Source organism: Kitasatospora sp. NPDC002040, assembly GCF_040296785.1.
In the GTDB taxonomy this organism is placed as follows: domain Bacteria; phylum Actinomycetota; class Actinomycetes; order Streptomycetales; family Streptomycetaceae; genus Kitasatospora.
Map to the genome: position 1 here is coordinate 55,356 of NZ_JBEOXV010000017.1, position 56,635 is coordinate 111,990.

Annotated in this window: 52 protein-coding genes (2 of these 52 only partly in view); 30 read left to right on the forward strand and 22 right to left on the reverse strand. The window is 73.2% G+C overall.

Annotation, left to right across the window (positions count from 1 at the left end; translation table 11 throughout):
- Both ABT118_RS27485 and ABT118_RS27490 read left to right on the forward strand, forming a co-directional pair.
- Positions 1-17 carry the 3' portion of an SCO2400 family protein gene (locus tag ABT118_RS27485; RefSeq protein WP_350674578.1) on the forward strand. The gene continues 562 nt to the left of window position 1, outside the view, so the window shows 17 of its 579 coding nt (coding positions 563-579); the start codon falls outside the window, past its left edge; its stop codon occupies positions 15-17.
- Between the two features lie 147 nt (positions 18-164).
- On the forward strand, positions 165-1,571 hold the full coding sequence (locus ABT118_RS27490) for an NAD(P)/FAD-dependent oxidoreductase (RefSeq protein ID WP_350674582.1): 1,407 nt from the start codon (positions 165-167) through the stop codon (positions 1,569-1,571).
- A 25-nt stretch (positions 1,572-1,596) separates the two neighbouring features.
- Here the strand turns inward: ABT118_RS27490 and ABT118_RS27495 are convergent, their stop codons facing one another.
- Positions 1,597-2,349 carry an LURP-one-related family protein gene (locus ABT118_RS27495; RefSeq protein ID WP_502884689.1) on the reverse strand — a complete coding sequence of 251 codons (753 nt, stop codon included), beginning with the start codon at positions 2,347-2,349 and terminating at the stop codon, positions 1,597-1,599.
- A 309-nt stretch (positions 2,350-2,658) separates the two neighbouring features.
- Between ABT118_RS27495 and ABT118_RS27500 the strand changes: the two genes are divergently transcribed.
- Together ABT118_RS27500 and ABT118_RS27505 are read left to right on the forward strand one after the other, a co-directional pair.
- Positions 2,659-3,027: a DUF6188 family protein gene (locus ABT118_RS27500; RefSeq protein WP_350674590.1), complete on the forward strand. Its 369-nt coding sequence runs from the start codon at positions 2,659-2,661 to the stop codon at positions 3,025-3,027.
- Between the two features lie 56 nt (positions 3,028-3,083).
- On the forward strand, positions 3,084-4,220 hold the full coding sequence (locus ABT118_RS27505; RefSeq protein ID WP_350674592.1) for a DUF5685 family protein: 1,137 nt from the start codon (positions 3,084-3,086) through the stop codon (positions 4,218-4,220).
- A gap of 71 nt (positions 4,221-4,291) precedes the next feature.
- On the opposite strand, the gene ABT118_RS27510 is transcribed toward ABT118_RS27505, so the two are convergent.
- The 3 genes from ABT118_RS27510 to ABT118_RS27520 all read right to left on the reverse strand — a co-directional run bounded on the left by ABT118_RS27510 (position 4,292) and on the right by ABT118_RS27520 (position 11,693).
- Positions 4,292-6,847 carry a collagenase gene (locus tag ABT118_RS27510; RefSeq protein WP_350674596.1) on the reverse strand — a complete coding sequence of 852 codons (2,556 nt, stop codon included), beginning with the start codon at positions 6,845-6,847 and terminating at the stop codon, positions 4,292-4,294.
- 148 nt (positions 6,848-6,995) lie between these two features.
- Positions 6,996-9,284: a transglycosylase domain-containing protein gene (locus ABT118_RS27515; RefSeq protein ID WP_350674597.1), complete on the reverse strand. Its 2,289-nt coding sequence runs from the start codon at positions 9,282-9,284 to the stop codon at positions 6,996-6,998.
- A 132-nt stretch (positions 9,285-9,416) separates the two neighbouring features.
- Positions 9,417-11,693, reverse strand: a complete 2,277-nt coding sequence (locus ABT118_RS27520) for a glycosyl hydrolase family 18 protein (RefSeq protein WP_350674600.1) — start codon at positions 11,691-11,693, stop codon at positions 9,417-9,419.
- A 209-nt stretch (positions 11,694-11,902) separates the two neighbouring features.
- On the opposite strand from ABT118_RS27520, the gene ABT118_RS27525 reads away from it, so the two are divergent.
- Positions 11,903-13,573, forward strand: coding sequence for a carbohydrate binding domain-containing protein (locus tag ABT118_RS27525; protein WP_350674604.1), 1,671 nt, complete (start codon positions 11,903-11,905; stop codon positions 13,571-13,573).
- Positions 13,574-13,620: 47 nt separating this feature from the next.
- Here ABT118_RS27525 and ABT118_RS27530 read toward each other — a convergent pair whose 3' ends face one another.
- Together ABT118_RS27530 and ABT118_RS27535 are read right to left on the reverse strand one after the other, a co-directional pair.
- Positions 13,621-14,280 (reverse strand): 4'-phosphopantetheinyl transferase family protein, encoded by a 660-nt coding sequence (locus ABT118_RS27530; protein ID WP_350674609.1) that lies wholly within the window; start codon positions 14,278-14,280, stop codon positions 13,621-13,623.
- A 67-nt stretch (positions 14,281-14,347) separates the two neighbouring features.
- Positions 14,348-14,908 (reverse strand): CGNR zinc finger domain-containing protein, encoded by a 561-nt coding sequence (locus ABT118_RS27535; RefSeq protein ID WP_350674611.1) that lies wholly within the window; start codon positions 14,906-14,908, stop codon positions 14,348-14,350.
- Between the two features lie 83 nt (positions 14,909-14,991).
- On the opposite strand from ABT118_RS27535, the gene ABT118_RS27540 reads away from it, so the two are divergent.
- Positions 14,992-15,876 (forward strand): alpha/beta fold hydrolase, encoded by an 885-nt coding sequence (locus tag ABT118_RS27540; RefSeq protein WP_350674615.1) that lies wholly within the window; start codon positions 14,992-14,994, stop codon positions 15,874-15,876.
- Here the strand turns inward: ABT118_RS27540 and ABT118_RS27545 are convergent.
- A complete protein-coding gene (locus ABT118_RS27545; RefSeq protein ID WP_350674618.1) occupies positions 15,873-17,291 on the reverse strand; it encodes an arylsulfatase in 1,419 nt (472 codons plus the stop codon). The two genes, ABT118_RS27540 and ABT118_RS27545, sit on opposite strands and share 4 nt — an antisense overlap.
- A 144-nt stretch (positions 17,292-17,435) precedes the next feature.
- Between ABT118_RS27545 and ABT118_RS27550 the strand changes: the two genes are divergently transcribed.
- The 10 genes from ABT118_RS27550 to ABT118_RS27595 all read left to right on the forward strand — a co-directional run bounded on the left by ABT118_RS27550 (position 17,436) and on the right by ABT118_RS27595 (position 27,085).
- Positions 17,436-17,582, forward strand: a complete 147-nt coding sequence (locus ABT118_RS27550; RefSeq protein ID WP_350674620.1) for a hypothetical protein — start codon at positions 17,436-17,438, stop codon at positions 17,580-17,582.
- A 303-nt stretch (positions 17,583-17,885) separates the two neighbouring features.
- Entirely contained in the window at positions 17,886-18,950 is a 1,065-nt protein-coding gene (locus ABT118_RS27555) for a cytochrome P450 (RefSeq protein ID WP_350674623.1), read from the forward strand.
- Positions 18,951-18,977: 27 nt separating this feature from the next.
- On the forward strand, positions 18,978-20,105 hold the full coding sequence (locus ABT118_RS27560) for an acyl-CoA dehydrogenase family protein (RefSeq protein WP_350674626.1): 1,128 nt from the start codon (positions 18,978-18,980) through the stop codon (positions 20,103-20,105).
- 5 nt (positions 20,106-20,110) lie between these two features.
- Positions 20,111-21,301: a GNAT family N-acetyltransferase gene (locus ABT118_RS27565; RefSeq protein ID WP_350674630.1), complete on the forward strand. Its 1,191-nt coding sequence runs from the start codon at positions 20,111-20,113 to the stop codon at positions 21,299-21,301.
- A complete protein-coding gene (locus tag ABT118_RS27570) occupies positions 21,288-21,767 on the forward strand; it encodes a type II toxin-antitoxin system RatA family toxin (RefSeq protein WP_350674635.1) in 480 nt (159 codons plus the stop codon). Before ABT118_RS27565 ends, ABT118_RS27570 begins: the two co-directional genes overlap by 14 nt.
- Positions 21,764-22,990, forward strand: coding sequence for a class-III pyridoxal-phosphate-dependent aminotransferase (locus ABT118_RS27575; RefSeq protein WP_350674638.1), 1,227 nt, complete (start codon positions 21,764-21,766; stop codon positions 22,988-22,990). The genes ABT118_RS27570 and ABT118_RS27575 overlap by 4 nt, the downstream gene beginning before the upstream one ends.
- 22 nt (positions 22,991-23,012) lie before the next feature.
- Positions 23,013-23,258 carry an acyl carrier protein gene (locus tag ABT118_RS27580; protein ID WP_350674641.1) on the forward strand — a complete coding sequence of 82 codons (246 nt, stop codon included), beginning with the start codon at positions 23,013-23,015 and terminating at the stop codon, positions 23,256-23,258.
- The gene (locus ABT118_RS27585; protein ID WP_350674644.1) at positions 23,255-24,520 is read left to right on the forward strand and encodes a beta-ketoacyl-[acyl-carrier-protein] synthase family protein; all 1,266 of its coding nucleotides are present in this window, start codon (positions 23,255-23,257) and stop codon (positions 24,518-24,520) included. The genes ABT118_RS27580 and ABT118_RS27585 overlap by 4 nt, the downstream gene beginning before the upstream one ends.
- Positions 24,521-24,569: 49 nt before the next feature.
- Positions 24,570-25,583: an SDR family oxidoreductase gene (locus ABT118_RS27590; RefSeq protein WP_350674647.1), complete on the forward strand. Its 1,014-nt coding sequence runs from the start codon at positions 24,570-24,572 to the stop codon at positions 25,581-25,583.
- 65 nt (positions 25,584-25,648) lie between these two features.
- Positions 25,649-27,085 (forward strand): MFS transporter, encoded by a 1,437-nt coding sequence (locus ABT118_RS27595; RefSeq protein WP_350674650.1) that lies wholly within the window; start codon positions 25,649-25,651, stop codon positions 27,083-27,085.
- Positions 27,086-27,087: 2 nt separating this feature from the next.
- On the opposite strand, the gene ABT118_RS27600 is transcribed toward ABT118_RS27595, so the two are convergent.
- The gene (locus ABT118_RS27600; RefSeq protein ID WP_350674654.1) at positions 27,088-27,753 is read right to left on the reverse strand and encodes an NAD(P)H-binding protein; all 666 of its coding nucleotides are present in this window, start codon (positions 27,751-27,753) and stop codon (positions 27,088-27,090) included.
- Between the two features lie 93 nt (positions 27,754-27,846).
- Entirely contained in the window at positions 27,847-28,413 is a 567-nt protein-coding gene (locus ABT118_RS27605; protein ID WP_350674657.1) for a DJ-1/PfpI family protein, read from the reverse strand.
- A 169-nt stretch (positions 28,414-28,582) separates the two neighbouring features.
- Here ABT118_RS27605 and ABT118_RS27610 point away from each other — a divergent pair, with 169 nt between their 5' ends.
- The gene (locus tag ABT118_RS27610; RefSeq protein ID WP_350674661.1) at positions 28,583-29,377 is read left to right on the forward strand and encodes a tyrosine-protein phosphatase; all 795 of its coding nucleotides are present in this window, start codon (positions 28,583-28,585) and stop codon (positions 29,375-29,377) included.
- 27 nt (positions 29,378-29,404) lie between these two features.
- On the opposite strand, the gene ABT118_RS27615 is transcribed toward ABT118_RS27610, so the two are convergent.
- Positions 29,405-30,199 (reverse strand): VIT1/CCC1 transporter family protein, encoded by a 795-nt coding sequence (locus ABT118_RS27615; protein ID WP_350674664.1) that lies wholly within the window; start codon positions 30,197-30,199, stop codon positions 29,405-29,407.
- Positions 30,200-30,419: 220 nt separating this feature from the next.
- On the opposite strand from ABT118_RS27615, the gene ABT118_RS27620 reads away from it, so the two are divergent.
- The gene (locus ABT118_RS27620; protein WP_350674668.1) at positions 30,420-31,529 is read left to right on the forward strand and encodes a helix-turn-helix domain-containing protein; all 1,110 of its coding nucleotides are present in this window, start codon (positions 30,420-30,422) and stop codon (positions 31,527-31,529) included.
- Between the two features lie 66 nt (positions 31,530-31,595).
- On the opposite strand, the gene ABT118_RS27625 is transcribed toward ABT118_RS27620, so the two are convergent.
- Positions 31,596-32,381, reverse strand: coding sequence for a S1 family peptidase (locus tag ABT118_RS27625; RefSeq protein ID WP_502884692.1), 786 nt, complete (start codon positions 32,379-32,381; stop codon positions 31,596-31,598).
- A 124-nt stretch (positions 32,382-32,505) separates the two neighbouring features.
- Here ABT118_RS27625 and ABT118_RS27630 point away from each other — a divergent pair, with 124 nt between their 5' ends.
- Complete coding sequence (locus tag ABT118_RS27630) at positions 32,506-34,005, forward strand: MFS transporter (RefSeq protein ID WP_350674672.1); 1,500 nt, start codon at positions 32,506-32,508, stop codon at positions 34,003-34,005.
- A 35-nt stretch (positions 34,006-34,040) separates the two neighbouring features.
- On the opposite strand, the gene purB is transcribed toward ABT118_RS27630, so the two are convergent.
- The 4 genes from purB to ABT118_RS27650 form a co-directional block, all read right to left on the reverse strand.
- A complete protein-coding gene (gene purB, locus ABT118_RS27635) occupies positions 34,041-35,480 on the reverse strand; it encodes an adenylosuccinate lyase (protein WP_350674675.1) in 1,440 nt (479 codons plus the stop codon).
- Between the two features lie 41 nt (positions 35,481-35,521).
- The gene (locus ABT118_RS27640) at positions 35,522-35,950 is read right to left on the reverse strand and encodes a MarR family winged helix-turn-helix transcriptional regulator (protein ID WP_350674677.1); all 429 of its coding nucleotides are present in this window, start codon (positions 35,948-35,950) and stop codon (positions 35,522-35,524) included.
- Positions 35,951-36,022: 72 nt separating this feature from the next.
- Positions 36,023-36,409, reverse strand: a complete 387-nt coding sequence (locus ABT118_RS27645; RefSeq protein WP_350674680.1) for a DUF3037 domain-containing protein — start codon at positions 36,407-36,409, stop codon at positions 36,023-36,025.
- Entirely contained in the window at positions 36,406-37,161 is a 756-nt protein-coding gene (locus tag ABT118_RS27650) for a HipA family kinase (RefSeq protein ID WP_350674682.1), read from the reverse strand. The genes ABT118_RS27645 and ABT118_RS27650 overlap by 4 nt, the downstream gene beginning before the upstream one ends.
- Positions 37,162-37,266: 105 nt before the next feature.
- Here ABT118_RS27650 and ABT118_RS27655 point away from each other — a divergent pair, with 105 nt between their 5' ends.
- Both ABT118_RS27655 and ABT118_RS27660 read left to right on the forward strand, forming a co-directional pair.
- On the forward strand, positions 37,267-38,625 hold the full coding sequence (locus ABT118_RS27655; RefSeq protein WP_350674685.1) for an NAD(P)/FAD-dependent oxidoreductase: 1,359 nt from the start codon (positions 37,267-37,269) through the stop codon (positions 38,623-38,625).
- Positions 38,626-38,739: 114 nt separating this feature from the next.
- Positions 38,740-40,137 carry a glycoside hydrolase family 47 protein gene (locus ABT118_RS27660; protein ID WP_350674687.1) on the forward strand — a complete coding sequence of 466 codons (1,398 nt, stop codon included), beginning with the start codon at positions 38,740-38,742 and terminating at the stop codon, positions 40,135-40,137.
- A gap of 7 nt (positions 40,138-40,144) precedes the next feature.
- Here the strand turns inward: ABT118_RS27660 and ABT118_RS27665 are convergent, their stop codons facing one another.
- Together ABT118_RS27665 and ABT118_RS27670 are read right to left on the reverse strand one after the other, a co-directional pair.
- Entirely contained in the window at positions 40,145-40,375 is a 231-nt protein-coding gene (locus ABT118_RS27665) for a DUF6458 family protein (protein ID WP_350674689.1), read from the reverse strand.
- A 149-nt stretch (positions 40,376-40,524) separates the two neighbouring features.
- Complete coding sequence (locus ABT118_RS27670; protein WP_350674693.1) at positions 40,525-41,646, reverse strand: GDSL-type esterase/lipase family protein; 1,122 nt, start codon at positions 41,644-41,646, stop codon at positions 40,525-40,527.
- Between the two features lie 301 nt (positions 41,647-41,947).
- On the opposite strand from ABT118_RS27670, the gene ABT118_RS27675 reads away from it, so the two are divergent.
- On the forward strand, positions 41,948-42,505 hold the full coding sequence (locus ABT118_RS27675; RefSeq protein WP_350674696.1) for a hypothetical protein: 558 nt from the start codon (positions 41,948-41,950) through the stop codon (positions 42,503-42,505).
- A gap of 9 nt (positions 42,506-42,514) precedes the next feature.
- Here ABT118_RS27675 and ABT118_RS27680 read toward each other — a convergent pair whose 3' ends face one another.
- Complete coding sequence (locus ABT118_RS27680) at positions 42,515-43,852, reverse strand: aminotransferase class I/II-fold pyridoxal phosphate-dependent enzyme (protein WP_350674698.1); 1,338 nt, start codon at positions 43,850-43,852, stop codon at positions 42,515-42,517.
- Between the two features lie 34 nt (positions 43,853-43,886).
- Here ABT118_RS27680 and ABT118_RS27685 point away from each other — a divergent pair, with 34 nt between their 5' ends.
- The 6 genes from ABT118_RS27685 to ABT118_RS27710 all read left to right on the forward strand — a co-directional run bounded on the left by ABT118_RS27685 (position 43,887) and on the right by ABT118_RS27710 (position 49,203).
- A complete protein-coding gene (locus tag ABT118_RS27685) occupies positions 43,887-44,543 on the forward strand; it encodes a pyridoxamine 5'-phosphate oxidase family protein (RefSeq protein WP_350674702.1) in 657 nt (218 codons plus the stop codon).
- Positions 44,544-44,556: 13 nt separating this feature from the next.
- Positions 44,557-45,189: an FMN-binding negative transcriptional regulator gene (locus ABT118_RS27690; protein ID WP_350674704.1), complete on the forward strand. Its 633-nt coding sequence runs from the start codon at positions 44,557-44,559 to the stop codon at positions 45,187-45,189.
- 145 nt (positions 45,190-45,334) lie between these two features.
- Positions 45,335-46,747, forward strand: coding sequence for a sugar porter family MFS transporter (locus tag ABT118_RS27695; RefSeq protein ID WP_350674776.1), 1,413 nt, complete (start codon positions 45,335-45,337; stop codon positions 46,745-46,747).
- Positions 46,748-47,272, forward strand: a complete 525-nt coding sequence (locus ABT118_RS27700) for a dienelactone hydrolase family protein (RefSeq protein WP_350674707.1) — start codon at positions 46,748-46,750, stop codon at positions 47,270-47,272. It abuts the gene before it with no gap.
- A gap of 52 nt (positions 47,273-47,324) precedes the next feature.
- On the forward strand, positions 47,325-48,614 hold the full coding sequence (locus tag ABT118_RS27705) for an MFS transporter (protein WP_502884693.1): 1,290 nt from the start codon (positions 47,325-47,327) through the stop codon (positions 48,612-48,614).
- A gap of 70 nt (positions 48,615-48,684) precedes the next feature.
- Positions 48,685-49,203, forward strand: a complete 519-nt coding sequence (locus ABT118_RS27710; protein WP_350674713.1) for an HAD domain-containing protein — start codon at positions 48,685-48,687, stop codon at positions 49,201-49,203.
- A gap of 53 nt (positions 49,204-49,256) precedes the next feature.
- Here ABT118_RS27710 and ABT118_RS27715 read toward each other — a convergent pair whose 3' ends face one another.
- From ABT118_RS27715 to ABT118_RS27725, 3 genes are all read right to left on the reverse strand, one after another.
- Entirely contained in the window at positions 49,257-50,045 is a 789-nt protein-coding gene (locus ABT118_RS27715) for a CPBP family intramembrane glutamic endopeptidase (protein ID WP_350674717.1), read from the reverse strand.
- 73 nt (positions 50,046-50,118) lie between these two features.
- Positions 50,119-53,235 (reverse strand): phosphocholine-specific phospholipase C, encoded by a 3,117-nt coding sequence (locus ABT118_RS27720; RefSeq protein WP_350674720.1) that lies wholly within the window; start codon positions 53,233-53,235, stop codon positions 50,119-50,121.
- Positions 53,236-53,392: 157 nt separating this feature from the next.
- The gene (locus ABT118_RS27725; protein ID WP_350674723.1) at positions 53,393-54,892 is read right to left on the reverse strand and encodes a glutamate-cysteine ligase family protein; all 1,500 of its coding nucleotides are present in this window, start codon (positions 54,890-54,892) and stop codon (positions 53,393-53,395) included.
- A gap of 341 nt (positions 54,893-55,233) precedes the next feature.
- Here ABT118_RS27725 and ABT118_RS27730 point away from each other — a divergent pair, with 341 nt between their 5' ends.
- Both ABT118_RS27730 and ABT118_RS27735 read left to right on the forward strand, forming a co-directional pair.
- Positions 55,234-55,788 carry a hypothetical protein gene (locus tag ABT118_RS27730; RefSeq protein ID WP_350674726.1) on the forward strand — a complete coding sequence of 185 codons (555 nt, stop codon included), beginning with the start codon at positions 55,234-55,236 and terminating at the stop codon, positions 55,786-55,788.
- A 314-nt stretch (positions 55,789-56,102) separates the two neighbouring features.
- On the forward strand, positions 56,103-56,294 hold the full coding sequence (locus ABT118_RS27735) for a DUF5999 family protein (protein ID WP_350674729.1): 192 nt from the start codon (positions 56,103-56,105) through the stop codon (positions 56,292-56,294).
- A gap of 55 nt (positions 56,295-56,349) precedes the next feature.
- Here the strand turns inward: ABT118_RS27735 and gcvP are convergent, their stop codons facing one another.
- A protein-coding gene (gene gcvP / locus ABT118_RS27740; RefSeq protein ID WP_350674732.1) for an aminomethyl-transferring glycine dehydrogenase crosses the window boundary here: on the reverse strand, positions 56,350-56,635 show its 3' portion. The gene runs 2,588 nt beyond the window's last position; only the last 286 of its 2,874 coding nucleotides appear in the window; its start codon lies beyond the right edge, outside the window — the gene reads right to left on this strand; it ends in the stop codon at positions 56,350-56,352.

Here is a 56,635-nt window from a genome sequence, read left to right on the forward strand (position 1 = left end):
TCTGGTGGTGCACCTGAGCCGCCGCTCGGCCTGACACCCGGCCTGACGCCCGGCCTGACAGAGTGCAGCGCGGGGACCGGGGACGCTGCCACTCTGTCCGTGGCCCAGGGGTGCTGACGGGCAGTAGCCTCCCGGGCAGTCACCCGAGCGAAGGCAGGTTCTCCGTGGGCTCCAACGGTATCGGTCCCCTGGTCAACGGCGATGTGTCGTTCTGGTACGCCGCCACCGGACTGCCGCCCGCACGGCCCGCCCTGACCGCCGGGACGGACGTGGACGTGTGCATCGTGGGCGGCGGGTACACCGGGCTCTGGACGGCGTACTACCTGAAGCGGGCCGAACCCGGCCTCCGGATCACGGTGCTGGAGCAGCGCTTCTGCGGCTACGGCGCCTCCGGGCGCAACGGCGGCTGGCTGTACCACGGCTTCGCCGGACGCGACGCCTTCGCCCGCCGGTACGGCGCCGACCGGGCCCGGGCGATGCAGCGGGCGATGGACGACTCGGTGCGGGAGGTCGCGGACACGGCGGCGGCCGAGGGCATCGACGCCGACCTGGTGCGCGGCGGCGTCCTGGAGGTGGCCCGCACGCCCGCCCAGCTGGCCCGGCTCCGGGCCTTCGCGGCCGAGGAACGCTCCTTCGGCGCAACGGAGTTGGCGGTGCTGTCAGCCGCCGAGGCGAGCGATCGGGTCCGGGTCGACGGCGTGCTCGGCGGCACCTGGTCCCCGTACGGCGCCCGGATCCAGCCCGCCAAGCTGGTCCGCGGACTGGCCCGGGTGGTCGAGGAGTCGGGTGTGGTGGTGCACGAGGGCACCGAGGTGACGGCCGTTCACCCGGCCGCTCCGGGGCGGCGCGCCCGGGCCGAGACGGCCGCCGGGACGGTCACGGCCGACTACGTGCTGCGCGCCACCGAGGGGTTCACGGCCGGGCTGCGCGGTGAGCGGCGGACCTGGCTGCCGATGAACTCGGCGATGATCGCCACCGAGCCGCTGCCGGAGTCGTTCTGGGCCGAGACCGGCTGGCAGGGCCGCGAGGTGCTGGGCGACTTCGCGCACGCGTACATGTACGCCCAGCGCACCGCCGACGACCGGATCGCGCTCGGCGGGCGCGGCGTCCCGTACCGCTACGGCTCCCGCACCGACACCGACGGGTCCACCCAGCAGCGGACGGTCGATCAGCTCCGGGAGGTGCTGCACCGGTTCTTCCCCGGCACCGCCGGGGCCCGGATCGACCACGCCTGGGCGGGCGTGCTCGGCGTACCGCGCGACTGGTGCGCCACCGTGGAGCTCGACCGCGCGTCCGGCCTCGGCTGGGCGGGCGGCTACGTCGGCAGCGGCGTGACCACCACCAACCTGGCCGGCCGCACCCTGCGCGACCTGGTGCTCGGCCACCGCACCGAGCTCACCGGACTGCCCTGGGTCGGCCACACCGTCCGCCGTTGGGAGCCAGAACCGCTCCGCTGGCTCGGCGTCCACGCCCTCTACGCCGCCTACCACGCGGCCGACCGCCAGGAGGCGGCCGGCCGCGCAACGACCGCTCCGGTCGCCCGCCTTGCCGACCGCATCTCCGGCCGCTGATCCGACGTGATCCGGAAGAGAGGCCCTAGCCGAGGCCGCGGGCGTCCTGCTTGAGCGCGGTGTCCACGGTCAGCGCGGTGGCCACCACCAGGCTGAGCAGCGGGTCGTCGAGCGGGCGCGCGATCTGGAGCACGTAGTTGTCGGCCGTGGTGAACATCGTCTTCGCCAGGCCCTCCCAGGTCTTGGTGATCCGGGCGATCTCGGTGTCCGTCTCGTCGACGATGGCGAAGTTCCAGGCCCGCCAGTTCTCCGCCTTGACGGCGCCGACCTTCCGGCCGCCGACCTCCAGCGCGAAGTTGATCTTCCCGATCGCGTTCTGCTGCACGATCTGGCCGACCTCCTGGCCGTCCGGGCGCTGCACGATGACCCGCGACTTGATGAACTTCGCCGGGCGGGTCAGCAGCAGGACCGGGGTGCCCTGGGCGTCGCGGATCTCCAGCTTGTGGGTCAGGTACTGGTCGATCGAGAAGAGCAGCCGGATCACCTTGCGGAGACCGCTCTGGCCGACCTGGACCACCGAGCCGAGGGTGGCGCCCTGCTGGTCGAAGACCGAGTACTCGTTGGTCAGCTCGATCAGCTTGGCCTTCTGGTTCACCACCAGGACCGGCTCGGAGAAGAGGGTGCCGCCGCCACCGGAGACCGGTCCGATGCCTGCCTGCTGCTGGACCTGGCGCTGCACCTTGGCGGAGTCGCCGACCGGCGCGGTCGGCTGCCCGGGGAGACCCGGGGCGTTCGTGTTCTGGGACATGGCGGGCAGGCTAGGCCCAGTCGACGACACGGGGCGAGATCGTTCTCAGCCGCCCCGGATCCGCACGAAACGTCAATTCACCGCTCCGACCTGCCTGTTCATGCCGCTTCATGACCGGATCGGCCCGTTCTCGACCACCGGAGTGTGGCTGACATCACATCACGGAAACGGTTTCGGCGGGTCCGATGCCGCTGCGGCCACCGGGATCTGACGTTCGTGCACCACTGAGCCCGGGGGCGGGGCGGCCCGGGCCGCCCCGCCGGAACCACCCGGGTGCGTGACGCGGGCAGGTCAGGGAACCAGAATGGAGCCAGCGCACCGAGCACCAGGAGGCACCCGATGACCGAGTCGATCGCCGAGGTACTGGCGGGCCGTCAGGTCGAAGGGGTCAGAGCAGGCGCCGGGGTGCGGCTGGAGCTGGCCGGAGCGGTCACGGTGCTGATCGACAGCGACTTCCGGCTGCTCGCCGCCGGGGGCGTGGAGCACTTCTACCCGCAGCTCGGCACTGGGGTGGGCCGCGGCCTGGCCGTCCTGACCGGGTCCCGGGTGACGGGCGCGGCGGCCACCCCGGCCGGCGGCCTCGAGGTCTCCTTCGACTGCGGGCGCCGGCTCGCCGTCCCGGCGGACACCACCGACCGCCCCTGGCAGATCCTGACCGCCGGCACGCCGCTCTTCACGGCCGAGCCCGGCGGCTACCTGACCGGCTGACCCACCCGTACCGGTCCCCGTACCATTCCCCGGAGCAGGATCACAGGGGGAGACGAATGTTCGGGATCATCAGACCGTGTCGGCACAGCCTGCCGGAGCCGCTGCAGGCCGCCTGGCTCGCCCATCTCTGCGGACTCTGCCTGGCCCTGCGGGACGGCCACGGCCAGTTGGCCCGGACGGCCACCAACTACGACGGGCTGGTCATCTCGGTCCTGGTCGAGGCCCAGTCCGCGCCCAGTCGGCGGCAGGCCGGGCCCTGCCCGCTGCGCGGGATGCGCGGTGCCCAGGTGGCCGACGGCGAGGGGGCCCGGCTGGCGGCGACCGTCTCGCTGGCGCTCGCCGCGGCCAAGGTACGCGACCATGTCCTGGACGGTGACGGGGTGTTCGGCCGGAGGCCGGTGGCCGGCCCCGCGCGGGCGGTGGCCCGGCGCTGGGACCGGCAGAGCGGTTGGGCCGGCGGCCGGATCGGCTTCGACACCACCGTCCTGCTCGAAGCGGCGGACCGGCAGGGCGAGTTGGAGCGGACGGCGACGGCGGGCAGCCCGCTGCTGACGCTCACCGAGCCGACCGAGACGGCCACCGCTGCCGCCACCGCCCACACCGCCGTGCTCGCCGGGCGCCCGGGCAACGCGGCCGCCCTGCACGAGGCGGGCCGACTGTTCGGCCGGCTGGCCCATCTGCTGGACGCCGCCGAGGACCAGGCCGAGGACGAGGCGAAGGGCGCCTGGAACCCGCTGACCGCCACCGGCACCACCCGGGCCGAGGCCGAACGGCTCTGCCGGGACGCCGTCCACGGCATCCGACTCGCCCTCGCCGAGGTGGAGTTCACCGACGACGCGCTGCCGCACCGCCTGCTGGTGCACGAGACCCGGCGTGCGGTCGACCGGGTCTTCACCCCGGCCACCGGCGCGACCGGGCCCGGGATCCCGCAGGCCCCCGAGCGACCGCACCCGCCGCACGAGCCGCGCGAACCCCGCGGCCTGCTCGCGGGCTGCGCCATGTGGGCGCTGCTCGCCTGCAGTTGCCAACTGCTCTGCTGCGAGCACACCGACCCGTGGTCCGGGGAACGCCGGGAGGGCTTCTGCAGTCGCCACGGCAACCCCTGTGACGGTTGCGACTGCGGCTGCGACGCCTGCAACTGCTGCAGCGACTGCAGTTGCTGCGACTCCTGCGACTGCGGTTGCGACTGCTGATCCACCGACAGGGGGGCGGTACGACCGGACCTGCCGGCCGTACCGCCCCCCGGGTCGAGCAGGGTCGGGCGTCAGAACTGGGTGCTGACCGTCACACCGCTGAAGCCCGTCGCGGTGTACAGGCTGAGGTAGCGGTAGCCCGCCGTCGGGTTGGTCACGGTGATGCTCTGGGTGGTGCCGGGCACGGTCGAGGAGGCCGTGAAGGCGTTCGGCGAGGCCCAGGTGTTGGCGTTGTAGTACAGGAAGGCGCTGCCGGTGCCGCCGGAGGTGGTGACCTTCAGCGTGCTGGTGCCGGCCGGCAGGTAGACGTACAGGTAGTCGCTGTTGCCGGCCGTCGCCGAGCGGTTGGCCCGCGAGCAGTTCTGGCCCATCGCGTCCGTCCGCGCCTCGGTGCAGGCCGGCAGGGTGACGGGACCGCCGCCGGTGGCCACGGTGACCGAGGTCGGGGTGGTGCCGCTGCGGCCGTTGCTGTCGGTGACGGTCAGGGCGACCGTGTAGGTGCCGGCCGCCGCGTAGGTGTGGCTCGGGTTGCGCTCGGACGATGAAGTCCCGTCGCCGAAGGTCCAGTTCCACGCCGTGATCTGGCCGGGGCCGGTCTGCACGGACTTGTCGGACACGGTGACCGTGCCGCCGTTCACCGACTGGCCGAACAGCGCCGTCGGGCCGGGGGCGTAGCAGGCGCCGGCGGCGCAGGCGGTGAGCCAGGCGTCGAAGTCGGCGTCGTAGGAGGTGCCGAGGTTGTTGTAGACCGCGTAACCACCGGTGTAGTCACCGACCCGGAACCGGCCGAGCATGTTGTAGACGTCGTTCGGGTGCTTCTCGAACATGTAGCGCACCGCGAGGTAGCCCCACGGGTAGACCCGGGTCGAGTCCGAATTGCCGTACGTGTTCTGGAAGATGGTGCTCAGCTTGTAGGTGTGCTTGCCCGCCTCGGCCATCGCGTCGGTGTCGGTCGCACCCCGGTAGCTGAAGGACATGTACTCGGCCACGCCCTCGACCCACCAGATGTCGGGGACCGACGTCTGGGTGCCGAAGCTGCCCTTCATGTCGTAGATGCCGTCGAGGTAGTGGGTGTACTCGTGGTTGAGGTTCCACACCCGCGCGGTGTCGTTGAGGTTCCAGGACTTCTGGTACATCACCGTCACGGCCTGGTTGTTCGGGTCGGTCGGGTCCATCACGGTCTGGCCGCCGTTGTCGGTGGAGTTGCCGAAGATCGCCCACGAGTAGGTGGTGTAGTCGGTCTTGTTGGCGAAGATCCCGAAGGTGACGGTCTGGTTGTACTGACCCGGGATCCGCCCGTTGTCCTTGACCAGGTTGTGGAAGACCGCGTCCTCGCCGCGCAGGCTGGCGCAGACCGCGGCCACCTCGGCCGCCGACAGCGCCTGCGCCTTGAGGTTGCGGTTGTCGCAGACCAGCTGGTTCGGCAGCACGGCCGCGGTCAGCTTGGCCGGCAGGTTGCAGGTGTTGTAGTACGAGCAGTTGACGTTGTTGTACGTGTTCGCGTTGTAGGCGGTGCCCACGTACAGCGGGCCGGTCTGGCCGAGGATCGGGGTGGCGTCGAGCACCTGCTTCACCAGCGGCTTGACCGCCGCCTCGACGGCGGCACTGGTGCCGGCCAGCCGGGCCAGGTCGTTGCCCGCGTTGATGTCGAGGGCCGCGTTCGGCCCGCCGAGCAGGTCCTGGTGGTTGCGCGCGAAGTCGGCGATCGCGGTGGCGATGCTCGGGTCCGCGCCGACCGCCTGGACGAAGTCCGGGTTCCAGCTGCCGCGCCAGAGCGCGTACCGCAGCACGGAGTTGACCGCGCTCGCCATGCTCGGAACGGCGTTGTACGAGTTGTTGAAGCCGTTCAGCACCTGCTTGTAGACACCCAGGTAGCTGCCCTGCAGGTTGGCGCTGTCGGTGTAGATCAGCACCTGCTTGAGGACGTTGCCGTTGGCGTCGGTGACGTCCTTCCACCGGGTGCCGGCGAAGAAGGCGTCCATGCCCGCCTTCGACGCGGCGGTCAGGGTGGCGTCGTAACCGCCCACCGTGCCGGGGTTGTTCGACTGGACGTAGTAGCCCGCGCGCAGGAACAGCACCAGTTGCAGGATGCTGTTGGTGTTGTCACCGGCGTAGGCGGTGGAGCGGTTCTTGAAGGCGGCCGCGACCGGGAGCATCTGCGACTGCTTGAAGACGCCGCCCACCTGGGTGCCGGTGATGTCGAACAGCGTGCTGACGCAGTCCGTGGTCGAGCTCTCGATGAAGGCGACCAGGTCGGCACCGGTCCGGCTGGAGAAGTCGGCCGGGGTGCAGCTCTGGGCGGCAGCGGCGGCGGCCGCCAGGCCCGCCTTCCGGCCGACCGCCTGCGGGGTGGGCGCGGCGGCGGCCGGCTCGCGCATCGCGGCCTGGCTGAGCTGGGCCGGCGTGAGCGGGGCGGCGGGACGGGCGAAGGTCTCGCTGTCGGCCACGACGGCGGCCAGGCCGGCCGGCTTCGGGACGGCGGACGGGGACGGGGCCGCGACCGCCGCCGGCTTGGCGGCGACCGGGCCGGGAGCGGCGATCGCCGAAGCGGGCAGCAGGGCCGCGACGGTGGCACAGCCGGCGATGACGCCGGCCGCGAGTGAGGGTATCGGTAGACGCAGGCGCACTGCGAAGTCCTTTTCCTGTGGGGGGAGCTCACTGAACTTCAGGCGGGACAGGCGGGGACCTGGCGTGCATCCTGCCACCGAATGGCCATCAGAACAATGTCACAGGTCATATCTCATAACTGTTCATGTCATCCCCCCACGGACCCGGCTACCGCTCGGTGGGCGAACCGGAGCTGCGTGGCGTCCGGCTGGAGCCGGGGCCGGGGTGCGGACGGCCGCTGCTGCCTGCCGAGGGGCCGGCCGAAGGGCCCGGCGAACCACCTCCCTGGCTCGGCGAACCGCTCGGCGAACCGCTCGGGCTCGCCGACGACTTCGGCGCCGGGTTCGGGATGTGCACCGTCTCGAACTCCTCCTCGGGCATCCCCCGCACCGCGTCGTTCATCGCCAGCTGCCAGATCGGGCCGGGCCCCGAGGCCCCGAAGACCTCGTCGAAGTAGGTGCCGCCGATCGTGATGTCCCGCATCGGCACCCCGCCGGCCGGGCCGCCGAGCCAGACCGAGGTGGCCAGGTTCGCCGTGTAGCCGCTGAACCAGGCCGACTTCTTCTCGTCGGTGGTGCCGGTCTTGCCCGCGATCTGCCGGCCGTCGTCCAGGCCGAGCTTTCCACCGGTGCCGCCCTTCTCGGTCACCCCGAGCAGGACGGTGTTGAGGATGTCGGCACTGGACTCCGACATCGCCCGGCTGCACTGGGCCGGTGGCACCGGTACCTCCTTGCCGTCGACCGTGGTGATCCGGTTGATCGCCCGCGGCGCGCAGTAGGTGCCCCGGGCGGCGAAGGTGGCGTAGACGTTGGCCATGGTCAGCGGGGACATCTCCTGGGTGCCCAGGCCCATCGCCGGCAGCTCGGCCAGCGGCACCCCGCTCGCCTTGGTGGTGATGCCCAGCTTCGCGGCCATCTGCTTGACCGCGCAGAGCCCGATCTCCTGCTCCATCTGCACGAAGTAGGTGTTGACCGAGCGCGCCATCGCCTCCTTCAGCTCGTACGGACCGACCTCGTCGGGCGACTCGTTCGGGACGCTGCCCTCCTTCGTCCCCTTGGCGGTGTTCTTCCAGGTCCCGTCGCAGGTCCGCATGGTGGGCCAGTCGATCCGGTTCGGCGCGGGGTAGGACTGGGTGGCCGGCAGCCCGGCCTCCAGCGCGGCGGCGGCCACGATCGGCTTGAAGGTGGAGCCGGGCTGGAAGCCGCTGCCGCCGCCCATCGCGGCGTCCACGTTCAGGTTCACCACGGTCTCGTTCTTGGACTTGTCGATCCCGTACGGGCGGGTCTGGGCCATCGCCAGGATCTTGCCGCTGCCGGGCTCCATCATGGTGGCGGCGGCCGAGACGGGGTCGGTGACCTTGACCTTGCGGCTCACCGCGTTCTGGGTGGCGGCCTGCTTCACCGGGTCCAGGGTGGTGTGGATGTTGAGGCCGCCGAGGTCCCAGAGCCGCTTGCGGTCGGCCGCGGACTTGCCGAACACCGGGTCCTGCTTGATCACTTGGCGCACGTAGTCGCAGAAGAAGCCCATCCCCGCCTGGGCCGTGATGCAGCCGTTCCGCGGTGCCTGGTACTTCAGCCCCAGCGGGGCGGCCTTGGCCTCGGCGGCCTGCGCCGGGGTGAGGTGCTTGCGCTCGACCATCTTGTCGATCACCACGTCGCGCCGCTTCTGGGCGGCCTGCGGATGGGCCTTGGGGTCGTACTTGGTGGGGTTCTGCACCAGTCCGGCCAGGGTCGCGGCCTGAGGGACGGTCAGGTCCTTCGCGCTGGTGGAGAAGTAGCGCTGGGCCGCGGTCTCGATGCCGTACGCCTGGTTGCCGTAGTAGGTGATGTTCAGGTAGTTGGTGAGGATCTGGCCCTTGGTCAGCTCCTCCTCCAGCTTGATCGCGTACTTGAGCTCCTGGATCTTGCGCCCCAGGGTCTTGCGCTGGGCCTCCAGCACCGCCGCGGTGTCGTCCCCGGCCTGCTCCACATGGACGTTCTTCACGTACTGCTGGGTCAGGGTGGAGGCGCCCTGGACCGCGGCACCGCTCTCGGCGTTCTTGCTGATCGCCCGCAGCACGCCCTTGAGGTCGACGGCGCCGTGCTCGTAGAAGCGGGCGTCCTCGATGTCCACCTGCGCCTGCCGGACGGTGGTGCCCATCTCCTCGGCGGTCAGCACCCGCCGGTTGCGCTCGTACACCGTCGCGATCAGGCCGCCCGCGGCGTCGTAGATGTTGCTGGCCTGCGGCAGCGGCGGGGTCTTGAAGTCGTCCGGGACCTCCTCGAAGCTCTCCGCACCGTTCTTGGCGGAGAGGCCGAGGGCACCGGCCACCGGCAGAGCCATCCCGGCCAGCATGACGCCGGCCAGGGTGCTGAAGGCGACGAACCCCGCCCCGTGCCGGAGCAGGGTGCGCGGTGACTCCCGGCGCCGTGTGCGCGGGGTCCAGGTGTCCTCGGATATGGAAGGCTTCGGTGGCATGACGGCACACTACGTCCACGAAAGCCCCGGATGGCACACGTGTTCGCCGAGCTCTGTCACAAGTCTGTGACAGACCGACCGAGTTGACCGGGACCGTCGGGGCGGGAGCGACCCGCCCCGACGGACCGTCAACTACTTCAGCCCGTTGTCGAGCGCCGTGATCAGGGCACCGCCCGGCGTGTCACCGGACATCTCCCAGATCATCGCGCCCAGCAGGCCCTTGGACTTCACGTACGCGGCCTTCTTCCCGATCGACCACGGGTCGTCGAAGGTCCACCACTGCCCGCCGGCCCCGGTGTAGGCGTACGCCGACACCGACTGCTCGTCGTGCAGCACGGTCAGGCCGGGGAAGGTGGTGAGCAGGTTGTTGTACCCCCGCGTCCCGGCCTCCTCGGCGAACTGGCCCGGCGCCGCGCCCGTCGCGGCCTGCCACTCGCCCTTCACCCCGCCGTCGGTGACGCCCTGCCAGCCGCGGCCGTAGAACGGCAGACCGATCGTCAGCTTGCGCGGGTTGACCCCGGCGTTCAGGTAGGTCTGGACGGCGGCGTCGGTGCTGAACTTCACCGCGTACGGGTCCTGGGCGTCCGGGTACAGATTGGCCTGGTGGCCGGTCCGGTTGGGCTCCCAGGAGTTGTCGCTGCCCGCGCCGTGGAAGTCGTAGCCCTGGACGTTGGCGATGTCCAGGTAGCTGAAGATCTTCGACAGGTCCCAGCCCTGGGCGATCTTGGCCGGGTCGGCGGGGGTGAAGGCGGTGAGCAGCCGGTGCGAACCGCCCAGCGCGTCCAGCTGCTTCCTGAACTCGGCCAGCAGCGCGGTGTTGTTGGCCTTGTCGTTCACGCTCCAGTGGTTGCCGGCGTGGCCGTCCGGCGAGCCCGGCCACTCCCAGTCCAGGTCGATGCCGTCGAAGATCCCGGCGGCCACGCCGTCACCGCCCGCGCCGTTGTAGGCGGGCAGGTTGCCCTTGATCCAGATGTCGAGGCAGGACTTGACGAACTTCTGCCGGGAGGCGTCGGTGGCCGCCACGTCGGAGAAGTACTTGGAGTAGGTCCAGCCGCCGAGCGAGACCACCACCTTCAGGTGCGGGTACTTGGCCTTGAGCTTCTTCAACTGGTTCAGGTTGCCCCGGAGTTTGCCCCAGCCGTCGTCGGCCACCCCGTCCACCGACTGGGCCGCGCTCATCGCCCGCCCGTAGTCGGCGTCCGCGTCGCCCGCGCCGGTGCCCTGGTCCGGGTCCTGCGGGTTGGCGGTGGTGCCCTTGGTGACGCCGGCCAGGCAGGTCAGGTTGACCGGGTCGATGTTCTCGAAGGCGTAGTTGATGACGTCCAGCTTGGCCGCCGTGCCCGAGGTGTCCAGGTTCTTCACGAAGTACTGGCGTCCGTAGATGCCCCACTGGGTGAAGTAGCCGACCCGGGTGTACTTCCCGGCCCCGGCCAGGTCGCCGGTGGTCACGGTGAGCGGCGCCGAGGGCGGCGACTGGTTGTCCACCGCGTCCCTGGCCCGCACCGTGAAGGTGTAACCCGTGGCGGGCGCCAGCGAGTTGACCGTGACCGAGGTGCCGGTCACGCTCTGCACCACGGCGCTGCCCTGGTACACGTCGTACGAGACCACGCCGACGTTGTCGGTGGCCGCGTTCCAGGCCAGCGTGACGGCGGACGACGTGACCGTGGTGGCCCGCAGGTTGGTCGGTGCGGTGGGCGGCACCGGGTCGCTGGCCGGATCGGTGGTGGTCACCTGGGTGGCCGGGGAGACCGGCCCGGTGTTGCCCCGGGTGTCCTTGGCCCGCACGGTCAGGCTGTACCCGGTGGCCGGGCTCAGCCCGGTCGCGGTGCCCGAGGTGCCGACCGAAGTGCCCACCACGGCAGCGCCGTTCAGGATCTCGTAGGAGGCGACGGGGTAGTCCCCGGCGCCGGCGGCGGCCCAGCTCAGCGCCACCGAGCGGGTGGTCACGGCGACCACCGTGGGCTTCCCGGGCGCACCGGGCGGGACGTCGGGGGTGCCGTCGCACTTGTCGCCGTTGACCGTGCAGCCGGTGGGGGCGGCGATCGGGCCGGTGGCGACGAACCAGAAGCTGTACGGCTCGGTGGTGCTGTTCGGCCGTACGGTGGCGTTGTAGTAGGCGTTCTTCGCCACCACGTGGCGGCCGGTCACGGTCGCGTCGCCGTTGTAGCTGCTGCTGAGCGTGACCCCGGCCGGGAGGTCGAACTCCAGGGTCCAACCGGTGACGGCGGTCGCGCTGTCGTTGCGGACCACGTAAGTGCCCTTCCACCACGAGCCGTTGTCGGCGGCGGTGAAGGCGGCGGTGAGCTTTCCGGCCGCGTGGGCGGGTGAGGCGACCGCGGTGAGCGCGGCAACCGGCAGCAGCAGGGCGCCGAGCAGCGCGAGCAGCCGACGTCTGAGATGGGTGGGCATGGTTCTCCTGTTTGGTGTGGGGGTGCCTGACAGGTGGGTGCAGAACCGTGCTGGCCGTCCGGGTCGGGCGGGCGGCTATTTTTCGCACTGTAGGAGGACTGGACCAATGCGTCAACAGGTCCATACCATTTGGGCGCTGCGGTTGTGCCTTCCCCCACTTGACGCACCGTCGGCGAGGTACCACCCATCCCCCACTGGAGGTACTCCCCTTGCGAACCCGATCCCGGCTGCTCTCCGGGCTGGGCGCCACCGTCCTGGCCGCCGCGGCGGCCCTGACCGCGCCCAGTACCGCGCAGGCCGCCAACCTGCTGACCAACCCCGGCTTCGAGACCGGCACGCTCTCCGGCTGGTCCTGCGCCGGCGGCCTCGGCTCGGTGGTGTCCACCCCCGTGCACGGCGGCGCCAAGGCGCTGGCCGGCGCCACCAGCGCGAGTGACACCGCCAAGTGCACCCAGACCGTCGCCGTCCAGCCCAACACCGCCTACACCCTGAGCAGTTGGGTCCGCGGCAGCTACGTCTACCTCGGCGTCACCGGCGGCGCCTCCACCTGGACCGCGTCAGCGGCCGGCTACACCAAGCTCTCGGTCGCCTTCACCACCGGGGCAGCCCAGACCAGCGCCCAGATCTACCTCAACGGCTGGTACGGCCAAGGCACTTACTACGCCGACGACGTCAGCCTGGACGGCCCCGGCGGCAGCAGCGACACCGTCGCACCGACCGTCCCAGGCGGTCTGGCCTCCACCGCGAAGACCTCCTCCACGGTCGCGCTCTCCTGGACCGCCGCCACCGACAACGTCGCCGTCACCGCCTACGACGTGTACCAGGGCGCCACCCTGGCCGCCACCGTGCCCGGCACCGCCACCTCGGCCACCGTGGCCGGCCTCAACCCCGCGACCGGGTACACCTTCACGGTCCGGGCCCGGGACCTGGCGGGCAACACCTCGGCCGCGTCCAACTCCGTCGCTGTGACCACCGACAACGGCCCGACCCAGCCGGCCGGCTTCAAGCAGGCCGCGCCCTACCTCTACCTCGGCTGGGGCGAGCCGCCGTCGCCCACCACCGTGATGAACGCGACCGGCATCAAGTGGTTCACCATGGCGTTCGTCCTGGCCTCCAACGGGTGCAACCCGGCCTGGGACAGCCAGCGCCCGCTGACCGGCGGCGTGGACCAGAGCACCATCGCCGCGATCCGGGCGGCGGGCGGCGACGTCGTCCCGTCCATCGGCGGCTGGAGCGGCAACAAGCTCGGCCCGAACTGCTCCACCCCCGAGGCGCTGGCCGGCGCCTACCAGAAAGTGATCGACGCGTACGGCCTGAAGGCGATCGACGTGGACATCGAGAACACCGACGAGTTCGAGAACGCCACCGTGCAGGACCGGATCATCACCGCCCTGAAGATCGTCAAGACCAACAACCCCGGCCTGCGCACCATCCTGACCTTCGGCACCTCGACCACCGGCCCGACCTCCTGGGGCAACCGTCTGATCGAGCAGTCCAAGGCCCTCAACGCCGACATCGACGTCTTCACCATCATGCCGTTCGACTTCGGCGGCGGCGCCGACATGTACGGCAGCACCGTCAGCGCCGCCGAGGGGCTCAAGACCAAGCTCAGGTCGGTCTTCGGCTGGGACGACGCCACCGCCTACGCCCACCTCGGCATCTCCGGCATGAACGGTCTCAGCGACCAGCAGGAGGTGACCGGCGTGGACGCCTGGACCAGCATCCGCACCTGGTCCAACAGCCACCACATCGCCCGGCTGGCCTTCTGGTCGGTCAACCGCGACCGGCCGTGCCCGGGCGGCGGCGTGGCCGAGACCTGCTCCGGAATCGCCCAGAACAACTGGCAGTTCACCTCGATCACGGCCGGGTTCACCGGCTGACCGGGTCGCTCCCGCCCGCCGTCACCCGGACCGGGTGGCGGCGGGCCTCACAGCTCCTCGACCCTCGGCTCCGCCGTGCCGATCACGCCGACCGTCGCCCCCCGGCCCAGGTCCTCCCAGTCCAGCAGGTGCAGGTCGCCGAACCGGCTGCGCAGCGGCGAACCGTCCAACTCCAGCCCGGACAGGTCGAGTTCGCCGAGCGTGTCCAGCGTGACCCGGCCCAGCTTGACCATCGCCTCCTTGCGCACCCACAGCCGCAGGAACGCCCGGTGCGGCTCGGCGTGCTCCCGTACCCGCTTCAACTCGCCGGCGCTGAGCACCCGTTCCATCACCTCGGCCACCGTCTCCCGGGCCGGCTGCTCGACGTCGACCCCGACCTGACCGGCACCGGCCGCCGCCGCGACCACGCCCCGGCCGTGCGAGAGGCTCACCTCGACCTCGGGGTGCTCCGCCAGGTAGGGCTTGCCGTGGTCGTCCCGGGCGCAGTCCGGGCAGCGCTGCAACAGCGTCAGCCCGGCCGCCGGGCGGCCGAGCAGGCGCGCCGCGCACTCCCGGACCAGCAGGTGGGCCGCGACGAAGTCGGTCCGCGCCGACTCCAGCCGGAACCGTCCGGCCCGCTCGCGCTCCAGCCCGGTCAGCAGGTGCTCCCCCAGGTCCGGGCGCGCCAGTACCTCGGCGCTGCCCGCCACCATCGCCAGCGGCGTCATCACGGCCTCCACCTCGTTCCGGTCCGGACCGCTCCGGACCCCCGTTCCGATCCGGGCGAGCCTACCCTCACGCCTCCGCCGCCTTCTGGCGCTGGTAGTGCCTGGCCACCCGGGCCCGGTTACCGCAGCGGGCGGCCGAGCACCACTGCCGCCTCGGGTTGGTCGGCCGGAACAGCAGCACGCAGTCCTCGGCCGCGCACTCCCGCACCGCCGCCACCTCCACCGGGTCAGCCACCAACTCGGCCACCGAGAAGGCGAGTTCAGCGGCCAGCCGATCCTCCGGACTGCCCTCCCGCCAGTGCCGGAAGCTGACCCCGGCCCCGTCCCGGACCAGCCCGCCGGAGCGCGGCGCGGCCGCCAGCGCCGCGTTCAGTCCGGCCAGGACCGGCTCGGGCAGCGGCTCGCCGACCCGGGCCCGGCCGAGCGCCGCCACCGCCAGCTCCCGCACCCCGCGCACGGCCGCCAGTTCGGCGGCCCCGACCCCGGCCGGGTCCGCCACCAGGCCGCGCCCGGCCTGCAGCCGCAGCCAGCCCCGCAGCCCGGCCACGTCCGCGAGCAGGTCACCGCTCGCCGGGCGGGTGTTGATCAGATCCAGGGCCAGCAGCTCACCGGTCATCGCCTCTTCCATTCCCTAATGCTACGACAGGCCCTTGACACATTAGAAGCCCGTCCGCGAGACTAATGCCACACCGAGCCACGGAGGCATTAGAAATGTTCGCTCAAGTCCGGCACCGCCACCTCACCGTCGACGGCCTGCGGATCTTCTACCGGGAGAGCATCCCGACCGACCCGGACGCACCGGTGCTGCTCCTGCTGCACGGCTTCCCGTCCGCCTCGCACCAGTACCGCCGCCTGATCGACGCCCTCGGCTCGCGCTTCCGCCTGATCGCCCCGGACTACCCGGGCTTCGGCCACAGCGACGTCCCCGAGTCCGCCACCACCGGCGGCCCGTTCCGGTACACCTTCGACCGGCTGGCCGACATCACCGAGAAGTTCACCGACCTGCTCGGCCTGGACCGCTTCGTCCTGTACGCCTTCGACTTCGGCGCCCCGGTCGGCTTCCGGCTGGCCGCCCGCCGCCCCGAGCGGATCGCCGGCCTGGTGGTGCAGAACGGCAACGCCTACACCGACGGACTCTCCCCGATGGCCCGCGACTTCATCGCCCTCCGGCCGGAGACCCCCGGCGCCGAGGACACCGTCCGCGAGCTGCTCACCCTCCCCGCCACCCGGGGCCAGTACGAGGGCGGCACCAACGACCCCGAGCTGATCGCCCCCGAGGGCTGGACCCTCGACCAGCACTTCCTCGACCAACCCGGCCGTACCCAGCCCCAGTTGGACCTGGCCTTCGACTACCACAGCAACCTGGACCAGTACCCGGTCTGGCAGCAGTGGCTGCGCACCCACACCCCGCCCGCCCTGATCGTCTGGGGTGCCAACGACGCCTTCTTCCCCGCCCCCGGCGCCCACGCCTACCTCCGCGACCTGCCCGACGCCGAACTCCACCTGCTCGACACCGGCCACTTCGCGCTGGAGGACCACCTCCCCCGGATCGCCCCCCTGATCGCCGACTTTCTCGACCGCACCTGGAAGCCCTAGCGCCCGCCGAGCACGGTGACCGGCTCCCGTCCCGGCACCAGCCGTCCGTCGGCCACGTAGCCCTCCTCCCGGCCCGTCAGCTCCGTCACCAACAGGGCGCGCAGTACGGCCAGTTCGGGGTGCCCCTGGCCCGAGAGGTCCCGCAGCTCGCCGGGATCGGCCACCAGGTCGAAGAGCTGCTCCACCCCCTGCCCCGACAGCCAGACGTACTTCCACCGCCCGGTCACGATCCACTGCAACGACTGCCCCAACAGGGCGTGCTCACCGTGCAGATGGCCCCGGACCGGCTCGACCGCCAGGCCCCGCGCCCAGGGCAGCAGGCTCCGCCCCTCCACGCCCTCGGGCACCTCGACCCCCGCGCACTCCAGCAGTGTCGGCATCACGTCCCGCAGCTCCACCACCTCCTCGCAGACCGTGCCCCCGCCGACTCCCGGCGCGGCCAGCAGCAGCGGCACCCGGGCCGAGCCCTCGTACGGGTAGCCCTTGCGGAACAGCCCGTGCTCCCCGAGCATCTCGCCGTGGTCGGAGGTGAACGCGACCACCGTGTCCTCGCCCAGCCCGAACTCGGCCAGTGCCTGGAGGAAGCGGTTGATCTGCTGGTCGACATGGCTGATCGCGCCGTAGTAGCCGTTCCTGGCCCGGTCCAGCACGTCCTGCGGGTAGTCGGCGACATTGGCGTCCGCCCGCCCGTCCCGCCGCCACGGCTCGTACACCCCGGCCCAGTCGCCCACCTCCGGCCGATGGGCCCCCGCCCCCGCGTACTGCTCGTACGCCCAGCGCGGCGGGTCGTACGGCGGGTGCGGCCGGTGGAACGACAGGTACAGGAAGAACGGCACCGTGGGATCGCGCCGGTGCAGCCAGCGGATGCCCTGCTCGGCCACCCAGTTGGTCGGGTGCAGCTCCTCCGGCCGGTCCCACGGCCGGGCCACCACCGAGTTGCAGTCGATCCCGTGCACGTCGTGCCCGCCGGCCCCGCGCTCCCTCGCCCAGGGCGCGTAGTCGTCGTACTCGGCCGCCTCCCGCCGCCGGTCGTAGGACCAGTGCAGGTAGCCGTCGTGCAGCAGCACGTCGTCGAAGCCCAGTCGGGCCCGCTCCGGCCAGACGTGCATCTTGCCGACCGCCTGGGTGTGGTAGCCCGCGGCCCGGAACGTCCCGGGCAGCGTCACCGGGTACTCCCACGGCACTCCGTCCTGGTACCCGACCCGCCCGTGCGAGCGCTGCCCCAGCCCGGTCATCAGCGCCGCCCGGGCCGGCACGCAGGTCGGCGTCGCCGAGTACGCCCGGCTGAACCGGACGCCCCGCTCGGCCAGTTGATCCAGGTAGGGCGTGCGCACCACCGGATGACCCGCTGCCGACAGGGCGTCGCCCCGCCACTGGTCGGCGCAGATCAGCACCACGTTCCTGGCCCCGGGCATCGCGGCTCCCTCCGGTGTTTCGCGTGATCATAGACCTCGCCCGGGCCCGGCCCCGGCCCGGCCGGGCCCCTGGTCCGCCGCTTCCCCGGCGGGCCGGCATCAACCGCCTCCGCCCGGGTAGGCGCGGGCCGAGGAGGACCCGCCATGACCGTCCCAGTGCCCCCGAACCCCGACACCCACCCGCCGTTCCCCGAGCCGTACCCCCGGCCCGACCCCGTCCCCGACCCGGTGCCCCACCCGCCGCTGCCCGATCCCGACCCGGCCCCGGTGCCGGCCCCGGATCCCACCTGACAATCCCACAAGAACGCACTCGAACTATCGATCGGAATTCACGCTCCTTTCCCGAATAGTCGGCACAAGGAATTTTCCGCTACGCTGCGCCAGTCATCACAGGCGAACGGGTGAGACCCTCTCTCCCCGCGCTGACCCTAGGCCGGACCAGTGGATGCAGAGTCGACCCTCTTTTCGATTTTCACGCCCGAGGGCAGGGAGAATCCCTATCCCGCCTTCGCCCGACTCAGAGCCGATGCCCCGCTGTACTACAGTGCGAAGATCGGCTCGCATTTCCTGACCCGCTATTCCGACTGCCAGGCCGTGCTGCAGAATCCCGATTTCCTGGTTCCCGATCTCCAATGGTGCGCCCGCGAGGTTCCGCAGTGGCAGGACCACCCGGCCGCCGAGTTCTTCTACAACTCGATGCTCGCGACCGACGGTGCCGCCCACGAGCGGCTCCGCCGGCTGGTGGTCCGCGGCTTCAGCGCCCGTCGGGTGGCCGCCCTGGGTGAGCGGGTGGAGCAGCTCACCACCGAGCTGCTGGACGGCTTCGCCGAGGCCGCCGCCGGTGGCTCCGCCGACTTCCAGCAGCTGGTCGCCCTCCCGCTGCCGATCGCGGTGGTCGGTGAGCTGATCGGGGTGCCCCGGGCCGACCAGGGGCGGTTCCACCGGCTCGGCGAGGACGCCGAGCGGCTGCTGGAGCCGGTCCGCAGCCCCGCCGACTGGGCCAGGGCCGACCGGGCCGTGCTGGAGCTGCGGGCGTACTTCGCCGACCTGCTCCGCGAGCGCCGGGCCCGTCCCGCCGACGACCTCGCCTCCACCCTGGTCGCGCAGCACACCGCCGGCGGATCGGACCTGGCGGAGCACGAGTTGGCCGACACCCTGCTGCTGGTGTTCCTGGCCGGCTTCGCCACCACGGCCGGCCTGCTCGGCCTGACGGTCTTCGCCCTGCTGACCCATCCGGACGAACTGGCCCTGGTCCGCCTGCGGCCCGAGCTCGCCCCGGCCGCCGTGGAGGAGTCGTTGCGCTGGGACACCCCGGTGCCGATGACCGAACGCATCGCCGCCAAGGAGCTCCGGGTCGGCGGGGTCCTGCTCCCGGCCGGGGCCAGTGTGATCACCGTCCTCGCGGCGGCCAACCGCGACCCCGACCGGCACCCCGACCCGGACACCTTCTCCGTCCGGCGCCGGGACCCCGGCGGGCTCAGCTTCAGCGCGGGGGCGCACTACTGTCTGGGCGCCGCGCTCGGCCGCCGCGAGGGCGTCGCCCTGGTCCGCCAACTGTTCGACCGCTTCCCGGGGTTGGCCCTGGCCGGCCCACCCACCCGCCGGCCCGGGGACGGCCTGCGCGTCTTCGAGCACCTCCCGCTCGCCACCACGGGCTGAGACCAGCCCTCCCCGAACGGATCGCCCATGACCTTCCTGCACCGTGAACGCGCCACCCTGGAAGCCTTCATGCCCGGGCTGGACGCCGCCCTGGCCGAGCACCCGCTGGACCGGTTGGAGTCCGCCCCCAGTCCGGCCGTCCAGGCCTTCCGCACCGCCGGCGGCCCGGGGCTGCTGGTCCCGGCCGCGTACGGGGGCCCGGGTGCGACCCCGCTCCAGGCCGTCCGGGTCCAGCGCGCCGTCGGGGCCCGCTGCCCCTCCCTCGCCGTGGCCACCACCATGCACCACTTCTCGGTCGCGGGCCTGGTCCGGGTCGGCTCCCCGGACGGCCCGGAGCACGCCCTGCTGGAGGCGATCGCCCGGGACGGCCTGCTGCTGGCCTCCGGCTTCGCCGAGGGCCGGGCCGGTCAGAACATCCTCAAGCCGCACATCACCGCCGAGCGCCGGGGCGACCTGGTGGTGCTGAACGGCAGCAAGATGCCGTGCAGCCTCTCCCGCTCGATGGACCTGCTGACCGCCTCGGTCACCATGACCGACGCCGACGGGGTCGAGCGCCTGGCCGTCGCCCTGATCCCGGCGCAGTCCCCCGGCCTGACGGTCCGCCCGTTCTGGCGCACGCCGGTGCTGGCCGGCGCGGAGAGCGACGAGGTGGTGCTGACCGAGGTGATGCTCGCCCCGGAGCAGGTGGTGCTCACCGAGGTCACCGCGGACGCCGTGCCCGACTCGCTCAACGTGGCCGGGTTCCTCTGGTTCGAGCTGCTGCTGACGGCGGGTTACCTCGGCATCGCCAGCGCGCTGGTGGAACGGGTGCTGAACCGGGCGGGCGGCGGCGCCGACGACCCCACCACCTACCTGGTGGACATCGAGGCGGCCATGCTCGCGGTCGAGGCGGTGGCCCGCGCGATGGCGGACGAGGAGTGGACCGACGCCCTGCTGGTCGCCGCCCTGCAGGCCCGGTACGCCGCCCAGGACGCCATCGCCCGCACCACCGCGACCTGCCTGGCCGCGCTCGGCGGGATGGCCTTCATCACCTCCTCCGAGGGCAGCTACCTGGCCTCCGCCGCCACCGGCCTGACCTTCCACCCACCGGCCCGCGGCCGGATGGCCGGGCCGCTGCGGGACTTCCTGCACGGCCGCCCGCTGCGGATCGGCTGACCCCGGTGCCCCGGCCGACCCCGCCGACCCCGGCGCCCCCGCCCGACGGCTACCGGACCGAGCTGGTGCGCAGCATCGAGCTGCTCCCGGACGGCCTGTGGGAGCAGCTCGCACCCCCGGACGACCCGATCTGGGCCCGGCCGGTCCTGCTGGCGATGGAGCGCGGCCGGATCGGCCCGGACGGCTACGCCTACCTGATCCTGCACCAGGGGCCCGAGGCCGTGGCCGTCCTCCCGCTCTGCCTGTTCCGCGGGCTCCGGCTGGACGACGTCGTCGGCCCCCGGGAGCGCCGCCTGCTGGCCCCCGTCCGCCGCCTGTTCCCCCGCCTGCTCCGGGTACCGATGCTGTTCTGCGGCCATCTGCTGGGCCAGGGACGGGTCCTGAGCCGGGGTCAGCTTCCGCCCGAGGCGGTGCCGCCGCTGCTGGCCGCCGTGCTGGCGCTGGCCCGCCGGGAGCGGCTCGGCACGGTGGTGTTCAAGGACTTCGCTCCGGCCGAGCTGGCGGGGCTGCGGCCGGCCCTCACGGCGGCGGGCTTCTTCTTCCTGCCCGCCCTTCCGGACACCCGGCTGCGGTTGGACCGGAGCTCGTTCGAGGACTACCTGGAGCACCTCCCCGCCAAGCCCCGCCGCAACGCCCGCAGCAAGCTCCGCCGCGCCGCCGCCTGGCCCGGGCTGCGGACCGAGGTGCGGACCGACTTCGCCGAGCTGCTGCCCGAACTGCTCGGCCTCTACCGCCAGGTGATGGACCGGGCCGACCAGACCCTCGACCTGCTCGACGCCTCCTTCTTCGCCGCCGTGCACGCCGCCGACCCGGCCGGCCGCCGCCTGGTCGCCTGCTTCGAGCAGGACCGCCTGGTCGCCTTCCTGCTCTGCTTCTTCTCCGGCTCCGGCGCCACCGGCGCCCGGATCGGACTGGACTACCGGATCGCCCACGCCGCCGGGCTCTACCACGCCGTCCACCACGCGGCGATCAGGCTGGCGATCGACTCCGGCTGCCGGCACATCGGCTTCGCCCAGACCGCGTACCAGCCCAAGCTGGAACTCGGCTGCGAGCTGGTCGAGCAGTGGTACGCGATGACCCACGTCCGCCCGCTGCCCCGGGCACTGCTCCGGCGGCTGCTGCCCCCGGCCCTGGCGGCCGCCCGCGCCGACGCCCTCGGCCCCGACCACGAGAGGTACTCCCATGCCACGCGTTGACGTCGAACTCCCCATCGCCCTGCCGCCGGACACCGTCTGGCCCGCCGTGGTGGACGTGGAGGCGTACCCGCACTGCATGACCGGCGTCGACTCGGTCGTGATCACCGAGCAGACCGACGACCGGCACCGGACCACCGCCTGGTCGGTGCAGTTGCAGGGGTCGGTGCTGCGCTGGACCGAGGCCGAGGTGATCGACCCGGTGGCCCGGCGGTTCGACTTCCGTCAGATCAGCGGCGACCTGGGCGAGTTCGCCGGCCACTGGTCGGTCTCGGCCGCCCCGGGCGGCAGCACCGTCGCACTGCACGTCGACTTCGACCTCGGCATCCCGCTGCTCTCCGAGATGCTCAACCCGGTGGCCGCCACGGCCCTCCGGGAGAACGCCGAGGAGATGCTCGCCGCCCTGCGCCGCCGCCTGACACCGGCCGCCGACGCGCCGGCCGTTGACGCACTGGCCGCAGCCCGGTGAGCACCGCCACCGAGGTCTTCGACCAACTCCGCCGCCATCTCTCCCCGAAGCTGGCCCTGACCGGGAGCTTCGCCGGGCGCGGTGCGGTGGAGACCACCGCCGACGGGGTCCGGGTCACCCTCTCCGACGGCCGCTCGGTGCTCGACTTCGGCTCCTACGCCGTCACCCTGATCGGCCACCGCCACCCGGCCGTGCTGGCCGCCGTCCGGGAACAGCTCGACCGGATGCCGACCGCCACCCGCAGCCTGGCCAACCCGGTGGCCGCCCGCGCGGCCGCCGCGCTCACCGCCTACCTCGGCGGCAGCCTGCCCAAGGTCTACTTCGGGCTGAACGGCGCCGACGTGGTCGAGGTGGCGGTGAAGCTGGCCCGGCTCGCCACCGGCCGGGACCGGGTGGTCGCGGTGCGCGGCGGGTTCCACGGGAAGTCGCTCGGAGCGCTCGCCCTGACGCACAGTCCGCTCTACCGCACCGGTCTCCAGGGGTGCAGCGTGGACGTGGTCCACCTCGACCCCGCCGACCCGGACGCGCTCCGGCGCGAGCTCACCGCGCGCCCGGTGGCCGCCCTCGTCTTCGAGCCGGTCCAGGGCGAGAACGGCGCCGTCCCCCTGCCCGTACCGGTGCTCCGGCGCTGGTGCGAGGAGGCGGGCCGGCACGGCGCCCTGGTGGTCGCGGACGAGATCCAGTGCGGCCTGCGCCGCTGCGGCGAGCCGTCCGTCGCCCTCGCCGAGGGCCTCCCGGTCGACGCGGTCCTGCTCGGCAAGCCGCTGGGCGGCGGTGTGCTGCCGCTCTCCGCCCTGGTCTGCTCCGAGCGGCTGTACGCCCCGCTGGCCGCCGATCCGTTCCTGCACTCGGCCACCTTCGGCGGGCACCCGCTCAGCTGCGCCGCCCTCCCCGTCACCCTGACGACAATCGAGCGGCTCGCTGACCACGGCCAGCGGCTCTCCGCCCTGCTCGACACCGGCCTCGACCGCCTGACCCGCAGTCACCCGGACACCGTACGCGCCGTCCGCGGCCGCGGACTGCTGCGCGGGATCGAGCTGGTCGACCCCGCCACGGCCGGCACCGTCGTGCTCCGACTCGCCGCGCTGGGGCTGCTGGTGTCCCCCTGCCTGAGCCGGCCGACCACCGTCCGCCTGCTGCCGCCGCTGATCAGCACCGCAGCGGATCTCGCCGAGGCGTTCGACATTCTCGACGCCGCCGTCCCGGCCGCCCCCACCTCCTGAAAGCCTGCTGAAAGGAACGGACATGCCCACTCGCGAGGAACTGGCCCTGGTGGTCAGATCCACCATCTCGGACGTACTCGGCACCGAGGTCGCCGAGGTCTCCGAACGCACCAGCCTGCTGGCCGACTACGGCATCGACAGCCTCGAACTGATGGAGATCGGCGCCCGGCTGGAACGCGCCCTGAGCCTGCGCATCGCGGTCGAGGACCTGACGGACGCCCGGGACGTCGGCCAGGCCATCGACCTGCTCACGGCCAGGTGCGTGTGACCACCCATCGGTCCACCACCCACCGGTCCACCGCCCACCCGTCCGGCGGCCACCGGGTCGCGGTCACCGGAATCGGCGTCAAGTGCCCGGCGGGCAACACCGTCGAGCAGGCCTTCGACACCGTCCTCAAGGCCCGCTCCACCGCAGCCCTGGTGGACCACCTGATCGACCACGACCTCCCGGTCCACTTCGCCTGCCTGGTCCCGCCGTTCGACGTCGAGGCCTACCTCTCCCGCCGGGAGCTCCGCCAGATCGACCGCGCCACCACGCTGCTCCTCTGCGCCGCCGACGACGCGCTCCGGGAGGCCCGGCTCCAGGGCCCGGCCGAGCGGATCGGCGTCCAGATCGGCACCGGCATCGGCGGGCTGCCCAGCATGGAGGCGGTCACCATCAGCCACGCCGACCACCCCCGGGACCTGCCGGTCCACACCGTGCCCCGCACCATGGCCAACTCGGCCGCCTCCCGGCTCGCCCTCCGCCACGGCTTCCAGGGCGCCTGCACCACCTACTCCTCCGCCTGCGCCAGCGGCACCACCGCGATCGGCGAGGCGGCCCGGAAGATCCGTCACGGCGAGCTCGACGCCGCGGTGGCGGGCGGCGTCGACTCCTCCGTCACCACCGTGATCGTCGGCTCCTTCGCCCGGATGCGGGCGATGTCCGTCCGCAACGCCGAACCCCACCTGGCCAGCCGCCCGTTCGACACCGACCGGGACGGGTTCGTGATGGGCGAGGGCGCGGCCGTCCTGGTCCTCGAACGCCTCGACCACGCCCGGGCCCGGGGGGCCGTGATCCACGGCGAGGTCGCCGGGTACGCCGACAACTGCGACGCCTTCCACATCGTCGCGCCCCGGGAGGAGGGCACCGTGGCCGCCCGCTGCATGCAACAGGCCATCGCCGACGCCGGGCTGACCCCGGCCGAGATCGGACACGTCAACGCGCACGGCACCTCCACCGTCCTCAACGACCGCGCCGAGGCCCGCGCGGTCGACCGCTGCTTCGCCGGCCAGCCACCCCCGCTGACCGCGGTCAAGGGCGTCACCGGCCACCTGATCGGCGGCTCGGGGGCGCTGGAGGCCGCACTGGCCCTGCTCTGCGCCGCCCGGGGCGTGGTGCCGCCGATCGCCAACCTGGCCACCAGCCCGGAGTCCGGCCTGGTCGACCTGGTCACCACCACCCGCAGCATCGGGCCCGCCCCGGTGCTCTCCAACTCCTTCGGCTTCGGCGGCCAGAACGCCTGCCTCGTCCTCACCCCCGGCCACTGACCCCGGCTGCTGACCCCCAGCTGCCGACCCTCGACCAGAAACCACCGCCATGCGAATCCTCCTGACCGGCGCCACCGGAGTGGTCGGCACCGAGGTGGCCCGGCTCCTGCGCACCACCGGCCACACCACCGTCCCGGTGGCCCGCCGCAACACCGGGCTCCCCTGGAACATCGGCACCGAACCGCCGCCCCCGGCCCTGGCCGGGCACTGGGACGTGATCGTCCACGCGGCCGCCACCACCCGCTGGACCCTCACCCGCGAGGAGGCCGCCACCGCCAACCTCGACCCGCTCCGCGCCGTGCTCGCCCTGGCCGACCGGGACACCCACCTGGTCCACGTCTCCACCGCCTACGTCGGCGGCACCCGCAACCCCGAGGACCTCCGCGGCGCCGAGTTCGAGGGCTACCGCAACGGCTACGAGTGGTCCAAGGCCCGCTCCGAGGACCTGGTCCGGGCCGAGCACCCGGGCCCGCTGACGGTGGTTCGGCCCCCGCTGGTGGTCGGCCGCCGCGACAACGGCGCCATCGCCCGCTTCTCCGGCCCGTACACGATCCTGCAGGCCCTGGTCTCCGGCCTGGCCGCGGTCGTGGTCGGCGACCCGCACGGCTACGCCGAGATCAGCCCGGTCGACCAGGTCGCCGCCGTGATCACCGCCGCCGCCCTCGCCGCTCCCCCGCCCTCGCCACGCACCGAGGTGATCGCGGCCGGCCCGGACTGCCTCACCCTGACCACCCTGCTGGACGTCATCTGCGACACCCTCAACTCCTACCGGACCGCCCACGGCGTCGACCCCGTCGAGCGCCCGCCGCTGGTCCCGGTCGAGAGCTGGAACCGCTTCTTCCTCCCGCTCGCCGACCAGTACCTCTCCCCGGTGCAGAGCCGGGCCGTGAAGCTGCTGGCCATGTTCCAGAGCTACACCAGCATGGCCGAGCCGTTCACCCCCACCCACCCCGTCCCCGACCCCGCCGCCGTCCTGGCCACCGCCGTCCACCACTGGGCCGCCAGCAAGCCACGCCTGGCCCTGGCCCGGCCGCACCCCTGGACCCTGCTCGCTCCGGCCTGAGCCGACCCGCCCCTGAGCCCGACCCGCCCTGCCGCCCGGCGCTCCCCTCCGGCTACCCTCCGTCCGTGCACAAAACAGCGAAGCAGAAGCAGATCCTCCTGGTCTGCCTGGCCGGCGGCTTCACCACCATGCTGGACAACTCCGTCCTCAACATCGCCGTCCCGGCGCTCCGCAGCACACTCGAAGCCGACCCCACCCAGGTCCAGTGGATCGTGGCCGGCTACTCCCTCGCGTTCGGCCTGGCCCTGATACCCGGCGGCCGCCTGGGCGACCTGCGCGGCCGCAAGCCCTTCTTCGTCGCCGGCATCGCCCTCTTCGTCGGCGCCGGCCTGCTCGCCGCCACCGCCCAGACCCCCTGGCTGCTGGTGGCGGTCCGGCTGCTCCAGGGCGCCGGTGCCGGGCTGGTCAACTCGCAGATGATCGGCACCCTGCAGGACGTCTTCACCGGCCCGGCCCGCACCCGGGCGCTCGGCCTGTACCAGGTGACCTGCGCCGTCGCGATCGCCCTCGGCCCGCCGCTGGGCGGCGCGCTGATCGCCCTGGCCGGCCCCGAGTGGGGCTGGCGGCTGGCCTTCCTGATCAGCGTCCCCTCCGGCCTGGCCACCCTGCTGCTGGCGATCCGTCACCTCCCGGCCCCCACCCGCGGCGCGCCCACCGGCACCCGCACCACCCTGGACCTGTTCGGGCTGCTGCTCACCGCCGCCCTGACCGTCACCGTGATGCTGCCCTTCGTCCAGCCGGCCACCACCGCCACCAAGCTCGCCCTGGCGGCCGGCGCGGTCGCGCTCACCGCCGCCCTGATCGCCTGGCAGCGCCACTACGCCGCCACCGGCCGCAAGCCGCTGATCCACCCCGCGCTGGGCCGCTCCCCCCAGTACGTGCTCGGCACCCTCACCGCGATGGGCCAGTTCGCCGCCTCGCTCGCCTCGGCCCTGGTGCTGGTGATGTTCCTGCAGGACGGGCTCGGCCTCTCCCCGCTGGCCGCCGCGGCCGTCACCCTCCCCGCCGCCCTCGCGATGGCGGCGGTCTCCAACCTCGCCTGGCGGGCCGTCCGGCGCTTCGGCGACCGGATCGTCCCGATCGGTCTCGTCCTCGCGCTCGCGGCACTGCTGCTCAGCGGCCTCGCCGCGCTCCGCGCGCCGTCCGCCGTGCTCCCGCTGCTGCTCGCCGTCGGCCAGCTCTGCTCGGGGGCGGCCTCCGGTCTGATCGTCTCCCCCAACCAGGCCCAGGTGCTGCGGCACGCGCCGCCGGAGGCGGCCGGGGTCGCGGGCGGCATCCTGCAGATGTCCCAGCGGATAGCGGCCGCGGTCGGCATCTCGGCCATTTCCGGCATCTACCTCAACAGCCGCGCCGGGACGCCGCAGACGGCCTACTTCCACGCCATGCTCGCCTGCGCGGCCGTGGTGGCCCTCGCGCTCGTCCTCGCCGTGCTGACCAACCGCGGTGGCCGGGCCGTCCCGGCCGCCGCGCCGGAACCGGCGCCCCAGCGGCAGCGCAGCTGACCTCAGCCCACCGCCAGCGCCACCCGGACCGCGTCCGCCACCGGCTCCGCACCCGCCGTCAGCTCCAGCGTCCGCCCGGCCGACGCGGGCGCGTCCAGCAACTCCCGCAGCACCAGCGCGACATCCTCCCGGGGCACCGGCGCCAGTGGGAGCGCGGGCACCGCGAGCCGGACGAACCCGCTGCCGGGCTCGTCCAGCAGCGGGCCGGGGCGCAGCACCGTCCAGCCGATCGAACGCGCCTTCAGGTCCTCCTCGGCCGCGCCCTTGGCCCGCAGGTAGTCGGTGAACTCCGGCTCCATGCCGGGCGCCCCGGCCTTCTCGATCCCCATCGTGCTGATCATCAAGTACCTGGGGACACCGGCCAGTTCGGCCGCGTCCGCGAGCAGCGCCGCCGCCCCCCGGTCGACCGAGTCCTTCCGGCTGCTCCCGCTGCCGGGCCCGGCGCCGGCCGCGAAGACCACCGCGTCGGCCCCGCTCAGGCCCCCGGCCAGGTCCTCCAGCGAGACCGTCTCCAGGTCGCAGACCACGCCCCTGGCACCGGCCTTGGCCAGATCGCCGATCTGCCCGGCCGAGCGGATCAGCCCGACCACCGAATCCCCCCGCTCGGCGAGCAGCCGCTCAAGCCGAAGCGCGATCTTGCCGTGCCCACCAGCGATCACCACATGCATGCCCTGACGCTAACCCCGACCCCGGCGCCGCACCACCGCGCCACGCGCCGGGGCGGCGGCCGGATCGTCCCGGCCGCCGCCCCTGACCCGCCGTCAGTCGACCGGCGCCTTCTCCCGCAGCACCGCCACGAAGGCCCGCATCCACCCGGGGTGGTCCGGCCAGGCCCGGGCGGAGACCAGCAGGCCGTCGACCACCGCGTCGCCGTCCTCGTACGTCGCTCCGCCCGCCAGCACGTCCGGCTCCAGCGCGGGGTACGCGGCCGTCCGACGGCCCGTCAGCGCCCCGCCCGGCAGGGTGATCAGCGGGCCGTGGCAGATCTGCGCGACCGGCTTGTCCGCCTCGAAGAAGTGCGCCACGATCCGCTGCACCTCGGGGTCGTTGCGCAGGTACTCGGGTGCCCGGCCGCCCGGGAGCACCAGCGCCACGTACTCGGCCGGGTCGACGTCGGCGAACGCCACGTCGGCCGGCCAGGTGTAGCCCGCCTTCTCGGTGTACGTGTCGAAGCCCGGCACGAAGTCGTGCACCACGAACTGCAGGGTCTTCTTCGTGGGCGCGGCCACCACCACCTCGTACCCCTCCTCCAGCAGGCGCTGGTAGGGGTAGAGCACCTCCAGCGACTCCGCCGCGTCCCCCGTGACGATCAGAATCCTCGCCGCCATCCCGAACCCTCCCTCGACTCCTGAACCGACTGCCTCCCCGTACCCTCTCCTCCGTCCCGTACCTCCGGCAACGGACTCCACCGGTCACGCCCTCCCCATGCTTCCGTGCGCCCCCGCGCGTAACCTCGACCCCGAGGCCGCCAGCACGCCCCCCGGAGGACAGCCCGCCATGCCGCACTCGCTCCCCGTCGAAGCCGCCACCGTCGCCAATCTCCGCGACCTCGGCGGCGTACCGCTCCCGGGCGGACGGACCGTCAGGTCCGGGCTGGCGTTCCGGTCCGGGCAGTTGGACCGGCTCGACCCGGCCGCCGACCCGGCCTTCGCCGCCCTCGGCGTCCGGACCGTGGTGGACCTGCGCACCGAGCGGGAGCGCACCGCCCGCCCCGACCGCGTCCCGCCCGCCGCCGCCCTGGTGGTGGCGGACGTGCTGGCCGACGCGATGAGCGCCGGCGCCGCGTCCAAGCTCGGCACCGTGACGACCGATCCGCTCGCCGCCAACCGCCTGCTCGGCGACGGCCGGGCCGAGCTGGCGCTGATCGCGGACTACCGCGCCTTCGTCACCAGCGGCTCCGGCCGAGCCGCGTACCGCACCCTGCTCACCGCCCTCGCCCGGCCCGCCGACGGGCCGCTGCTGTTCCACTGCACGGCGGGCAAGGACCGCACCGGCTGGGGTGCCGCGCTGCTGCTGCTCCTGCTCGGCGCCGACCGGGCCACGGTCGAGGAGGACTACCTGGCGGTGAACCCGGCCGTCCGGGCCGCCTTCGCCCCGGTGGTCGCCGCGTTCACCGCGGCGGGCGGCGACCCGGAGATCACCGAGGCGCTGCTCACCGTCCGCCCGTCCTACCTCGCCGCCGCGCTGGAGACCCTGACCGAGGGCTGGGGCGATCCCGAGACGTACGCCCGCACCGCCCTCGGCCTGGACGACGCCGTCCTGACCGCCCTGCGCGAGCGGTTCACCGCCTGAGCCCGGGCCCGCCCCTCCCCGCGCACCTCACAGCACCGAGCTCCCCGCCACCGCGCCGAGCCCGTAGGTGACCGCCGAGGCGACCGCGACGATCAGCAGCTGACGCCCCGCCAGCCGCAGCACCCCCCGCCCGGAGCCGTACCCGAGCGCGCCTCCGACCAGCAACGACGCGGCGGCCGTGAGCAGCACCGACGCCGTCACCGCCGCGCTGCCGTCCGCGAAGAACCAGGGCAGCAGCGGCAGCAGCGCCCCGAGCGCGAACAGCAGCAGCGAGGAGACCGCCGCCACCACCGGCGAACCGGCGTCGCCCGCGCTGACCCCGAACAGGATCCGGGTGCTGGTCGCCGAGGCCTCCCGGCCCGAGGTCACCACGCCCCGGCTGGCCCGGACGGCGGTCTCCCGGTCCAGGCCGCGTTCGCGCAGGCTCTTCGTCAGCTGGGCCAGCACCACCGGTGGCGACAGCTGCCAGGCCTGGTGCAGCGATCGCTCCATGCCCTGGGCCACCTCCGCCTGGCTGCGCACCGAGACCCACTCGCCGGCCGCCATCGACAGCGCCCCCGCGACCAGGCTGGCCAGCCCGGAGAGCCGGACCGTACCGGCGTCCACCGAGGCGCCCGCGACGCCGAGGATCAGGCAGAGGTTGGTCACCAGGCCGTCGTTGACCCCGAGCACGGCCGCCCGGATGCCGCCGCCCGCGACCCGCTCGGCCGTGGTCCGCAGCCCGGCCAGCTCCGCCTCCGCCGCCGCGTCCTGCTCGGCGGAGCGCTGCTCCGGCTGCCAGTGCGGAGCCAGCACCGCCCAGTCCGGACCCGGTACGTCCATCTGCGAACACCGTCCTCTCGCGTCCCTCGCAGCGTACGGCGAACCGGCCCTGACGGACCGTCGGCTCCCCGGGTCGGTTTGACGTTCGCGGCATCCCGGGGATACCTGTCCATGACAAATCTGTGCGAGGCTCGCCTGGCCGTCCACCCCAAGGACGCCCCATGGACTCCCCATGACTTCCCCATGGACACCCCCACTGGACGCCCCCGCTGGAGGTCCCGTGCCCCTCGACCTGCACCTGTCCGGCTCGGCCCGCTCGGACTTCGGCGCCCGGCTGCGGCACTGGCGCCTGCTCCGCGGCCTCAGCCAGGCCGAGCTCGGCCGCCGTCTCGGCTACGACGACTCGCACATCAGCCGGGTGGAGAACACCCGCCGCTGGCCACCGGCCGGCATGGCCGAGCGGCTCGACGAACTCCTGGACACCGCAGGGGAGTTGTCCCGGCTCTGGCCGGGCGTCGAGCGCGAGCGCCGCCGCCTGGCCCGGTACGGCCGCCCACCCGGCACCACCCCGGGCGCCGACACCCTGGAGCAGCTCCTGCTGGCCTACCGCACCGCCGCCCGCGCGGTCGGCGGCCACGCCCTGGTCGAGGTGCTGGAGCACCACGCCCGGCTGGCGGCCCGTCAGCAGCGCACCGCCCCCTCGGCCGAACGCGCCCGGCTCGGCTCGCTCGCCGCCCGCTACGCCGAACTCGCGGGCTGGGCCCGGTTCGACCGGCTGGAGTACGGCCGCGCACTGGCCTGGTACGACTGCGGCCGGGAGTGGGCCGCGGCGGCCGGCGACCGGCCGGCGGTGGCGCTGCTGCTGGCCCGGCAGAGCGCGGTGCACTGGGCCTGCGGCCACTCGGCGGCCGCGATCGGCGCCGCCCGGGCCTCGTTCGACCAGGCGGTCCGGACCGACCGCCCGGCCGCCCAGGCCCGCGCCGCACTGGCCCGGGCCCGGGGGCACGCGCTGGCGGCCGACGGCCGGGAGACCGGGCGGGCGCTGGACCAGGCCGCCCTGCTCACCGCGGCCGAGCCCACCCCCGAGGCCCGCACCCTGCTGCTGCTGGCGCACGGCACCTGCCACCGCGACCTGGCCGTCCGGACCGGCCGCCGCGCCCACGCCCGGCTGGCCGGCACCGGGCTGGACGAGGCACTCGCCCGGCTGCCGCTGGAGCAGCAGCACTACCGCGCCCTGGTGACGGCCCGGCTGGCCGGCGCGCACGTCTGGGCCGGCCGCCCGGAGGCGGCCGCCACCGCGCTGGCCCGGGTCCCGGCAGCCGAGGGACGGGTGGCGCTGGAGCGCCGCCAGTCCGAGCGCTGGCTGGCCGGCTACCGGTCCCGGGCATGACGGGCGGCCCCTCCGCCACCGTGCCGGAGGGGCCGCCGCCGAGCCCGCGTCAGGACGTCCAGGGCGTCAGAGCGTCGCGGCCGCCGCCGTGATCGCCGCGGCGTAGGTGCTCACCTGGGTGTACACGCCCGGCTTGCCGGGACGCGCGCAGCCCTCGCCCCAGCTGGTGATGCCGACCTGGATCCAGTTGTTCGCGGAGTCCCGGCGGAACATCGGGCCGCCGGAGTCGCCCTGACAGGTGTCCACGCCGCCGCTGGCCAGGTTGCCCGCGCAGAGCGAGGCGCCGGTGACCAGCCCGGGGTAGGCCGAGGCGCAGCTGGCATCGCTGACGAACGGGACCGCCGCCTTGAGCAGGTACCGCTGCTGGCCGCCGCCCTCGCTGGCCGCGCCCCAGCCCGCCACCGTGAAGGTGCCGCTGTCGTAGGCGGTGCTGCCCGCGATCGGCAGGGTGGCGACGGCGCTGCTGCTGACCGGCGAGGCGAGCTTGATCAGGGCCCAGTCCTTGCCGTTCTCGGCGCCGGTGAAGCCGGGGGCCCGGTAGACCTTGGTGGACTTGATCTTTATCGCGCTGCTGCTGTTCAGGTCCACCACCCCGACGGTGGCGGTGATGCTGGTGGTGTTCCCGCTGGCGCCGACACAGTGCGCGGCGGTCAGCACGATCTGCTTGGTGAGCAGCGCACCGCCGCAGCCCATCGAGAGCCGCACCATGAACGGGAACTCGCCCTGGGCGGCCCGGGTGCCGCCGACCACGCCCGGGGTGGCCTCCCCGGCCTGGGCGGGCAGCACCATGGTGCCGCTCGCCAGCAGGGCGCTCGCGGCGAGCGTGGTCCACCGTGCCAAGTGACGCTTCATCAGGTTCCTCCGAAGTGGGGGTCGGGAGGGCCCCAGCTTCGTTGGCGGGACACCGTCAGCGGCAGAGGTGGGAACCTGCCACCGGGAACTGGCAGAAGGCCCCGCGGGGGCGGAGGATCAGGGCGTGGACACCGAGAACCCGGTCGAGCTCAGGCTCGGCACCGCCCGAGGCCGCTGGGTGCTGGCCGCCACCGCGCTCGGCTCCGGCATGGCGATGCTGGACGGCACGGTGGTCAACGTCGCCCTGCCGAGCATCGGCGCCGACCTGGGCGCCTCGATGGCCGCGCTCCAGTGGACCGTCAACGCCTACCTGCTCACCCTGGCCGGGCTGATCCTGCTCGGCGGCTCGCTCGGCGACCGCTACGGCCGCCGCCTGGTCTTCCTGATCGGCGTCGCCTGGTTCGCCCTCGCCTCGGCCCTGTGCGCCTTCGCCCCGAACGTCGAGCTGCTGATCGCCGCGCGCGCCCTCCAGGGCATCGGCGGCGCCCTGCTGACGCCCGGTTCGCTCGCCATGCTGCAGGCGTCCTTCCACCCGGACGACCGCTCCGGCGCGGTCGGCGTCTGGTCCGGGCTGGGCGGCGTCGGCGCGGCGGCCGGCCCCTTCCTCGGCGGCTGGCTGGTGGACGGGCCCGGCTGGCGCTGGGTCTTCCTGCTCAACCTACCGCTGGCGGCCCTGGTCCTGGCGGTGACGGTCCGTCATGTCCCGGAGAGCAGGGACGAGCAGGCCGCCGGCCGGTTCGACGTCCGCGGCGCGGTGCTGGCCGCGCTCGCCCTGGCCGGCGTGACGTACGCGCTGACCGAGGGCCTGCACGGCCTCTCCCTGCTGGCCGGGGCCGCCGGGCTGCTCGCCGGGGCGGCCTTCGTGGTCGCGGAGCGGCGCAGCCCGGAGCCGATGATGCCGCTCACGCTCTTCTCGTCCCGGCTGTTCTCCGCCGTCAACCTGGTCACGCTCTGCGTGTACGGCGCGTTCGGCGGGATCTTCCTGCTGCTGATGGTGCAGCTCCAGACCGTGTCCGGCTTCAGCCCGCTGACCTCGGGGCTGGCCCTGCTGCCGATCACCCTGCTGATGCTGGCCTTCTCCGGCCGGGCCGGACGGCTCGGGCATCTGACGGGCCCTCGGCTGCCGCTCTTCCTCGGCCCGCTGATCTGCGCGGGTGGCGTCCTGCTGCTGCTCCGGATCGGCCCCGCCGCGTCCTACTGGACCGATGTGCTGCCCGCCGTGGTGGTGCTCGGCTCCGGCATGACGCTGCTGGTCGCCCCGCTCACCGCCACCGTGCTGGCCGCCGTGGACGTCCGGCACGCGGGCATCGCCAGCGGTGTCAACAACGCCGCCGCCCGAGCGGCCGGCCTGCTCGCGGTGGCCGCCCTGCCCGCGCTGTCCGGTCTCACCGGCGACGCGTACCAGGTGCCCGCCGAGGTCGACTCGGCGTTCCGGATCTCGATGCTGATCTGCGCGGGCCTGCTGGCGGCGGGCGGCCTGCTCGCCCTGGCGACCGTGCGCAGCGACGCGCTGGCCCCCGAGCGGCCCGTCGCCGAGCCGTCCTGCGAGTGGTACTGCGACAGCACCACCCCGCCGATCGAGCCCCGCCGCGGCTCCGGGAACGGCGACGCCGGCCCCGGGTGACCGCCCCGGGACCGGCGTGCTTCGAGCTCTTCGGACTAGAGGATGTCGCCCGGCGCGTACTTGGCGGCGGCCGGGTGGGCCGCCGCGACGGCCTCGATCCGGCGGACCACCTCGGCGACCTGGGCACCGGCCGCGCCGGTGAAGGAGAGCCGGTCGGCGAGCAGCGCGTCCAGCCCGGCCCGGTCGAGCGGGATCCGCTCGTCGGCGGCCAGCTTGTCCAGCAGCGCGTTCTCCCGGGCACCCTCGCGCATCGCGAGTGCGGAGGCGACGGCGTGCTCCTTGATCACCTCGTGCGCGGTCTCCCGGCCGACGCCCGCCCGCACCGCGCCCATCAGCACCTTGGTGGTGGCCAGGAACGGCAGGTAGCGGTCCAGCTCGGTCTCGATCACGGCCGGGAAGGCGCCGAACTCGTCGAGCACGGTCAGGAAGGTCTCCAGCAGGCCGTCGAAGGCGAAGAACGCGTCCGGCAGCGCGACCCGGCGCACCACCGAGCAGGAGACGTCGCCCTCGTTCCACTGGTCGCCGCCGAGCTCGGCGGTCATCGAGGCGTAGCCGCGCAGGATCACGGCCAGCCCGTTGACGCGCTCGCACGACCGGGTGTTCATCTTGTGCGGCATCGCCGAGGAGCCGACCTGACCGGCCTTGAAGCCCTCGGTCACCAGCTCGTGACCGGCCATCAGGCGGATCGTCTTGGCCAGGCTGGACGGCGCGGCGGAGAGCTGCACCAGGGCGGTGGTGACCTCGAAGTCCAGCGAGCGCGGGTAGACCTGGCCGACGCTGGTGAAGACGTTCTCGAAGCCGAGGTGACCGGCCACCCGCTGCTCCAGCTCGGCCAGCTTGGCGGCGTCACCGCCGAGCAGGTCGAGCATGTCCTGGGCGGTGCCGACCGGGCCCTTGATCCCGCGCAGCGGGTACCGGGCGATCAGCTCCTCCAGCCGCGCGAAGGCGACCAGCAGCTCGTCGGCGACGGTCGCGAAGCGCTTGCCGAGCGTGGTGGCCTGGGCGGCGACGTTGTGCGAACGGCCGGCCATCACCAGCTCGCCGTACTGCGCGGACAGCTTGCCGAGCCGGACCAGCACAGCCACCGTACGGTCCCGGACGTGCTCCAGGGACTGCCGGATCTGCAGCTGCTCGACGTTCTCGGTGAGGTCCCGGGAGGTCATGCCCTTGTGGATCTGCTCGTGACCGGCGAGCTCGCTGAACTCCTCGATCCGGGCCTTGACGTCGTGCCGGGTGATCCGCTCACGGGCGGCGATCGAGCCGAGGTCGACCTGGTCGATCACCCGCTCGTAGTCGGCCACGGCACCGGCCGGCACCTCGATGCCGAGGTCCTGCTGTGCCTTCAGGACGGCGAGCCACAGGTGGCGCTCGAGGACCACCTTGTGCTCGGGGGACCACAGCTGGGCCAGGGTCGCCGAGGCGTACCGGGAGGCCAGGACATTGGGGATCTGGGGCTTCGCGCTCACGCTTCGCAAGCCTAACAGTCCAGGTCAGCCCCGACCGCAGCGGGCTCGCGCTAGGCGAGGAGCAGCGGCAGGACCTGCTTGCACAGGCCGTCCAGGGCCACCCGCTGCTCGGCGCTCAGGGAGCCGAAGGCGCGGTGCGCGCGGGACATGTCGTCGCGGACCTGGTCCAGTACCGCGCGGCCCTGACCGGTGATCGTCACGATCTTCACCCGGCGGTCGCCCGGGGCGGGCTCGCGGTGGGCCAGGCCGAGGCCTTCGAGGCGGTCGACGATGCCGGTGACGTTCGAGGCGTCGCAGCCGAGCCGGCCGGCCAGCGCGCGCATCGGCACCGGCTCCTGCACCGCCTTGAGCGCCTTGGCCTGGGAGGAGCTCAGCCCGTGCCGGGCGGCGGCGGCCGCGAAGTCCTGGAAGTAGGCGGTGCCGACGGCGGCGACTGCTTCCATCAGGTCGGCCGTGGAGGGAGCGGTGGTGGTGCCCATGTGGGTCAGGGTACGCACAGGTGCTTCAGTTCCTCCAGTTTCGACCTTGTCAAGGGTCTCCCGGCCACCGCTTCAGAGCACCAGCTGCTCGAACAGCCGCCGCAGCTCGGCCTCCGGATCGGCGGTCAGCCCCGTGTGCACCGGGCCCGGCTGGACCACCGCGCTGCGCGGCGCGGTCAGCCAGCGGAACCGCTGCCCGGGGCTGTCCCCGGCCGCCGGCCCGGCCGCCGGGCCACCGGCGCAGACCGCCTCGATCCCGGACAGCGCCCGCCGCACCCCGGCCACGTCCGCCACCGGGTCCAGCGCCAGCAGCCTGGCCTGGTCCAGGTGCGTCCTGGCCTCCAGGTGGGCGTTCTGGCGGCAGTACAGCAGCACCCCGATGTTGATGCACTCGCCGCGCTCGACCCGGGGCACCGCCCGGATCACCGCGTACTCGTAGTCGTGCAGCCCCTCGCTCACGCCGCCACCTCCGGGAGCCAGTCGCGCGGTCCGGCCAGCCGGGCCGTCAGCTGCTCCAGGTACGCCGCCCGGACGGCCGCCGGGCCGTCGAATCCCGGCTCCTCGGTCAGCCACTCGTCCGGGATCGCCGCCACCGCCTTCGCCAGCGCCGCCCCGGCGAGCGGGGCCAGCTCGGCGTCGGCCGCCTTCAGGTCCGGCTCGGCGCGCAGCAGCGCGTGGTCGCCGGCGTCGTACGGCCTGGTCACCCAGTTCGCCGCGCCGGGCCAGTGGTGGTGGAAGATCAGGCTGGCGCCGTGGTCGATCAGCCGCAGCCCGCCGGTGCCGACCAGCAGGTTGGGGTTGCGCCAGGACCGGTCGACGTTGCCGATCAGCGCGTCGAACCAGAGCACCCGCCCGGCCAGTCGGGGATCGACGTCGAAGCAGAGCGGGTCGAAGTTGAGCGCCCCGCTGACGAACGCCATCCCGAGGTTCACCCCGCCGCTGGCCCGGATCTGGTCCTGGATCTGCACCTCGGGCTCGCTCCTGGCCAGCACCGGGTCCAGGTCCAGCCGGACCAGCTCCGGCACCGGCAGCCCGAGCCCGCGCCCCAGCTCCCCCGCCAACACCTCGGCGACCAGCGCCTTCCGCCCCTGGGCCGCGCCGGACCACTTGAGCACGTACAGCCGATGGTCGTCGGCCTCGACCAGGCCCGGCATCGAGCCGCCTTCTCTGAGTGGCGTCACATAGCGGACCGCCGTCACCTCTTGGAGCACCCCTCCACCCTAGGGCCTGTCCGGTGGCAGACCGTCACACCCCGTGCAAGGGTGGCGAACAGGTGTCCTGGTACGGCTCGGACCAGCACAGGTAAGGGATGGACGATGGCACGACCTCGAATCCTGATCGTCGGCGGCGGTTTCGCCGGTCTGGAGTGCGCGCGCCGACTGGAGCGCAAGCTCGCCCCCTCCGAGGCGGAGATCACCCTGGTCACGCCGTTCAACTACCAGCTCTACCTGCCGCTGCTGCCGCACGTCGCCGCCGGGGTGCTCACCCCGCAGTCGGTGGCGTGCTCGCTGCGCCGCACCCTGCGCCGGACCCACATCCTGCCGGGCGGCGCGATCGGGGTGGACCCGCGCTCGAAGGTCTGCGTGGTCCGCAAGATCACCGACGAGGTGGTGGCGGAGAAGTACGACCAGCTGGTGCTCGCCCCCGGCAGCGTGACCCGGACCTTCGACATCCCCGGCCTGACCGACTACGCCCGCGGGATGAAGACGCTGGCCGAGGCGACCTACGTCCGCGACCACGTGATCGCCCAACTCGACCTCGCCTCGGCCACCTTGGACCAGCACGAGCGGGAGTCCCGGCTCCAGTTCGTGGTGGTCGGCGGTGGCTACGCGGGCACCGAGACGGCGGCCTGCCTGCAGCGGCTGACCACGGCCGCGAGCAAGCGCTACCCCCGGCTGGACCCGCGCCTGATCAAGTGGCACCTGATCGACATCGCCCCCAAGCTGATGCCCGAACTGGGCGACAAGCTCGGCACCACCGCGCTGCAGGTGCTCCGGGCCCGGGGCGTGGAGGTCTCGCTCGGCGTCTCGGTGGCCGAAGTGGGCGCCGAGACGGTCAAGTTCACCGACGGCCGGGTGCTGCCCAGCCGGACCCTGATCTGGACCGCGGGCGTGGCGGCCAGCCCGTTGATCGGCACCCTGGACGCGGAGACGGTCCGGGGCCGGGTGGCGGTGACGGCCGAGATGCGGATCCCGCAGTTCGACGGCGTCTTCGCGCTCGGCGACGCGGCGGCCGTGCCCGACCTGGCCAAGGGCGACGGCGCGGTCTGCCCGCCGACCGCCCAGCACTCGGCCCGGCAGGGCAAGGCGGTGGCCGACAACGTGGTGGCCGCGCTGCGCAACCATCCGCTGGAGCCGTACTACCACAAGGACCTCGGCCTGGTGGTGGACCTCGGCGGCAAGGACGCCGTCTCCAAGCCGCTCGGCATCGAACTCAAGGGCGTACCCGCCCAGTTGGTGGCCCGCGGCTACCACATCATGGCGATGCGGACCAACGCCGCCAAGTTCCGGGTCGGCGCCAACTGGGTGCTGAACGCGACCGCCGGCGACGACTTCGTCCGGACCGGCTTCCTGGCCCGGCAGCCCGCCCGGCTGCGCGACTTCGAGTACACCGACGCCTATCTGACCAAGGAGCAGGTCCGCGAGCACGCCCAGGCGCTGCTGGCAAAGGGGTGAGACCCACCCGCCCGGACGTACCGGCGCTCCCACCCTGACCTGGGCGGGAGCGCCGACACGCGGGCGGCCGCACCTCCCCGGCCGGGCCCGGCGGCGGCGTTAGCGTCCGGCTTCATGCACGCCCTCCCGCTCCCCCGCCGCCGCACCGTGCTCGGCGCGGCCGCCGCGGCCGCCGCGCTCACCGCCGCCGGACGGCCCGCCACCGCCGCCGAGCTTCCTCCCGACGCCGTCGTCGCCGCCGAGGTGAAGGCGGAGTTCCTGCACGGCTGGGAGGGGTACAAGCGGGCGGCCTGGGGTTACGACGAGGTGCGGCCGGTCTCGGGCGGACGGCACGACTTCTTCGCCCCGGGGCACACCTTCGGGCTCTCCGTGGTCGAGGCGCTGGACACCCTGTGGCTGATGGAGCTGGACGAGGAGGTGGCCCGGTCGGCCGACTGGATCGAGGCCCACCTCGACCCGGTGGTGGACGCCGAGGTGCAGGTCTTCGAGGCGGTCATCCGGCTGGTCGGCGGCCTGCTGGCCGGCTACCTGTGCACCGGACGGCCCCGACTGCTGGAGCGCTGCCGGGAGTTGACCGACCGGCTGCTGCCCGCCTTCACCAAGTCCCCCACCGGCCTGCCGTACCGCCACGTCAACCTGCGCACCGGCGCGGTCTCCGGGAAGGTCGGCCCGCTGGCCGAACTGGGCAGCAACCTGGTCGAGTTCGGCCTGCTGTCCCGGCTCACCGGGGACAACACGTACTGGACCGCCGCCCGGCAGGCGTACTGGGAGATCTACCACCGCCGCTCCTCGCTCGGCCTGCTCGGCACCTCGATCGACGTCGAGACCGGCCGCTGGGCGGACACCACCTCCTGCGCGCCCAATCCGCCGGTGGACTCCTACTACGAGTACCTGTGGACCGGCTGGCAGCTGTTCGGCCTGGACGAACTCCGGGACCAGTACCGGACCTTGACCGATGCGGTGCTGCGCCACCAGAGCGAGCGCAGCGGCGGGCAGCTCCGGTTCCGCCAGGTCGGGTACGCGGACGGCGCCACCCGCGGCCGGGAGCAGTCCGAACTCGGCTCCTTCTACGCCGGGTTGCTCGCCAAGGGCGGTGACCTGGCGGCCGCCCGGGAGTACCACCGGAACTGGACCGCCGAACTCGACCGGCACCCCGTGCTGCCGGAGGTGGTCGACTTCGCCACCGGCCAGGTCCGCAACCCGCGCAACGACCTCCGGCCGGAGTACGCGAACTCCTGCTACGACCTGTGGACGGTCACCGGGGAGAGCGGGTTCAAGGCGGACGCCCACCGCTGGTTCCAGGGGATGAAGAGCGCACTCCGCGTCCCGGGCGGCTACACCGTCGCCGAGGACGTCACCACCGGCCGGCTCGGCGACCTGACCCCGGGCTACTGGTTCGCCGAGAACTCCAAGTACCTCTACCTGATGTTCGCGGCGGCGCCGCGCTTCGACCAGCGCACCGGTCTGCTGTCGACCGAGGGCAAGCTCCTGCGCGGCGCCGTCCGTCCCTGAGGCGGCGTCAGAGCTCGTCGTAGTACCGGCGCTCCTGCACCACCGGGGACTCCACGCCCCGGCTCCCGAGCAACCGGCGCCGCCGGTAGACCCGGGCGTACACCACCAGACCGAGCAGTCCGGCGACCATCAGGATCACGCCGACCATGTCGACGTTCACGCCGGACAGCTCCCAGTCGACACCGAAGGTCAGGATCGCGCCAAGCGCGAACAGACCGATGCAGCCGCCGATACCCATCGACTTCTCCCTCCGAGGCACGCCGCCGCACCCTCCCGGCACGGCGCCATCGGGGCGCCTACCCCGTCCGGGCCGGATCACCGCGGCGAATCGCCGCGGGCCCGGCCGGAGTTCGACGGCCGGGCCCGCGACAGGCCTTGCGGGGGTGGCTACTTGGCGACCAGGTACATCCCGGTGGCGTCCTGCCCGGCCGTGTTGCGGCAGGACTGGTCGCCGGTGGGCTTGGCCCAGAGCAGGGTGAGGCAGCGGCCGAGCGCGAGCTGGCCGTAGTAGTTCGGGTGCATGGACTCGCGGGTGTCGCCCTGGGAGGCGCTCAGGCCCGCGTCCACGAAGCGGGCCCACTCGCTGGTGGTGGCGCTCGGGGCGGTACTGGAGGTGGCCTGCCGGGTGGCCTTGGCGCAGACCTCGCGGCCCGCCAGCATGTCGCGCAGGTCGAGGAACTGGACGCCCTTGGCCTTGGCGACCTTGCCCAGCTCGTTGGAGATCTGCGGGACCAGCGTGTTCCTGGCCCAGTCGGCGTCACCGTTCCAGAACGGGCAGCCGCCGGTGTCGGCCCGGCTCCAGCCGCTCTCCGGGTAGCGCATGTCCGCGCCGCGCGGGATCGGCGAGGGGTAGGACTGGAGCACGATCCGGTACGAGGAGGACGCGTACCCGGCGGCCGTCATCACCGCCCGGATCTCGTCGATCGACTTGCCCACGCCCGCCATCGCGGCGGGCATCCGGGCGTTCACCGCGTCCTGCTGGTCGTCGTAGCAGTACGAGTACCAGATCAGGTAGTCCTTGACGCAGGTCTCGATCACGTCGGCGAAGCCGAGGTCGTTGCCGCCGATCGACAGCGTGATCAGCTTGACGTCGTTGGCGGCCGCGACGGCGGCGAGCTGGTCGGCCTGCGGCAGTTCGCCCTTGTAGGACTGGCCGCCGTTGCTGGCCCGGAAGACGTTGGCGCTGACCGCGCCCGAGCAGGCCAGGTTGATCTGGGTGGTGGCGATGCCGGTCGCGCTGCGCACCTCGGCCGAGTCCGAACGGTCGCACCCGTTCGAGTAGCTGGCCCCGTAGGCGCGGGTGGGGTCGTACGCGCTGCCGGTCCAGGCCCGGTCGGTGCCGGCCCGGCTCCCCGAGGTGACGACGCTGTTGCCCTTCCAGCGCCCGGCCTCGCCGGAGATGTAGCTGTCCCCCAGCGAGACGCTGGCGGTGGGGCCGGTGGCGGCCCCGGCGGGGGTGGCCAGGCTCAGCAGCGGGAGGGTGAGCGCGGCTGCGGCCAGGAAACGCACGGCGGTTCTGATGCTTCGACAACTTTCGAGCACGGCGAAACTCCTGCGAACGGCCTCCCGATGAGTGGGGTGGGGAGGCGCGGGTGAGGGTGGGCCGCCGGCCGGTGGCGCGATGAATGTGACATGCCCACCGTTGTTACCGCTAGGTATCCGACCGGAGTTTCTTCCACGACCCAGGTGGAGTGATGGACCGACTACGCCCGGTATGTCAGTTCGGCCGTTCCGACCTTCGACGGATGTGCGCGAACCGCCTGCGCTGCCAGACGGACCGCCTTGTCAGCAAGCGGGGGGAACACCGTTCATGCGCACCGGACCCACAGTCGGCCTCCTCGTGGTCGCGGCATTCGCCGCCGCCTGCACGCTCGGCTCGGGGCCGGGCACCTCGGGGCCGGGCCGCTCGGCGCCGAGCGGCTCGCCCACCCGGATCAGCGGTTCGGCCTTCAGCACCACACTCGCCCTGCCGAAGACGCCGATCGGCGGCACCGTCACGCTCGGCGGCGCCCGGTTGACCGCCACCGACGCCGCGCTGGGCCGCGGCCTTGACGCCCCGGCCGTCACGGTCACGATCGAGATCAGCAACACCGGCGGCGCCCCCGTGCAGACCATGCTGATGCCTGCCCTGAGCTGCAGCTCCGGCGACGGCACCGCGCCGGGAAGTCCGCTGCTGCAGCTCGGCACGCTGGCCCCGGGCGCGACCGTGACCCGGAACGTCACGGTGGAATGGCCCACCGGGCACCGGCGCTGCGAGGGCTCGCTCTCGGTGGGGGTGACCGCCCTCGACCCCGTCCCCCGGATGGGCAGTTGGACCCTGCCGGACTCGCTCCGCGACGCCGGCAACGCCGCCCTCACCGGCGGCTGAGGCCCGCCCTCAGGTCAGCCGGGACCCCGCCCGGGACGGGAGCAGCACCGCCGCCAGGTCCGCCGCCAGCGCCGGGGCCAGCTCCGGCGGAAGGGCGGCCACGGTCAGCCGGACGGCCGGCGGGGACTGCTGCCGGAACCGGGCGCCGGGGGCCGCGACCCAGCCGCGCTGGGCCAGCCCGGCGATCACCCCGGACTCCTCCGGGACGGGCACCCAGACGTTCAGCCCGCTGGCGCCGTACCCCGTGATGCCGTGCTCGGCCAGCGCGGCCAGCACCGCCTCCCGCCGGACCCGGTAGGTGGCGGCCACCGGGCCGGCCGGGGCCGCGTCGGTGCGCCAGAGCTCGGCCACGGTGCGCTGGAGCAGCAGGCTGACCCAGCCGGTGTCCAGGCGCTGGCGGCCCAGCACCCGGTCGATGGTGGTGGCGTCCCCCGCCACCACGGCGACCCGCAGGTCGGGCCCGTACGCCTTGGCGGCCGAGCGGACCACCGCCCAGTGCGCGGTGTCGGCGGTGGCCAGTGCCTGGTAGGGGCGGTCCACGATGCCGTGCCCGTGGTCGTCCTCGATCACCAGCGTCTCCGGGTGCCGGGCCAGCACCTCGCGCAGCGCGGCCGCCCGCTCGGCGGTGAGTGCCGCGCCGGTCGGGTTCTGCGCCCGGACGGTGACCACCACGGCCCGCGCGCCCGCCGCCAGGGCGGCGGCCAGCGAATCGGGCAGCGGGCCCTGGTCGTCCAGCCGGACGGGGGTGGTGCGCAGCCCGAGTGCGGGCAGCTGGTCCAGCAGGCTGCCCCAGCCCGGGTCCTCGACCGCGACGGAATCACCGGGCCGCAGCCGGGAGTTGAGCAGGCGTCCGATCGAGTCGAGGGCGCCCGAGCAGACCGCGAGCGCGCCGTCGGGGACGCCGTCGGCGAGGAAGCCGGCCCGGGCCAGCGCCAGCAGCCCGGGGTCGGCCACCGGGTGCCCGTACAGCACCGGGTCGGCGTCGCCGGCGGCGGCCGCGACCGCCAGGGCCGGGGCCAGGGCGGGCAGCAGGGCCAAGTCGGGGTTGCCGCTGGAGAGGTCGCGGGAGCCGGCCGGCACCGTGATCGGCACCTGGTCGCGCGGGCTGGTGGCCGGGCGGGGCAGCACCCGGCTGCCCTTGCGTCCGGCGGTCTCGATCACGCCCCGGTCGCGCAGCAGCCGGTAGGCGGCGGCCACCGTGTTGGGGTTGACGCCGAGCTCGACCGCCAGGTCGCGCAGCGGCGGCAGCGCGGCCCCGGGCTGCAGGCGGCCGGAGCTGACGGCCTGTTCGATGTCGGCGGCAATCTCACTGGCACGCCGACCCTTGATCGGATACTCTCCTAGCACAAACACCAGTATGCACTAGTACATAGAGGTTGTCATGTCGGACACGGCTTCGTACACCAGGAACGAGCGCACCACCCCGACCCGCTACCGCGACCGGGCCACCTGGGAGCGCGACGCGATCCACGCCATCCTGGACGCGGCCTACGTCTGCCACCTCGGCTTCGTCGTGGACGGCGCCCCGGTGGTGCTCCCCACCATCTTCGCCCGGGTCGGCGACCGCCTGTACGTGCACGGCTCCACCGGCAGCCGCCCGATGCGCGGCGCGGCGGACGAGGGCATGCCGGTCTGCGTCACCGTCACTCTGGTCGACGGACTGGTGCTGACCAAATCCGCCTTCAACCACTCCGTCAACTTCCGCTCGGTGGTGGCCCACGGCGTCGCGCAGCAGGTGACCGACCCGGAGGAGCTGGCGGTGGCCCTGGACGCCCTGGTGGACCACTCCGTCCCCGGGCGCTCCGGCGAGGTCCGACGGCCGAACGCCAAGGAGATGGCCAAGACCGCCGTGGTCCGGCTGGTGCTCGACGAGGTCTCCGCCAAGACCCGGGCCGACGGCGCGGACGACGACGAGGAGGACCGCGGCCTGCCGTACTGGGCCGGCGTGATCCCGGTCGCCACCGTGCACGGCACCCCCGAGCCGGACGCCACCACCGACGTGCCGCTGCCCGCCCACCTGACCGACTTCCGGCGCTGAGGGGGCGGACACCGTGCTGATCCGATCCTGGGACCGCGGCAGCGAGGCCGAGTGGCGCCAATGGCTGTCCGAAGGACGGGACTTCGGCCTGCTGGCGGCCAACGGCACCGACGGCCGGGGGCCGGTTCTGGTGCCGACCCACTTCCTGCTGGCGGGCGACGAGATCGTGCTCCACCTCGGCGCCCCCAACCCGATCTGGGCGGCGATCCGGGCCGACCCCGCCGTCACCCTCGCGGTCACGGACGACTACGCCTTCGCCGCCGGCGGCTGGCGCGGCGACCCGTACGTACCGACCAGCTACTACGCCTCGGTCCACTTCTCCTGCACCGCCGAGCCGGTGGACGAGCCGGCCGGCAAGGCCGACATCCTCGACCGCCAGCTGGCCCACTTCGAGCCGGACTGGCCGGGCGCCGCCCCGGTGACGCCGGGTCAGCAGCCGTACGGGCCGCTGCTCTCCGGCATCCGGGGCCTGCGGCTGGCCATCGACCGGGTGGACGCCAAGTTCAAGTACGACGACAAGAAGCCGGTCGAACAGCAGGCGGGCTTCGCCGAGCGGCTGGCCGAGCGCGGCACCGGCCGGGACGCGGGCGCCCGGGCGCAGCTGCTGCGCCGCAACGCCCTGCGGACAGGCTGCCCGCTGGGGTAGGGCCACTCCGGACGGGTGGTGGCCGGATGCGACATTTCGTCAGATCAACCGCAGAGCGCGCATTTTGCGCACGCGGCTGGTGAAATGAGGGACGTACCCTGCCCAACGGCCGCACCGGTGGGCCGTCGACCCTAGGGAGCGCGTCCTGTCCACCACCTCTCCGGCCCAGCCTGCCGATCAGGCCCATCTGGGCCACGTCGTCTTCATCTCGGCGGCCGCCGCCATGGGCGGCTTCCTGTTCGGCTACGACAGCGCCGTGATCAACGGCGCGGTGACGGGCATCCAGAGCCACTTCGGCGTCGGCAACGGCGAGACCGCCTTCGTGGTGGCGATCGCCCTGCTCGGCTCGGCGGTCGGAGCGGTGCTGGCCGGGCGGCTGGCCGACCATCTGGGCCGGGTCAGGACCATGCTGCTGGCCGCGACCCTGTTCGCGATCAGCGGCATCGGCTCGATGTTCCCGCCCAACATCGAGATGCTCGGCTTCTGGCGGGTGATCGGCGGCATCGCGATCGGCATCGCCTCGGTGATCGCCCCGACCTACATCGCCGAGGTCGCCCCGACCGCCTACCGGGGGCGGCTGGCCTCGTTCCAGCAGCTCGCCATCGTGCTCGGCATCACCGTCTCCCAGCTCGCCAACTGGGCGCTGAACGAGGCGGCCGGCGGCAGTTCGACCGGCCACCTCGGCGGCATCCAGGCCTGGCAGTGGATGCTCGGCGTGGAGACCATCCCGGCCGTCGTCTACGGCGTGATGGCGCTGGCCATCCCGGAGTCGCCGCGCTACCTGATCGCCGACCGCCGCGAGGACCAGGCCCGCAAGGTCCTGCTCGAGGTCGAGGGCGAGGGCGTCGACCTGGACGCCCGGGTGGCCGAGATCCGCGCCGTGCTGGACACCTCGCACAAGCCCCGGCTGGGGGACCTGCTGGGCGGCCGGTTCGGCCTGCTGCCAATCGTCTGGATCGGCATCGGCGCCTCGGCCTTCCAGCAGTTCGTCGGCATCAACGTGATCTTCTACTACTCCTCCTTCCTCTGGCAGTCGGTCGGCATCGACGAGTCCAACTCGCTGCTGATCAGCCTCTCCACCTCGATCGTCAACGTGGTCGGCACCGTGATCGCGATCTCCCTGGTGGACCGGATCGGCCGCAAGCCGCTCGCCCTGGCCGGCTCGATCGGCATGGCCGCCGCCCTCGGCACCGCCGCCTGGGCCTTCTCGTACCGGCACGGCACCGGCGACACCGCCACCCTGGACGACACCCACGCCACCGTCGCGCTGGTCGCCGCGCACGTCTTCGTGCTCTGCTTCGCCTTCTCCTGGGGCGTGGTGGTCTGGGTGCTGCTCGGCGAGATGTTCCCCAACCGGATCCGCGCGCTCGCCCTCTCGGTGGCCGCCTCGGCCCAGTGGATCGCCAACTGGGCGATCACCGTCAGCTTCCCGAGCCTCTCGGACTGGAACCTCTCCGCCACCTACGTCATCTACGCGGCCTTCGCCCTGCTCTCCATCCCCTTCGTGGCGTACTGCATCAAGGAGACCAAGGGGAAGTCCCTGGAGGAGATGGGCTGAGTGGACGTCATCCTGCCCGCCCAGGGCATCGGCCCCGGCGTGCTGCTGCTCCCCGAGCCCGGCACCGAACCCGGCCCGCTGGTCGAACGCCTGCTGGCCGAGGGCTTCGCGGTGCTCACCGGCCCGGCCGGGCCGGAGCAGCTGCTGACGCACGACCAGGTGGTCGGCGACGCCGTCGGGGTGGTCGGCCTCGGCCCCGGCGCCGGGGCGGCCCTGGAGCTGGCCACCGCCGAGGGCGACCGGGTCGCCGCCGTGGTCGCCTGCTACGGCCTCCCGGCGGACCCGGAGTTCAGCTACCTCGGCCTGACCGCCCACGTGCTGGGCCACTTCGCCGAATCCGACCGGACCGTCCCCGTCCCGGCCGTGGACGAGGCCGCGATCCGGCTCGGCGAGGCCACCGACGTCCGCCCCGAGCTGCACTTCTACCCCGCCGACCACGCCTTCATGACCGACGGGTCCGACCGTCTGCAGTCCGGCATCGCCTGGCAGCGCACCCTCACCTTCCTCTGGGCCCACCTCGGCTGACGCCCGTCCCGGACCCTCGGGCCGCGCCGGGCCCGCCCGTCCCGATATTCGGATGACACCTGCGCGGCCGCCAGCCATAGTCACGCAGGTGAACAGCACCCGTTTCCCCTGGGCCGGCCGCAACTACCGGGTCCAGACGGCCGCCACCGTCATCAGCGGCCTCGGAAACGCCGGCGCCCCCATCGCCACCGCCTTCGCCGTCCTCGACCTGGGCGGCAGCACCACCGACGTCGGCTACGTGACCGCCGCCCGGATCGCCCCGATGGTGCTCTTCCTGCTCCTCGGCGGCGCCCTGGCCGACCGCCTCCCCCGCCACCACGTGATGGTCGCCGCCAACCTGTTCAGCGCGCTCTCGCAGGCGCTGCTGGCCGCCGCCGTGCTCACCGGCACCGCCCGGCTCTGGCACCTGCTCCTGCTCTCCGCCGCCGGCGGCATCGGCCACGCGTTCTACGCCCCGGCCTCCGAGGGCATGATCATGGAGTCGGTGGCCAAGGAGCACGCCTCCCGCGCCTTCGCGGTCTTCCGGATGGCGCTCAACGGCGCCCAGATCGGCGGCGCCGCCCTCGGCGGCGCCCTGGTCGCCGCGGTCGGCCCCGGCTGGGTACTGGCGATCGACGCCGTCGGCTTCGCCGCGGCCGCCGCGCTGCGCCTGCTGCTGGAGCCGAACACCCTGACCGACCGGGCCGGGGAGGCCGGCGGTCTGCTGGCCGATCTCCAGGACGGCTGGCGGGAGTTCGCCGGCCGCCGGTGGCTCTGGGTGGTGGTGCTCCAGTTCAGCGTGGTGATGGCCGCGCTCGGCGCGGTCGAGTCGGTCTACGGCCCGGTGGTGGCCAAGGAGCGGCTCGGCGGCGCGGACGCCTGGGGCCTGGCCCTCGCCGCGTTCGGCCTCGGTCTGCTGGCCGCCGGTCCGCTGATGGTCCGTTGGCAGCCGCAGCGCCTGCTGCTGGTCGGCAACTACGGCGTCTTCCTGTTCGCCCTCCCGGCCGCCGCGCTGGCCGCCGCCGCCCCGCTGCCGGTGCTCTGCGCGGCGATGTTCGTCAGCGGCGCGGGCATCACCGTCTTCGGCGTCAACTGGATGGTCGCGCTCCAGCAGGAGGTCCCGGCCGAGCTGTTCTCCCGCGTCTCGGCCTACGACCACTTCGGCTCGCTCGCCCTGATGCCGATCGGTACCGCCGCCGCCGGACCGCTCGCCCTGGTGCTCGGGATGCGCGGCGCGCTCTGGACCTGTACGGCGCTCATCGCGCTGCTCGCGCTGCTGGTGCTGGCCGAGCCCCAGGTCCGCCGCCTCCGCCGGGCCGCCCCGGACGTTGTACCGGAACGGGAAACCGTCACTTCCGGGTGACTTGAGGCAACCGTCCCCCGGGTTCGTTCGTCCGACCATGTGACAACGGTGTCACCTTGGGGGGAGCCAAGTGCCAAAGCCGCTGCTGTTCCTGGACGTCGACGGAGTCCTCAACCCGGTCTGCCCGCACCCGGACGACGACTTCGACACCCACACCCTGCTCGGCTACGCCGTGCTGCTCTCCGCCCGCCACGGCCACTGGCTGCGCGAGCTGGCCGAGTCGTACGAACTCTGCTGGGCCACCACCTGGGAGGAGCGGGCCAACGTCCACATCGGGCCCCGGCTCGGCCTGCCCGAGCTGCCGGTGGTCCGGTTCACGGGGTACGTGCCCCGGCCGGACGACCCCAAGGTCCCGCTGATGGACCTGTTCGCCGCGCACAAGTGGGCGCCGCTGCTCCGGTACGCCGACGGCCGTCCGTTCGCCTGGATCGACGACATCATCCCGGGCAGCCTGCTCCGCCGGAGCCTGCTGCGCCGGGACCAGCTGCTGCTGCGGATCGACCCCGGCCAGGGGCTGCAACGCCACCACGTGGACCGGCTGTTGAGCCGCCCGCCCGCCGTCGGCCGGCTCCGCCGGCTCTCCGCCTGAGCCGACGGGCCGTCAACCCCGGCGCCCGTCAACGCGTGGGGCCCGTCAGCCCGTCAGCCCGTGGGCAGCCAGCTCACGTGCCCCGCCAGCAGCGCGTACCCGACGAAAGCGACGGTGTCGATCAGCCCGTGCGCCACCACCAGCGGCATCACCCGGCCCCAGCGCCGGTACAGCAGGCAGAACACCACGCCCATCACCATGTTGCCGACCAGCCCGCCGACCCCCTGGTAGAGGTGGTACGAGCCGCGCAGCAGCGATCCCGCCACCACCATGGCGGGCCAGCCCCACCCCAACTGCCCGAGCCGGCGCAGCAGGTAGCCGAGCACGATCACCTCTTCGGCGATCGAGTTCTCCCAGGCCGAGCCGAGCAGCACCGGCACCCGCCACCAGACGTCCGGCAGTCCGGACGGGGCGACGGTCAGATTGAAGCCGGCCGCCTGCGAGGCCAGGTAGAGCAGCAGGCCGGAGCCGCCGATCGCGGCCGCCACCGCCGTGCCCCGGCCCAGGTCGCGCCACTTCTGCCGGAGGTCGAAGCCGAGCACCCGCAGCGAGACGCCCTCGCGCACCAGCAGGTAGCCGACCAGGGCGACCGGCATCAGGCCGCGCCCGATGTAGTACAGCTGCCAGGCCAGGTCCAGCCACGGGCGGCCGGGCGCCCGGGAGCCGTTCAGGGTGGCCACCTGCTTGGCCAGCGCCGCGGGCTCGGTGACCGAACCGAGGAAGCTGATCAGCGCGCCCAGCCCGCTCATCCCGAACGAGAGCCCGAGCACCACCAGCAGCTCGATCCCGAGCAGCCTGCGCGAGATCCCGGCGGTCTCCGGCGGGGTCGAAACAGTCGTCACCTGGACTCCAACGCGATGATCGGCCCGGCGGACCGCCGGGCCGATCATCCTCGCATACCTGTCTGAGGACGGATCAGCCCTGGATCGGCCGCACGTCGAGCCGCACGTGGTCGACCGCCCAGAACCAGTTGTTGCCCGCGTCGTACATCCGGAACTTCAGCGTCACCGAGCCCGCCCCCGCCGGGACGGCGAACTGCCGGGTCACGAAGCTGTTCTGGACGTCCTTGCCCGCGTTGTCGTTGCCGGTGGCGTCGGAGCTCCAGAACACCAGCCGGACCTCCTGGCCGGTGTCGAAGACGGCCGTGACGGCGGCCTTCTGCGGGGCCTCCTGGCGGTAGTGCGAGTCGAAGCCCAGGTGCAGCGTGCCGGTGCCGGCCGGGATCGCCACGGCGGGCGAGACCAGGGTGGAGTCGAACTTGCCCTTGCCGGACGGGGCGCCGGTGTCGTCCCAGTCGTCCGGGTCGGCCACCGCGAGCACGCCCAGGCCGCGGGTGAAGGCCCCCCGGTCCTGCCCGGCCGGGTTGGACCAGGCGCGCTTGGTGTGGAAGGTCCAGCCCTGCAGCCGCGCCGTGCCCTGCGGCATGCCCGGCGCGTTCAGCACCGACCACCCCTGCGGGGCCTGCGCCGTCCAGCCGGAGACGCCGCCGATCGGAGCGAGCAGCGGGGCGAGCGACTCGAAGTCCTCGCCGAGCAGGTGACCGGCCATCACCGGGGCGGTCCTGGCGGCCAGTTCGCCGTCGGCGAGCACGAAGCGCTCCCCGGCCCGGGCCCGGGCGGTGACCAGGATCCGGTGGGTGGCGCCGTCCGGCAGCACGGCGGGCGGCTGCACCTCCCACTCGGCCGTCGCGGTGGCGCCCTCGGCCAGTGCGGCGGGCGGCGCGGTGACCACCTTCGCGGTCCAGCCCGGCGGCAGCACCGGCTGGGCCTCGACGCCGGCCAGCGCGGCGGCGGCGGTGAAGCGCGCGGTCACCCGGGCGGCCCGGCCCGGGAGCAGGATCGCCTCGTCGACGGTGGCCGAGGCCGCGCCCAGCGCCACGTCCAGGGCGAGCAGGTCGGCCAGGCCCATCGCCGGGTCGGTCACGCCCTGCTCCTGGCCGGGCATCCGCCCGGCGTAGCGCCGACGGAACGTCAGGTCGCCCTGGACCGAGATCGCCAGGTCGTACCAGCCCTCGCGGTTGACCTTGACCCGGACCGGCCGGGTGTCCTGCCCGGTGATCCGGACCTCCTGCACCCCGCCGCCGTACGCCAGGTCGCCGATCAGGAAGACCTGCGGGTTCTTCGAACGGTTGATCAGGTGGAACTCCAGCACCCGCTCGGCGCCGGACTCCGGGAACAGCTCCACCTCGTACGCCCCGGCGGCGTCGCCGCGCAGGTGCCAGTGCGAGCCGTTCGGGCCGTGCACCCGCAGGTCGTAGCCCTCCGGGCCGATCGCCCAGCTGTCGGAGAGCCGGTCCTTGGCGGCCACGGTGTAGTGCCGGGGCGGGGTGCCGGGGGCCGGGTAGGCGGCGAACACCGCGCCCTGCTTGCCCTGGTTGGCCAGCTCCAGGGTCAGTTGGCCCTGCCGGACCTGGGGCTTGAGCCGCAGTACGTACGGGTTCGGCCGGGCCGCCCGGGTCCCCTGCTGCTGCCTGGGCAGCACCTGCGGGCTGGGCACGGTCGGCGCCGGCAGCTTGCCGGTGTCGGTGACCTTCTGCCGGTTGCCGCTGGTGTCGGGCAGCTGCGGCCAGACCGGGTCGCGGCCGGAGAAGTCGAAGACCGAGGTCAGGTCGCCGGTGACGGACCGTCGCCAGGGGCTGATGTTGGGCTCGGCCACGCCGAACCGCTGCTCCAGGAAGCGGAGCACCGAGGTGTGGTCGTAGACGGTGGAGTCCACCACGCCGCCCCGGGTCCACGGCGAGACCACCACCATCGGCACCCGCACGCCCAGGCCCATCGGGTACGGGCCGGAGACCACGGTCTCCCCGGCGGGCAGGGTGTCCGACCAGGTGAGCGAGCCGTCGGCGGCCTTCACCCGGTACCGGCCGTCCTGGCCGACCACCCGGTGGTACGTGGCGGTGCCCTTGCTGACCCGGACCACCACCTCGCCGTCCACCGGCACGGTGGAGCTGCCGCGCCCGGCCGCCAGCGGCGGCACCGGGGGGAGCAGGTGGTCGGAGAAGCCGCCGTGCTCGTCGTAGTTGAGGATGAAGACGGTCTTGGCCCAGACCTCGGGCTTGGCCGCCAGCGCGGAGAGCAGCCGGGAGGTCAGGTGCTCGCCGTTCGGCGGCGCGTAGTTGGCGTGCTCGGAGAGCGCGGCGGGCGCCACCAGCCAGGACACCTGCGGCAGCGCGTCGGCCTGGACGTCGGCGGTGAACGCCGCCACCAGCGCGTCGCCCATCGCGAACGGGTCGTTCTTCTTCGCCGGGTCGCCGACCATCTTCATGCCGCGCTCGTACAGCGACTCACCGGGCTTCGCCCGCTGGAACGGGGCGAACCAGGCCAGCGCGTTGTCGTCGTAGTTGTCCAGCGCCTGGTACGTCCGCCAGCTGATCCCGGCCCGCTCCAGCCGCTCGGCGTAGGTGGTCCACTCGTAGCCGCCGGCGATGTAGCTGTTGTCGGTCACCGGGACGTCCCGGACGGTGCCGCCGCTGGTGCCGGTCATGAAGTGGTCGCGGTTGGTGTTGGTGTTGCACTGCACCGAGGCGAAGTAGTGGTCGCAGGTGGTGAAGACCGAGGCGATCGCGTTGTAGAACGGCATGTCGGCGGGCTCGTAGTAGCCCTGGCCGAGCCAGCCCGAGGAGCGCCGGGACACCCCGCCGTCGGCCAGGCCGTCGTTCCACGCCTTCATCGAGTCGACGTAGCCGAAGGCGGGCGCGCCCTGCTGGTACGCGCTGGTGTGCGCGGCGTTCATCGGGAACGGCAGCAGGTGCCCCTCCTTCCGGGACGCGTCCGGCTGGTGGAACACCGAGCGCCCGTTCACCCCGCGCACGGCGCTGCGGTCACCGAAGCCGCGCACCCCGGGCAGGGTGCCGAAGTAGTGGTCGAACGACCGGTTCTCCTGCATCAGCACCACCACGTGCTGAATGTCCGTCAGCTTGCCGGGCCTGCCCGGCGCGGCCAGCGCCTCCCGGACGCTGAGCGGCAGGGCGGACAGGACGGCGGCCGCGGCGGCGCCGCCGAGCAGGGTGCGGCGTGAGACTTCGGGACTCATCGGGGTGCTCCTCGTTCACAGCACAGGGCCACTGTTCGGCCCGGACCCGCTATGTCTAATTGCCCGAGATGTACAGCCAGCATTGATCAAATGGCGGCCCGATGACCGCAGGTTGTTCGAACAACTCGCCCGATGGTCTGGACCACCTGTCGACCCGTCACCCCACCAGCCAGGTGTGCACCGGCTCCCCGCCGCGCATGTGCTCCAGGTAGCGCCGGGTCATCGCGGCGATCGCCGAGGAGCGGTCCATCCCGTACCGCTCGCGCAGCAGGTGCACCGTGGCGGCCTGCCAGGACGCCCCGTTGGTGCGGCGCACGCAGCGCTGCTCGATGATGCCGAGGTAGCGGTCCCGGTCGCCGGGCTCGACGCCCCACTCGTCCAGCCCCTGACGGGCCAACGGGAGCAGCTCGTTCAGCACCAGCTCGGTGGCGGCCACCGGGACGGTGCCCTTGGCGCCCCGGCCCGCCTTCGGCCACTGGAGCACGGCGTCGATGCCGTACCGGGCGGCGGTGTGGAAGTTCTCGTCCGCCCGTTCGAACGGCAGCCTGGTCCAGATCGGCCTGGGCTGCTCGGCCAGCACCCGGACCAGTCCGTAGTAGAAGGCGGCGTTGGCCAGGGTGTCGACCACGGTCGGCCCGGCCGGCAGACAGCGGTTCTCCACCCGCAGGTGCGGCACGCCGTCGGCGACGTCGTACACCGGGCGGTTCCAGCGGTAGACGGTGCCGTTGTGCAGGCGCATCTCGGCCAGCTTCGGGATGCCGCCGGAGGCCAGCACCTTGGCCGGGTCCTCGTCGTCGCAGATCGGCAGCAGGGCGGGGAAGTAGCGCTGGTTCTCGCTGAACAGGTCGAGCGCGGAGTCCACCCAGCGCTCGCCGAACCAGGTGATCGGGCGCACCCCCTGCGCCTTGAGCTCGGCCGAACGGGTGTCGCAGGCCTGCTGGAACAGCACCGGCCTGGTCTCCCGCCAGAGCTCCCGGCCGAACAGGAACGGCGAGTTGGCCCCCAGCGCCAGCTGGACCGAGGAGATCGCCTGGGCCGCGTTCCAGACCGGGGCGAACCGCTCCGGAGTGACCTGGAGGTGCAGCTGCAGCGAGGTGGCGGCGGCCTCGGCGACCATCGTCACCGACTCGACCTGGAGCCGCTCCACCCCTTCGATGTCGAGTGCGATGTCCTCGCCCCTGGCGGCCATGATCTGGTCGCTGAGCAGGGTGTACCGGTCGTTGTGCGACATCGCGTCCAGGCCGGTGTGGTCCAGGTCCAGGGTCGGCAGGATGCCCACCATGGCGATCCGGGCGCCGACCTCCTCGGCCTTCCGGTCGGCGTAGCGCAGGCCGGTGTCGATCTCCTCGCGGAGCTCGTCCAGCACGTGGCCGGTGAGCCGGCGGGCGGCGATGTTCAGCTCGATGTTGAACTGGCCCAGCTCGGTCTGGAAGTCGCCGGAGGCGATCGAGGCGAGCACCTGTTCGTTCCGCATCACCGGACGGCCGAGGTCGTCGGCCAGGTTGAGCTCGATCTCCAGGCCGACCATGGCCTTCGGCCGGTCGAAGCGCCCCTCGCGCAGCATCCGCTCCAGGGCGTCCTGACAGGCTTGGAGCTTCCGCCGGTACAGCTGCCGATCGGACAGTTCCGCGCGTGTCGCCACGACCTTCTCGCCCATGGGTGCCCCTTCACCTAGGTCGACCGTCCCTGCATCATGCCCCACCGGAAGATCCCTAGCCCCCGGCCCTAACACAGCGGCCGAACAAGGTTGTTGACGGCACGTCAGTGAATTCCCGACTTGCCATCGCACACCGAACGTGATAAGAAGGTCACCCTGTGCACCTGTTCGAGTAGAATTCGCACAGCCCTCGCCCGGCGCCTGCCGCTCCCGAAGACCTCGCGACGGCAGGCCCGCGCCCGCGCCGCGATCATGCCCAACCGGACACGGCCCAGGTTCCGTCACTGCCACGCCGGTATGCCGCACTCGCACGCCGATCTAGCACGGAGAGGCGACCCGCCATGACTCTGCAGACCCCTCAGCCCCCGTTGAGCGCTCTGCGCGCCGTCCTCGGCGCGCTCGACAGCACCACCGCGCTCGACCTGCCCTCCGCCGCCGCCCTGCGCGGCGCCGGTCGGCTGCTACCCGCGCACCCGCTCGCGGTGCACGTGCTCGACGAGCCCGGTGCCGCACTGGCCACCGCCCGCCGAACGGGCTGGCGGTTCCTGATCCGGGCCGGCAATGAGACCGCCGCCGCGGCCGAGGTGGTCGAATCGGCCGACGGCCACACCTTCTCCCACTTCACCGCCGGCCCCTATCCGGACTCCACCCTGCGCGCGCTGCGCCAGGCCGGGCAGCTCGCACTCGCCTCCCGCGCCAGGCACCAGCCCCGACTGCTCTCCATGCCGGGCCACTACGCCACCGCGCTCTGGCTGCACCACCCCGAGCCCGGCCCCTCGGTCGACCTGCTGATCCCGCTCGCCCCGGCCCCGCTCGGCATCACCGCGCACCGGGTCTACCCGGCCGGCGAGCTGCTCGCCCTGCTGACCCGGCCGCTGGCGCTCGGCCGGTCCTGATTCCGCGCCCGAACGGGCCATCGGCGGCAACCCACCCGGGTCAGCCGCCGATGGCCCGTTCCGGCACGCCCGGAGCCGGGCGCCATCTGAACGGGTGATCCCTGCGATCCAGTTGTGGCGCATGTCACGAAATCGCTGCGGGACGGCCCCGGTATGACGACACTGGGAACCGACGCGGGGGGCGACCTGTCCTACCCGTCGGAGCGCCGGTTCACACCTGGGCCGGGCAGGGGATCGGATCGTCGGGGCGGGGCAACCCAGGGGGGCTGCTTGCGTCCGGCCGACCGGGTCGCAAGCGAAGCGAGGGTACGAAGATGTGCCAGCACCGTCCTGAGTGTCCGTCCGCGGACTCCACCGACCACGAGGCGGCCGTCACCGTGGCCTGCCACCCCGACCAGGGGTGGAGCCTGCTCTGCAACGGGGTCCTGCTCTTCGAGGACACCGGCGAGCTCATGCCCGACGGCCGGGTGGTCGGGCCCCGCCGCCCGCTGGCCATCGCCTCCTAGCACCAAGACGGGTGCCCCCGGCGGAGTGGCTCCGCCGGGGGCACCCGTCACCTGCTCAGGAGCCGTACTCGTCCAGCGGCGGGCAGGAGCAGACCAGGTTGCGGTCGCCGTACGCGCCGTCGATCCGGCTCACCGGCGGCCAGTACTTGTCCGCCGGGTTCACGCCGGCCGGGAAGACGGCCTCCTGGCGCGAGTAGCCGTGGTTCCACTCGCCGGCCATGGTGGCGGCGGTGTGCGGGGCGTTGCGCAGCGGGTTGTCGTCCGCCGCCCACTCGCCGCTGCCGACCTTCTCGATCTCGGCCCGGATCTGGATCATGGTCTCGCAGAACCGGTCGATCTCG

Coding starts and splice junctions, on each gene's coding strand:
- ABT118_RS27610 (WP_350674661.1), top strand. CDS start 28,583: ATGCCGCACTCGCTCCCCGTCGAAGCCGCCACCGTCGCCAATCTCCGC.
- ABT118_RS27560 (WP_350674626.1), top strand. CDS start 18,978: ATGACCTTCCTGCACCGTGAACGCGCCACCCTGGAAGCCTTCATGCCC.
- ABT118_RS27705 (WP_502884693.1), top strand. CDS start 47,325: ATGACACCTGCGCGGCCGCCAGCCATAGTCACGCAGGTGAACAGCACC.
- ABT118_RS27550 (WP_350674620.1), top strand. CDS start 17,436: ATGACCGTCCCAGTGCCCCCGAACCCCGACACCCACCCGCCGTTCCCC.
- ABT118_RS27515 (WP_350674597.1), bottom strand. CDS start 9,284: ATGCCACCGAAGCCTTCCATATCCGAGGACACCTGGACCCCGCGCACA.
- ABT118_RS27640 (WP_350674677.1), bottom strand. CDS start 35,950: ATGGGCACCACCACCGCTCCCTCCACGGCCGACCTGATGGAAGCAGTC.
- ABT118_RS27605 (WP_350674657.1), bottom strand. CDS start 28,413: ATGGCGGCGAGGATTCTGATCGTCACGGGGGACGCGGCGGAGTCGCTG.
- ABT118_RS27665 (WP_350674689.1), bottom strand. CDS start 40,375: ATGGGTATCGGCGGCTGCATCGGTCTGTTCGCGCTTGGCGCGATCCTG.
- ABT118_RS27505 (WP_350674592.1), top strand. CDS start 3,084: ATGTTCGGGATCATCAGACCGTGTCGGCACAGCCTGCCGGAGCCGCTG.
- ABT118_RS27730 (WP_350674726.1), top strand. CDS start 55,234: ATGACTCTGCAGACCCCTCAGCCCCCGTTGAGCGCTCTGCGCGCCGTC.
- ABT118_RS27725 (WP_350674723.1), bottom strand. CDS start 54,892: ATGGGCGAGAAGGTCGTGGCGACACGCGCGGAACTGTCCGATCGGCAG.
- ABT118_RS27615 (WP_350674664.1), bottom strand. CDS start 30,199: ATGGACGTACCGGGTCCGGACTGGGCGGTGCTGGCTCCGCACTGGCAG.
- ABT118_RS27580 (WP_350674641.1), top strand. CDS start 23,013: ATGCCCACTCGCGAGGAACTGGCCCTGGTGGTCAGATCCACCATCTCG.
- ABT118_RS27675 (WP_350674696.1), top strand. CDS start 41,948: ATGCGCACCGGACCCACAGTCGGCCTCCTCGTGGTCGCGGCATTCGCC.
- ABT118_RS27720 (WP_350674720.1), bottom strand. CDS start 53,235: ATGAGTCCCGAAGTCTCACGCCGCACCCTGCTCGGCGGCGCCGCCGCG.
- ABT118_RS27545 (WP_350674618.1), bottom strand. CDS start 17,291: ATGCCCGGGGCCAGGAACGTGGTGCTGATCTGCGCCGACCAGTGGCGG.
- ABT118_RS27685 (WP_350674702.1), top strand. CDS start 43,887: ATGTCGGACACGGCTTCGTACACCAGGAACGAGCGCACCACCCCGACC.
- ABT118_RS27590 (WP_350674647.1), top strand. CDS start 24,570: ATGCGAATCCTCCTGACCGGCGCCACCGGAGTGGTCGGCACCGAGGTG.
- ABT118_RS27735 (WP_350674729.1), top strand. CDS start 56,103: ATGTGCCAGCACCGTCCTGAGTGTCCGTCCGCGGACTCCACCGACCAC.
- ABT118_RS27625 (WP_502884692.1), bottom strand. CDS start 32,381: ATGAAGCGTCACTTGGCACGGTGGACCACGCTCGCCGCGAGCGCCCTG.
- ABT118_RS27660 (WP_350674687.1), top strand. CDS start 38,740: ATGCACGCCCTCCCGCTCCCCCGCCGCCGCACCGTGCTCGGCGCGGCC.
- ABT118_RS27570 (WP_350674635.1), top strand. CDS start 21,288: ATGCCACGCGTTGACGTCGAACTCCCCATCGCCCTGCCGCCGGACACC.
- ABT118_RS27535 (WP_350674611.1), bottom strand. CDS start 14,908: ATGGAAGAGGCGATGACCGGTGAGCTGCTGGCCCTGGATCTGATCAAC.
- ABT118_RS27540 (WP_350674615.1), top strand. CDS start 14,992: ATGTTCGCTCAAGTCCGGCACCGCCACCTCACCGTCGACGGCCTGCGG.
- ABT118_RS27530 (WP_350674609.1), bottom strand. CDS start 14,280: ATGACGCCGCTGGCGATGGTGGCGGGCAGCGCCGAGGTACTGGCGCGC.
- ABT118_RS27655 (WP_350674685.1), top strand. CDS start 37,267: ATGGCACGACCTCGAATCCTGATCGTCGGCGGCGGTTTCGCCGGTCTG.
- ABT118_RS27500 (WP_350674590.1), top strand. CDS start 2,659: ATGACCGAGTCGATCGCCGAGGTACTGGCGGGCCGTCAGGTCGAAGGG.
- ABT118_RS27600 (WP_350674654.1), bottom strand. CDS start 27,753: ATGCATGTGGTGATCGCTGGTGGGCACGGCAAGATCGCGCTTCGGCTT.
- ABT118_RS27520 (WP_350674600.1), bottom strand. CDS start 11,693: ATGCCCACCCATCTCAGACGTCGGCTGCTCGCGCTGCTCGGCGCCCTG.